At 35.3% G+C, this 57,671-nt stretch carries 59 protein-coding genes, 1 tRNA gene and 1 riboswitch (2 of these 61 cut by a window edge); of the genes, 40 read left to right on the forward strand and 20 right to left on the reverse strand.

The window, feature by feature from the left end; all coding sequences use genetic code 11:
- The 3 genes in view from FT993_RS09005 to panC are tightly spaced (at most 12 nt apart) and all read right to left on the reverse strand, a layout consistent with a single transcriptional unit that may run on beyond the window.
- Positions 1-91, reverse strand: the start of a protein-coding gene (locus tag FT993_RS09005) for a lysylphosphatidylglycerol synthase transmembrane domain-containing protein (protein ID WP_147862215.1). The gene continues 878 nt to the left of window position 1, outside the view; the window shows 91 of its 969 coding nt (coding positions 1-91); the start codon lies at positions 89-91; the stop codon falls past the left edge of the window.
- 5 nt (positions 92-96) lie between these two features.
- On the reverse strand, positions 97-447 hold the full coding sequence (gene panD, locus FT993_RS09010) for an aspartate 1-decarboxylase (RefSeq protein ID WP_147862216.1): 351 nt from the start codon (positions 445-447) through the stop codon (positions 97-99).
- A gap of 12 nt (positions 448-459) precedes the next feature.
- A complete protein-coding gene (gene panC, locus FT993_RS09015; RefSeq protein WP_147862217.1) occupies positions 460-1,308 on the reverse strand; it encodes a pantoate--beta-alanine ligase in 849 nt (282 codons plus the stop codon).
- A gap of 111 nt (positions 1,309-1,419) precedes the next feature.
- Between panC and FT993_RS09020 the strand changes: the two genes are divergently transcribed.
- The 5 genes from FT993_RS09020 (at position 1,420) to FT993_RS09040 (ending at position 7,544) form a co-directional block, all read left to right on the forward strand.
- Positions 1,420-2,244 carry a glycogen/starch synthase gene (locus FT993_RS09020; protein ID WP_147862218.1) on the forward strand — a complete coding sequence of 275 codons (825 nt, stop codon included), beginning with the start codon at positions 1,420-1,422 and terminating at the stop codon, positions 2,242-2,244.
- 3 nt (positions 2,245-2,247) lie between these two features.
- Positions 2,248-3,750, forward strand: a complete 1,503-nt coding sequence (locus tag FT993_RS09025; protein ID WP_147862219.1) for a DUF4270 domain-containing protein — start codon at positions 2,248-2,250, stop codon at positions 3,748-3,750.
- Positions 3,751-3,752: 2 nt separating this feature from the next.
- The gene (gene glmS / locus FT993_RS09030) at positions 3,753-5,600 is read left to right on the forward strand and encodes a glutamine--fructose-6-phosphate transaminase (isomerizing) (protein ID WP_147862220.1); all 1,848 of its coding nucleotides are present in this window, start codon (positions 3,753-3,755) and stop codon (positions 5,598-5,600) included.
- A 116-nt stretch (positions 5,601-5,716) separates the two neighbouring features.
- Complete coding sequence (gene atpD / locus FT993_RS09035) at positions 5,717-7,228, forward strand: F0F1 ATP synthase subunit beta (RefSeq protein WP_147862221.1); 1,512 nt, start codon at positions 5,717-5,719, stop codon at positions 7,226-7,228.
- 37 nt (positions 7,229-7,265) lie between these two features.
- Positions 7,266-7,544, forward strand: a complete 279-nt coding sequence (locus FT993_RS09040) for a F0F1 ATP synthase subunit epsilon (protein WP_147862222.1) — start codon at positions 7,266-7,268, stop codon at positions 7,542-7,544.
- A 68-nt stretch (positions 7,545-7,612) separates the two neighbouring features.
- On the opposite strand, the gene FT993_RS09045 is transcribed toward FT993_RS09040, so the two are convergent.
- The 4 genes from FT993_RS09045 to FT993_RS09060 are packed head-to-tail and all read right to left on the reverse strand — an operon-like array spanning position 7,613 to position 9,754.
- Complete coding sequence (locus tag FT993_RS09045) at positions 7,613-8,488, reverse strand: hypothetical protein (protein WP_147862223.1); 876 nt, start codon at positions 8,486-8,488, stop codon at positions 7,613-7,615.
- A gap of 37 nt (positions 8,489-8,525) precedes the next feature.
- Positions 8,526-8,729 carry a helix-turn-helix transcriptional regulator gene (locus FT993_RS09050; protein WP_147862224.1) on the reverse strand — a complete coding sequence of 68 codons (204 nt, stop codon included), beginning with the start codon at positions 8,727-8,729 and terminating at the stop codon, positions 8,526-8,528.
- 12 nt (positions 8,730-8,741) lie between these two features.
- Positions 8,742-9,242 carry a DUF2975 domain-containing protein gene (locus FT993_RS09055; RefSeq protein WP_147862225.1) on the reverse strand — a complete coding sequence of 167 codons (501 nt, stop codon included), beginning with the start codon at positions 9,240-9,242 and terminating at the stop codon, positions 8,742-8,744.
- Positions 9,239-9,754, reverse strand: a complete 516-nt coding sequence (locus FT993_RS09060) for a DUF2975 domain-containing protein (RefSeq protein ID WP_147862226.1) — start codon at positions 9,752-9,754, stop codon at positions 9,239-9,241. The genes FT993_RS09055 and FT993_RS09060 overlap by 4 nt, the downstream gene beginning before the upstream one ends.
- A gap of 161 nt (positions 9,755-9,915) precedes the next feature.
- On the opposite strand from FT993_RS09060, the gene FT993_RS09065 reads away from it, so the two are divergent.
- The 8 genes from FT993_RS09065 (at position 9,916) to FT993_RS09100 (ending at position 16,720) form a co-directional block, all read left to right on the forward strand.
- Positions 9,916-12,228: a putative monovalent cation/H+ antiporter subunit A gene (locus tag FT993_RS09065; RefSeq protein WP_147862227.1), complete on the forward strand. Its 2,313-nt coding sequence runs from the start codon at positions 9,916-9,918 to the stop codon at positions 12,226-12,228.
- A gap of 10 nt (positions 12,229-12,238) precedes the next feature.
- Positions 12,239-12,652: a Na+/H+ antiporter subunit B gene (locus FT993_RS09070; protein ID WP_147862228.1), complete on the forward strand. Its 414-nt coding sequence runs from the start codon at positions 12,239-12,241 to the stop codon at positions 12,650-12,652.
- Between the two features lies 1 nt (position 12,653).
- Positions 12,654-13,007 carry a Na+/H+ antiporter subunit C gene (locus tag FT993_RS09075; protein WP_147862229.1) on the forward strand — a complete coding sequence of 118 codons (354 nt, stop codon included), beginning with the start codon at positions 12,654-12,656 and terminating at the stop codon, positions 13,005-13,007.
- Entirely contained in the window at positions 13,004-14,515 is a 1,512-nt protein-coding gene (locus FT993_RS09080) for a proton-conducting transporter membrane subunit (RefSeq protein ID WP_147862230.1), read from the forward strand. The genes FT993_RS09075 and FT993_RS09080 overlap by 4 nt, the downstream gene beginning before the upstream one ends.
- Positions 14,516-14,517: 2 nt before the next feature.
- Positions 14,518-14,994: a Na+/H+ antiporter subunit E gene (locus FT993_RS09085; RefSeq protein ID WP_147862231.1), complete on the forward strand. Its 477-nt coding sequence runs from the start codon at positions 14,518-14,520 to the stop codon at positions 14,992-14,994.
- Complete coding sequence (locus FT993_RS09090; protein WP_147862232.1) at positions 14,991-15,290, forward strand: cation:proton antiporter; 300 nt, start codon at positions 14,991-14,993, stop codon at positions 15,288-15,290. Before FT993_RS09085 ends, FT993_RS09090 begins: the two co-directional genes overlap by 4 nt.
- A gap of 2 nt (positions 15,291-15,292) precedes the next feature.
- Positions 15,293-15,682 (forward strand): monovalent cation/H(+) antiporter subunit G, encoded by a 390-nt coding sequence (gene mnhG / locus FT993_RS09095; protein WP_147862233.1) that lies wholly within the window; start codon positions 15,293-15,295, stop codon positions 15,680-15,682.
- Positions 15,683-15,847: 165 nt separating this feature from the next.
- Entirely contained in the window at positions 15,848-16,720 is an 873-nt protein-coding gene (locus FT993_RS09100) for a cupin-like domain-containing protein (protein ID WP_147862234.1), read from the forward strand.
- On the opposite strand, the gene FT993_RS09105 is transcribed toward FT993_RS09100, so the two are convergent.
- From FT993_RS09105 to FT993_RS09115, 3 genes are all read right to left on the reverse strand, one after another.
- A complete protein-coding gene (locus tag FT993_RS09105) occupies positions 16,713-17,189 on the reverse strand; it encodes a regulatory protein RecX (protein WP_370450891.1) in 477 nt (158 codons plus the stop codon). The genes FT993_RS09100 and FT993_RS09105 overlap by 8 nt on opposite strands.
- Before the next feature lie 63 nt (positions 17,190-17,252).
- Positions 17,253-18,791 carry an Rne/Rng family ribonuclease gene (locus FT993_RS09110; RefSeq protein WP_147862235.1) on the reverse strand — a complete coding sequence of 513 codons (1,539 nt, stop codon included), beginning with the start codon at positions 18,789-18,791 and terminating at the stop codon, positions 17,253-17,255.
- Positions 18,792-19,068: 277 nt separating this feature from the next.
- Positions 19,069-19,359, reverse strand: coding sequence for an HU family DNA-binding protein (locus tag FT993_RS09115; protein WP_147862236.1), 291 nt, complete (start codon positions 19,357-19,359; stop codon positions 19,069-19,071).
- 136 nt (positions 19,360-19,495) lie between these two features.
- On the opposite strand from FT993_RS09115, the gene mutY reads away from it, so the two are divergent.
- From mutY to FT993_RS09140, 5 genes are read left to right on the forward strand one after another with little or no spacing between them, the layout of a single operon-like run.
- Positions 19,496-20,563, forward strand: coding sequence for an A/G-specific adenine glycosylase (mutY, locus tag FT993_RS09120; RefSeq protein WP_147862237.1), 1,068 nt, complete (start codon positions 19,496-19,498; stop codon positions 20,561-20,563).
- 40 nt (positions 20,564-20,603) lie between these two features.
- Positions 20,604-21,068: a single-stranded DNA-binding protein gene (locus tag FT993_RS09125; RefSeq protein ID WP_147862238.1), complete on the forward strand. Its 465-nt coding sequence runs from the start codon at positions 20,604-20,606 to the stop codon at positions 21,066-21,068.
- 26 nt (positions 21,069-21,094) lie between these two features.
- Complete coding sequence (locus FT993_RS09130; RefSeq protein WP_147862239.1) at positions 21,095-22,411, forward strand: gliding motility-associated protein GldE; 1,317 nt, start codon at positions 21,095-21,097, stop codon at positions 22,409-22,411.
- Complete coding sequence (gene gldD / locus FT993_RS09135; RefSeq protein WP_147862240.1) at positions 22,396-22,974, forward strand: gliding motility lipoprotein GldD; 579 nt, start codon at positions 22,396-22,398, stop codon at positions 22,972-22,974. Before FT993_RS09130 ends, gldD begins: the two co-directional genes overlap by 16 nt.
- Before the next feature lie 47 nt (positions 22,975-23,021).
- The gene (locus FT993_RS09140) at positions 23,022-23,936 is read left to right on the forward strand and encodes a DMT family transporter (RefSeq protein WP_147862346.1); all 915 of its coding nucleotides are present in this window, start codon (positions 23,022-23,024) and stop codon (positions 23,934-23,936) included.
- Positions 23,937-23,993: 57 nt separating this feature from the next.
- On the opposite strand, the gene FT993_RS09145 is transcribed toward FT993_RS09140, so the two are convergent.
- Both FT993_RS09145 and FT993_RS09150 read right to left on the reverse strand, forming a co-directional pair.
- The gene (locus FT993_RS09145; protein ID WP_147862241.1) at positions 23,994-26,063 is read right to left on the reverse strand and encodes a pitrilysin family protein; all 2,070 of its coding nucleotides are present in this window, start codon (positions 26,061-26,063) and stop codon (positions 23,994-23,996) included.
- A gap of 7 nt (positions 26,064-26,070) precedes the next feature.
- Positions 26,071-27,399, reverse strand: a complete 1,329-nt coding sequence (locus FT993_RS09150; protein ID WP_147862242.1) for a pitrilysin family protein — start codon at positions 27,397-27,399, stop codon at positions 26,071-26,073.
- 173 nt (positions 27,400-27,572) lie between these two features.
- On the opposite strand from FT993_RS09150, the gene FT993_RS09155 reads away from it, so the two are divergent.
- The 4 genes from FT993_RS09155 (at position 27,573) to FT993_RS09170 (ending at position 29,569) form a co-directional block, all read left to right on the forward strand.
- Positions 27,573-28,052 (forward strand): DUF4199 domain-containing protein, encoded by a 480-nt coding sequence (locus tag FT993_RS09155; protein ID WP_147862243.1) that lies wholly within the window; start codon positions 27,573-27,575, stop codon positions 28,050-28,052.
- 48 nt (positions 28,053-28,100) lie between these two features.
- Positions 28,101-28,574, forward strand: coding sequence for a 50S ribosomal protein L21 (gene rplU / locus FT993_RS09160; RefSeq protein WP_147862244.1), 474 nt, complete (start codon positions 28,101-28,103; stop codon positions 28,572-28,574).
- A gap of 25 nt (positions 28,575-28,599) precedes the next feature.
- Positions 28,600-28,860, forward strand: coding sequence for a 50S ribosomal protein L27 (gene rpmA, locus FT993_RS09165; RefSeq protein ID WP_147862245.1), 261 nt, complete (start codon positions 28,600-28,602; stop codon positions 28,858-28,860).
- 130 nt (positions 28,861-28,990) lie between these two features.
- The gene (locus tag FT993_RS09170) at positions 28,991-29,569 is read left to right on the forward strand and encodes a DUF3332 domain-containing protein (RefSeq protein WP_147862246.1); all 579 of its coding nucleotides are present in this window, start codon (positions 28,991-28,993) and stop codon (positions 29,567-29,569) included.
- Positions 29,570-29,638: 69 nt separating this feature from the next.
- Here the strand turns inward: FT993_RS09170 and ahcY are convergent, their stop codons facing one another.
- Complete coding sequence (gene ahcY / locus FT993_RS09175) at positions 29,639-30,955, reverse strand: adenosylhomocysteinase (protein WP_147862247.1); 1,317 nt, start codon at positions 30,953-30,955, stop codon at positions 29,639-29,641.
- A gap of 59 nt (positions 30,956-31,014) precedes the next feature.
- On the opposite strand from ahcY, the gene FT993_RS09180 reads away from it, so the two are divergent.
- The 8 genes from FT993_RS09180 to FT993_RS09215 all read left to right on the forward strand — a co-directional run bounded on the left by FT993_RS09180 (position 31,015) and on the right by FT993_RS09215 (position 37,421).
- Complete coding sequence (locus FT993_RS09180) at positions 31,015-31,644, forward strand: 4'-phosphopantetheinyl transferase superfamily protein (protein WP_147862248.1); 630 nt, start codon at positions 31,015-31,017, stop codon at positions 31,642-31,644.
- Positions 31,644-32,354, forward strand: coding sequence for a geranylgeranylglyceryl/heptaprenylglyceryl phosphate synthase (locus FT993_RS09185; RefSeq protein WP_147862249.1), 711 nt, complete (start codon positions 31,644-31,646; stop codon positions 32,352-32,354). Before FT993_RS09180 ends, FT993_RS09185 begins: the two co-directional genes overlap by 1 nt.
- 5 nt (positions 32,355-32,359) lie before the next feature.
- Positions 32,360-32,995: a nicotinamide riboside transporter PnuC gene (gene pnuC / locus FT993_RS09190; protein ID WP_147862250.1), complete on the forward strand. Its 636-nt coding sequence runs from the start codon at positions 32,360-32,362 to the stop codon at positions 32,993-32,995.
- A complete protein-coding gene (locus FT993_RS09195) occupies positions 32,950-33,516 on the forward strand; it encodes an AAA family ATPase (protein WP_147862251.1) in 567 nt (188 codons plus the stop codon). The genes pnuC and FT993_RS09195 overlap by 46 nt, the downstream gene beginning before the upstream one ends.
- Positions 33,509-35,038, forward strand: coding sequence for a DUF4301 family protein (locus FT993_RS09200; protein WP_147862252.1), 1,530 nt, complete (start codon positions 33,509-33,511; stop codon positions 35,036-35,038). The genes FT993_RS09195 and FT993_RS09200 overlap by 8 nt, the downstream gene beginning before the upstream one ends.
- 2 nt (positions 35,039-35,040) lie before the next feature.
- Complete coding sequence (locus FT993_RS09205; RefSeq protein ID WP_147862253.1) at positions 35,041-35,439, forward strand: aminoacyl-tRNA hydrolase; 399 nt, start codon at positions 35,041-35,043, stop codon at positions 35,437-35,439.
- 173 nt (positions 35,440-35,612) lie between these two features.
- A complete protein-coding gene (locus tag FT993_RS09210) occupies positions 35,613-35,930 on the forward strand; it encodes a hypothetical protein (protein WP_147862254.1) in 318 nt (105 codons plus the stop codon).
- A gap of 126 nt (positions 35,931-36,056) precedes the next feature.
- Positions 36,057-37,421, forward strand: a complete 1,365-nt coding sequence (locus FT993_RS09215; RefSeq protein ID WP_187240795.1) for a sigma-54 dependent transcriptional regulator — start codon at positions 36,057-36,059, stop codon at positions 37,419-37,421.
- Here FT993_RS09215 and FT993_RS09220 read toward each other — a convergent pair.
- The gene (locus FT993_RS09220; RefSeq protein ID WP_255504464.1) at positions 37,418-39,850 is read right to left on the reverse strand and encodes an ATP-binding protein; all 2,433 of its coding nucleotides are present in this window, start codon (positions 39,848-39,850) and stop codon (positions 37,418-37,420) included. The genes FT993_RS09215 and FT993_RS09220 overlap by 4 nt on opposite strands.
- Positions 39,851-39,923: 73 nt before the next feature.
- Positions 39,924-40,015: riboswitch (TPP riboswitch) on the forward strand.
- A gap of 117 nt (positions 40,016-40,132) precedes the next feature.
- Here FT993_RS09220 and FT993_RS09225 point away from each other — a divergent pair.
- On the forward strand, positions 40,133-42,532 hold the full coding sequence (locus FT993_RS09225; RefSeq protein WP_147862257.1) for a TonB-dependent receptor domain-containing protein: 2,400 nt from the start codon (positions 40,133-40,135) through the stop codon (positions 42,530-42,532).
- Between the two features lie 57 nt (positions 42,533-42,589).
- Here the strand turns inward: FT993_RS09225 and FT993_RS09230 are convergent, their stop codons facing one another.
- Positions 42,590-43,027: a hypothetical protein gene (locus tag FT993_RS09230; RefSeq protein WP_147862258.1), complete on the reverse strand. Its 438-nt coding sequence runs from the start codon at positions 43,025-43,027 to the stop codon at positions 42,590-42,592.
- 120 nt (positions 43,028-43,147) lie between these two features.
- Here FT993_RS09230 and greA point away from each other — a divergent pair, with 120 nt between their 5' ends.
- The gene (greA, locus tag FT993_RS09235) at positions 43,148-43,621 is read left to right on the forward strand and encodes a transcription elongation factor GreA (protein WP_147862259.1); all 474 of its coding nucleotides are present in this window, start codon (positions 43,148-43,150) and stop codon (positions 43,619-43,621) included.
- Positions 43,622-43,674: 53 nt separating this feature from the next.
- Here greA and FT993_RS09240 read toward each other — a convergent pair whose 3' ends face one another.
- Positions 43,675-44,484, reverse strand: a complete 810-nt coding sequence (locus FT993_RS09240) for a purine-nucleoside phosphorylase (RefSeq protein ID WP_370450892.1) — start codon at positions 44,482-44,484, stop codon at positions 43,675-43,677.
- Between the two features lie 280 nt (positions 44,485-44,764).
- Between FT993_RS09240 and FT993_RS09245 the strand changes: the two genes are divergently transcribed.
- Both FT993_RS09245 and FT993_RS09250 read left to right on the forward strand, forming a co-directional pair.
- Positions 44,765-45,910, forward strand: coding sequence for a choice-of-anchor L domain-containing protein (locus FT993_RS09245; protein WP_147862261.1), 1,146 nt, complete (start codon positions 44,765-44,767; stop codon positions 45,908-45,910).
- Positions 45,911-46,504: 594 nt separating this feature from the next.
- Positions 46,505-47,182, forward strand: coding sequence for a hypothetical protein (locus tag FT993_RS09250; protein ID WP_147862262.1), 678 nt, complete (start codon positions 46,505-46,507; stop codon positions 47,180-47,182).
- Between the two features lie 237 nt (positions 47,183-47,419).
- Here FT993_RS09250 and FT993_RS09255 read toward each other — a convergent pair whose 3' ends face one another.
- Together FT993_RS09255 and FT993_RS09260 are read right to left on the reverse strand one after the other, a co-directional pair.
- The gene (locus FT993_RS09255) at positions 47,420-47,659 is read right to left on the reverse strand and encodes a GIY-YIG nuclease family protein (RefSeq protein ID WP_147862263.1); all 240 of its coding nucleotides are present in this window, start codon (positions 47,657-47,659) and stop codon (positions 47,420-47,422) included.
- 48 nt (positions 47,660-47,707) lie between these two features.
- A tRNA-Phe gene (locus tag FT993_RS09260) sits at positions 47,708-47,780 on the reverse strand.
- A 98-nt stretch (positions 47,781-47,878) separates the two neighbouring features.
- On the opposite strand from FT993_RS09260, the gene FT993_RS09265 reads away from it, so the two are divergent.
- The 6 genes from FT993_RS09265 (at position 47,879) to FT993_RS09295 (ending at position 55,555) form a co-directional block, all read left to right on the forward strand.
- On the forward strand, positions 47,879-48,619 hold the full coding sequence (locus tag FT993_RS09265; RefSeq protein WP_147862264.1) for a type III pantothenate kinase: 741 nt from the start codon (positions 47,879-47,881) through the stop codon (positions 48,617-48,619).
- A complete protein-coding gene (locus FT993_RS09270; protein ID WP_147862265.1) occupies positions 48,616-49,857 on the forward strand; it encodes a hypothetical protein in 1,242 nt (413 codons plus the stop codon). The genes FT993_RS09265 and FT993_RS09270 overlap by 4 nt, the downstream gene beginning before the upstream one ends.
- A 25-nt stretch (positions 49,858-49,882) precedes the next feature.
- Positions 49,883-51,259, forward strand: a complete 1,377-nt coding sequence (locus FT993_RS09275; protein ID WP_147862266.1) for a tetratricopeptide repeat protein — start codon at positions 49,883-49,885, stop codon at positions 51,257-51,259.
- A gap of 1 nt (position 51,260) precedes the next feature.
- Positions 51,261-51,824: an LPS export ABC transporter periplasmic protein LptC gene (lptC, locus tag FT993_RS09280; RefSeq protein WP_147862267.1), complete on the forward strand. Its 564-nt coding sequence runs from the start codon at positions 51,261-51,263 to the stop codon at positions 51,822-51,824.
- A 197-nt stretch (positions 51,825-52,021) separates the two neighbouring features.
- Entirely contained in the window at positions 52,022-53,311 is a 1,290-nt protein-coding gene (locus FT993_RS09290; RefSeq protein ID WP_147862269.1) for a hemolysin family protein, read from the forward strand.
- 123 nt (positions 53,312-53,434) lie between these two features.
- Positions 53,435-55,555 (forward strand): peptidylprolyl isomerase, encoded by a 2,121-nt coding sequence (locus tag FT993_RS09295; protein ID WP_147862270.1) that lies wholly within the window; start codon positions 53,435-53,437, stop codon positions 55,553-55,555.
- Between the two features lie 59 nt (positions 55,556-55,614).
- Here FT993_RS09295 and FT993_RS09300 read toward each other — a convergent pair whose 3' ends face one another.
- Positions 55,615-56,535, reverse strand: coding sequence for a GYDIA family GHMP kinase (locus FT993_RS09300; RefSeq protein WP_147862271.1), 921 nt, complete (start codon positions 56,533-56,535; stop codon positions 55,615-55,617).
- Positions 56,522-57,671: the 3' portion of a hydroxymethylglutaryl-CoA reductase, degradative gene (locus FT993_RS09305; RefSeq protein ID WP_147862347.1), read on the reverse strand. The gene runs 167 nt beyond the window's last position; 1,150 of the gene's 1,317 nt are visible here — the last part of the coding sequence; the start codon falls outside the window, past its right edge; the stop codon is at positions 56,522-56,524. Before FT993_RS09305 ends, FT993_RS09300 begins: the two co-directional genes overlap by 14 nt.

Here is a 57,671-nt window from a genome sequence, read left to right on the forward strand (position 1 = left end):
TGGAGTGTAAATAAGACAAATAAACAAAAAATACTCCCAAAAATAATGGGAGTATCGTCTTAAGGTATTTTAAATATTTCTTGCGAGGCATCTGCTTTATTCTAATAAATTATTTTCTTCATTAGGGAATAATATAGCGGGTTTAAAGTTTTTAGCTTCCTCGATATCCATTATGGCGTAGGTGATTAAGATAAGTACATCTCCTTTAGCCACTTTTCTCGCAGCCGCGCCATTAAGGCATATTTCACCAGAATTTCTTGGTCCAGGAATTGCATAGGTCTCAAGGCGTTCGCCATTGTTATTATTAACTATTTGCACCTTCTCACCCTCTACAATATTTGCAGCGTCCATTAGGTCTTCATCGATAGTAATACTACCTATATAATTTAAATCGGCCCCCGTAACTTTTACGCGGTGAATTTTTGATTTTACAACGTGAATTTGCATCTTTAAGTTGATTTAATTTAATGCTATATTATCTATTAATCGCACCTCTCCAGCATAAGCCGCTATAAATGCGCGGTATTTAATTTTGGCTTCTATCTTTGTTGCAGGCTCCAGGGTTGCTGCGTTTGCAATAATGAAATACTCCAATTCTAAAATAGCTGAGTTTTTAAACTCTTTTTCAATATCGGCACTTAGTTCTATAACAGATTTTGTGCCAAACTTTTGCTTTACTCCTTGCAAACTCTGAAAAATAAGGCTTGCCCTTTCGCGTTGCTCGGTTGTAAGCAATTCATTTCGGGAACTTCTAGCCAAGCCGTTTTTTTCGCGGCTTATAGCGCATGGAATAATAGTGACTGGTAATTTTTCAATTTCGACCAATTTTTTGATGATCAAGAGTTGTTGGTAGTCTTTCTCGCCAAAAAACGCATAATCTGGCTGTACTAGGCGAAGTAATTTGTTCACAATAGTTCCCACCCCGTCAAAATGCCCTTGCCTAAACTGACCTTCCATATAGTTGGCTAAAGGACCAAATTCATACGGGTGTGCTTGCAGTTTTTCGCTATACATAGTTTGTTCAGATGGTGCAAATAGTATGCAATCTGGATAATGCTTAGCCAGTAACTCGCTGTCTTTCTTTAAGGTACGTGGGTAGTTGGCTAAGTCATTTTGATTATTAAACTGAGTAGGGTTTACAAATATGCTAATCACAACAACATCAGTTGTGGTGTATGCTTTTTCTACCAATGATAAATGCCCGGCATGTAAAGCTCCCATAGTAGGTACTAGCCCAATCTTCTTACCTGCTTTACGCTTGGCAGAAAGCTGGTTTTCTAATGATTCTCTCTCGTGTATTATGTGCACGTTAATTTTTTTAACTCGTGCAAAATTAATATATTACTGGTAAACTGCATAAATTTTTGTAATTTTGCCTGTTTTTTGTCGTTAACAGTAATTTCCAATTCTAAATTATTTATGAAAGATAAACGAATTTTGTATGTGTCTTCAGAGGTAATCCCATACCTTCCAGAAACAGAAATATCATCTATGTCTTTTGAAGTTCCTCGCATGGTGAATAACCAGGGAGGGCAAATACGAATTTTTATGCCAAGATTTGGTAATATAAATGAGAGAAGACATCAGTTGCACGAGGTTATTCGCTTATCGGGAATGAATCTTGTGATAAATGATTTAGATATGCCGCTTATTATAAAAGTAGCTTCGGTACCTAAAGAAAGGATGCAAGTTTACTTTATAGATAATGAGGATTATTTTAAACGTAAAGCCACTTTAACCGATGAAGACGGCCAGTTATATGATGATAACGATGAGCGCGCTATTTTCTTTGCAAAGGGAGTTATAGAAACCGTTAAAAAACTAAATTGGGCGCCAGATATTATTCATGTACACGGATGGCTAGCCTCGCTTTTACCCCTTTATTTAAGAAATTATTACGGAAATGAACCTTTATTTGCCGAATCAAAAATTGTAACGTCTATTTATAATAAAGGTTTTGAAGGTGAGTTAGATAGTGAAATGCAAACCAAGGTGCTTTTTGATGGACTAGAAGATGATGTGGTAACCCCATTGCAGCAACCAGATTATGCTGCATTAATGAAAGTGGCAATTGATAATTCAGATGCATTAATTAAAGGAAGTGCAGAATTGCCAGATGGAGTTTTGCAACATATAGAAAATGCTGACGTACCTGTATTAGAATACAAGTCGAAGGAAGAATTTTCTCAAGCTTATCAAGATTTTTATCTGCACGATGTCTTGGGAGAGGAAAAAGAAGATTAATATATGAATTTTATCCGAATAGTTTTAAGTGCAATTGTATTAAGTCTAGTCTTTGTTTCTTGCGAAGATGATTTGACTCAAACAGGAAGCGGTCTGGTTGGTGAGACCAATTTTAATGCACAAAAGTACAACTTAGTCTCGCTGACGGCAAAAACTGAACCTATTAAAAAAGTTCAAACCAATGCCTTATCTAGTTATGCACTAGGATTTAATCAAGATCCTGTTTATGGTGAAACCTCGGCAAATATTTTAAGTCAGCTTCGTTTAAGTTTTCCAAACCCTCAATTCAATGGCAATCCTGTAGTTGATAGTGTGGTAATGTTGGTGCCTTATTTTAGCCGAATTGAGTCAAGAGAAGGAGAGAATGTTACCTATGCATTAGATTCCCTTTACGGAAATGATTCGTACACACTTGAAATTTATCGTTCGAATTATTTTTTAAGAGATCTAGATCCAACAGAAAACTATGAGACTCAGAAGTATTATAGTGACCAGCAAAGTTTATTTGAAAGCAATTTAGAAGGTACGCCAATTCATATTGAAAATAATTTCAGCCCTTCAGCAAGCGCTGTAAGTGTGGTTGATTTTGAGTCGGGTAAATTAGATACGCTATCTAAAAGCCCTAGAATGAAACTAAAGTTGCCTGCTGCTTATTTTCAACAGCATGTAATCAATAAAGCAGGCAGCGATGCTTTGCTAAGTAATGAAAATTTTAAAAATCATTTTAGAGGGCTTTATTTTAAAGTTAAGAATAATTCGGGTACGCCCTCACAAGCATACACCTTATTAAACTTGAGGTCTGATGAGGCCGAGATTTTAATCTATTATCATATTCCTGCTACTGGGGTAGATGAAGAAGATGAAACCGGAATTTACCGATTGAAATTTGGCGGTCAAATGGTGAATGTTTTTGATACGCAAAATCAAAATATCCCAACTGGGCAAGACCTTTATATTAAAGGAGGTGCTGGTTCAATGGCGGTTATAGATTTATTTACCGAAGAGGGCGAGTTAGAAGATTTGAGAGCAAATAATTGGTTAATAAATGAGGCTAATCTTACTTTTTACGTGAATGAATCGGCTTTAGCTGGAGGGGAAAAACAACCCAATCGCTTATTTATATATGATTTAACCAATGGTGCCACCTTGGCGGATTACACTTTAGATATAACCGCTAATGATAATAATCCGAATATATCAAGGCTGAACCATTTGCAACCGCTTACTACCGAAGATGGTGTTTCTTTTTATAAACTTAGAATTACGAATTATATAGGAGATTTGTTAAACCCGGAAAGCGAGCGTACTAGTTCTAAATTAGGAGTAGTATTATCTAATAATGTTAATGTATTTAATCCGGTAACGGTAGATTTGCCTAATGAGTCTGAACTTAAGCGGATTCCCTCGCCAATGGTATTGAACCCTTATAGCACTGTATTGTATGGTGTTCAAGCTCCAGAAGGCAAAGAATTGAAATTAGAAATTTTTTATACACAACCAGATTAATTATGTGTGGAATTGTAGGTTATATAGGTCATAGAGACGCGTATCCCATTGTTTTGAAGGGATTACAGCGATTAGAGTATAGAGGATATGATAGTGCTGGAATTGCATTGTATGATGGTGAATCGCTAAAGGTTTGTAAAACTCAAGGAAAGGTTCAAGATTTAAAAGAGAAGTTTGAGAAAACTACCGATACTAGCGGTACAATAGGAATAGGACATACCAGGTGGGCAACACACGGAGTGCCTAATGACGTAAACTCTCATCCGCACTACTCGAACTCTGGAGATTTGGTAATTATTCACAACGGAATTATCGAAAACTATGATGCCTTAAGAAAAGAATTGATTTCTAGAGGATATACTTTTCAATCAGACACCGATACAGAAGTGCTGGTTAATCTTATCGAGGAAATTAAAAAACAAGAAAATATAAAATTAGGTAAAGCTGTACAAATTGCACTTAATCAGACCATTGGTGCTTATGCGATTGCCGTTTTTGATAGAAATAAACCCGATGAAATTGTGGTTGCTCGTCTAGGAAGTCCTCTGGCTATTGGAGTAGGTGAAGATGAATTTTTTATTGCTTCAGATGCTTCTCCGTTTATTGAGTTTACCAATAATGCTATTTATTTAGAAGATGGAGAAATGGCAATTGTAAGAAGGGGTAGAGAGGTTAAAATCCGTAAAATAAAAAATGATAATCTCGTAGATCCTTACATTCAAGAATTGCAACTTAATCTTGAGCAGATTGAAAAAGGAGGATATGAGCATTTTATGCTTAAAGAGATATATGAGCAACCCGATGCTGTGACAGATACTTATAGAGGTCGTATGCTGGTTGAGCAAAGCTTGGTTAGAATGGCGGGTGTTGATGATAATCTCGAGCGTTTTTTAAATGCTGACCGAATAATAATTGTGGCTTGTGGTACTTCTTGGCATGCAGGTTTAGTTGCTGAGTATATTTTTGAAGATATAGCACGTATTCCTGTTGAGGTAGAATATGCTTCAGAATTTAGATATAGAAATCCTATAATAGGTTCAAATGATGTAGTTATTGCAATTTCTCAGTCTGGAGAAACTGCCGATACTATGGCTGCTATTAAACTGGCCAAAGAGAAAGGTGCCTTTGTGTTTGGAGTATGTAATGTTGTGGGTTCATCGATTTCGCGAGAAACGCATGCAGGAGCTTATACCCACGCCGGACCTGAAATAGGGGTAGCCTCAACCAAAGCATTTACTACCCAAATTACCGTTTTGAGTTTGATTGCTTTAAAACTTGCTAAAGCCAAAGGAGCGATTTCGAATTCAGTTTTTCAATACCATTTAGAAGAATTAGATTTAATTCCAGAAAAAATAAAAAAAGCCTTAGCTTCTAACGAGCATATTAAAGAAGTGGCTCAAAAATATATGAATGCAGCTAATTTCCTTTACTTGGGTAGAGGTTTTAATTTTCCTGTAGCACTTGAAGGAGCTTTAAAATTAAAAGAGATATCTTATATCCACGCAGAAGGATATCCTGCTGCCGAAATGAAACACGGCCCTATTGCCTTGATTGATGAAAAAATGCCAGTGGTGGTAATTGCAACCAAGAAAGGGCACTACGAAAAAGTAGTTAGCAATATTCAAGAGATAAAATCCCGAAAAGGGAAAATTATTGCAGTAGTTACAGAAGGCGACCAAGATGTAAGATCTATGGCCGATTATGTGATAGAGGTTCCCGATACGGTTGAAGCCCTCACGCCATTACTTACAACCATACCTCTACAATTACTCTCATATCATATTGCGGTAATGTTGGGTAAAAATGTAGATCAGCCCAGAAATTTAGCAAAATCTGTAACGGTAGAGTAAGTAATTTAAAATTTATGAAAGCGTACTAGAAAATTTATAAAAAAAATCTATCTTTGCAGCCAGAAAAAGCAATACCATTTTTGGTGATTACAAACTATAAATAAAACCATTAGATAATGTCTAAAGTTACAGGTAAAGTTGTACAAATTATAGGTCCTGTTGTTGATGTTGAGTTTAACACAGAGAACGCCGAGTTACCCAAGATTTATGATTCTCTTGAAATCATAAGAGAAAACGGAGCAAAACTCGTACTTGAAGTGCAAACACATATTGGAGAAAATATGGTAAGAACCATTGCAATGGATTCTGCCGATGGATTAAGTAGAGGGGCCGAAGTGGTAGCTACTGGTAATCCAATTCAAATGCCAATTGGCGATGATGTTTATGGACGTCTATTCAATGTAACTGGTGACGCTATTGACGGTTTAGGTGATTTACCAAAAACCGGTAAAGATGGTTTGTCAATACACCGTGAGGCTCCAAAGTTTGAAGACTTATCTGTATCTACAGAAGTTTTATTTACAGGTATTAAGGTAATTGATTTGATTGAGCCTTATGCTAAAGGTGGTAAAATTGGTCTTTTTGGAGGAGCAGGAGTAGGTAAAACCGTTCTTATTCAGGAATTAATTAACAACATCGCCAAAGGACACGGTGGACTTTCTGTGTTTGCTGGAGTAGGTGAGCGTACCCGTGAAGGTAATGACTTGTTGCGTGAGATGTTAGAATCTGGAATTATTAAGTACGGAGATGATTTTATGCACTCGATGGAAGACGGTGGATGGGATCTTAAGAGAGTAGATAAAGCTGCTATGAAAGAGTCTAAGGCAACCTTCGTATTTGGGCAAATGAATGAGCCACCAGGAGCACGTGCTCGTGTTGCCTTGTCTGGTTTAACCATTGCGGAATTCTTTAGAGATGGAGCAGGAGACGGTCAAGGTAAAGATGTACTTTTCTTTGTAGATAATATATTTAGATTTACCCAGGCAGGTTCTGAGGTGTCGGCATTATTAGGGCGTATGCCTTCTGCTGTAGGTTATCAGCCTACCTTAGCAACAGAAATGGGGGCTATGCAGGAGCGTATTACTTCAACTAAAAAAGGATCTATTACATCGGTACAAGCAGTATATGTACCAGCAGATGATTTAACCGATCCAGCACCAGCAACTACATTTGCTCACTTAGATGCTACTACCGTATTATCGCGTAAAATTGCCGAGTTGGGTATTTATCCTGCAGTAGATCCGTTAGATTCTACTTCTAGAATTCTTACCGCTGATATTCTTGGTGATGATCATTATAATTGTGCACAACGTGTAAAAGAGTTGTTGCAGCGATATAAAGAATTACAAGATATTATTGCAATCTTAGGTATGGAAGAATTATCTGAGGAAGATAAACTTGCTGTATCAAGAGCAAGACGTGTACAGCGTTTCTTATCGCAGCCATTCCACGTAGCAGAACAGTTTACTGGTTTAAAAGGAGTCTTAGTAGATATTAAAGATACCATTAAAGGGTTTAACATGATTATGGATGGTGAGTTAGATCACATACCAGAAGCAGCGTTCAACTTGAAAGGGACTATCGAAGAGGCTATCGAGGCTGGAGAAAAAATGTTAGCTGAAGCTTAATCATAAAGAATGCTTTAAAGCTTTAAAATTTAAAAGTATGCACGTAGAAATTGTAACCCCAGAGAAAGTATTGTTAAGTGCCGAAGTTGATTCGGTGGCAGTACCGGGTATTAATGGTGAATTTCAAATGCTTAATAATCACGAGGCTATTGTATCTGTTCTGGTAGCAGGGAAGGTTAAAATAGACGGGAAAATTGAGTTAGACGAGTCCATCGCTAAAGAATTTGCAACTGGTGAAGATGGTAGATTAGAGTACCACATTAAAGGCGGCGTGCTTGAATTTAATAATAATAAAGCGATAGTGTTAGCCGATTAAATTGATCTTACTATAAAACTAAAAAAGCCCGAACACTAGTTCGGGCTTTTATTATCTAAAATAAAGCATTAGTAATAATCAAAATTAATAGTATAACGTACAGTTTGTACTTGGGTGTCAAGGTTTTCAGCAATAAAGACTCCTTCTACAGGATAGTCACCTGTATTATAAGTGTAGTCTACAGTATATGAAGGCCATTGAGATTCATCATACTCTTTCTTTTCAGTAATATTGTAAGGACAAATACAGTATAAATCTTTTATGATTCTTCCTATACTTGTTGTTGTTGAGCCGTTATATGAAACACCTGTTAGATTTTTATCTATTACAAACCCAAACTCATCAAATAAATAATAAAAAGGATTATTATTATTGTCAAATTGTAAAAACTGCTTAAAGCCTGGGTCATATTCGTTTTCAAATGTTTCGGTTTTCTCTATTTTGTTGCTAGCATCGTAAAAAATATTGACAGTAGGAAACATGTTTAAGCCCATAATTTGCGAGGTTAAACCATTGTTGTTATAAGCGTAGATATAACCAGCGATTTCCTTTAATGTATTATTACCATGGTAGCTATGAACTATGGAGCTTTCAACATTGCTAAAATTATTTGAATCACCGAAATCCACAGAAGTGGCATTAGGGTTCATTTCATATTTAATGGTTTCTTCTATTTTATCTGAAGCATTATATGTAAAAGAATAATAAGTAATTTTATTTAACTCATTTACATAAGCAAGTTTATCTAGCTTATTGTCGTAGTAATGAAAATAAAAAGAATAAATATCTCCATTTTGGTCTACAGTAAAGGATTTTAGTGAATTGGGGGCGGTGGTTTCTGTTTTATCTTCTTCAATGATTTCTACTTTAGAATCATCGTTGCTGCAAGAAGTTATTAAGGAGAAAGTAAGAAATAGGGGGAGTAGTACTTTTATTGATTTCATAAGATTAAGTTTTTTCTAGCTAAGTAAAGATAATCAATTATAATTTATGTACAATAATATCTCCTGGTTGGCAATCTAATGCTTCACAAATAGCTTCAAGCGTGGTAAAACGAATTGCTTTGGCTTTCCCAGTTTTTAAAATAGATAAATTAGCTGTTGTAATGCCAATGCGTTCAGCCAAGGCTACAGACTTCATCCCTTTTTTCTCTAAAACTTCATCTAACTTAATAATAATGGGCATAGTGTTTTAACCTTAAATTGTTAAATCATTCTCGTGTTTTATCTTTTGATGTTCTTTTAATAGTTGACTTACAATTAGCATAAAAACACCAATACAGCCCGTAAACAAAACGTAATGGCTATTATATACGCCAAAATTAGCTCCGCCAAGGAAATTTTCAAAAACAAAATATTTTAAAACACCTAATGCAATCTCAGTTAAACAAGCTAAGATTAACATAAGACCTATGCGCTTGATTAAGCTCACATGTTTTTGGTTGTTAAATCCATTACGGAGGAAATTTTTTGCTACTTTTCTGAAATTTAAAATGGCATAGAAGAATGAAGCCGAACTCAAAAAAGCGAGCAGTAGGAAAATTGTTTTGATTAGCCAGTTAAGTTCTGTTTTTATAGGTGCCTCAGGTGCCAATAACTTGAGCCCAAAAAACCAACTAAGAATATGATTAAGCAAGGCAAACCCTACGATAAAAGCCAGAATGTCTAACAAGGTGAAAAAAATTATCTTTTTTGTCATATGGTTAAATTTATCTCGTTTTTATGTTGTTGAGCAACTTTAAAAATTTTGGATAAAAACAGGAAAAATAATCCTAAAACTAAATGGAATAGGGTGCCAGTAAAATCATATTTGATATGCAAGCCAAATTCTATTTTACCTTGGGTTATTAAGACGGAAATAAAGCTTGCTAGTAGCTGTACAGCCTTTATGGATAAAATTAAAATTCCAATGATTTTTAATCTATTGATCTGATTGAGGCTGAAAAAGTCCTTTCTGTAAAAATGCGAAACAAGGTCTTTAAAAAGTTTAAGGGTAAATATATAGAGCATACCAGTTATGATCCAACTATAAAAAATTAAGCTGTGAGTTGCTGATGCGTTTATCGACAGCCAATGTAAATTCTCCATTGCGGCTAAATCTTGACTAAAAAATTTCATATAAATCAATAGCCCCACTATAATTATATAAAATAATACAGATAGATAAAATAAAGTTCCTATGAAGGTGCGTAAAGTTTTTAAGCTATTCATGATATTATTGTTTATCGATAACAAATGTAAATAAAATTATCGAATAACAATAATTAAAACTGCGTATAATGTTATCAACGTGTTAAACCTGTAGAATATAACTTTCGCTGCCAAAGGTTTAACTTTTAGTTTTTATATTTGTAAATTCAATACTTTTATCTATGCTTTTAGCCATATTAATTGGATTTTTTGCGGCATTATCTCAGTTGTTGTTTGGTAAATTTATGAAGGGTAAACTTTCTATTTTACTAAGCTTAGTTCCGCTAGCATTATTTATATTTTTTGTTCAATATATTCCGGCCATTGCCGCTGGCGAAATTGTAACAGTCAAGCACACTTGGGTTTCCTCATTTGGGGTAGACTTAGATTTGAAATTAGATGGTTTAGCGCTTCTTTTTAGTTTGATGATAACAGGAATAGGAACTTTGGTTTTTATTTATACCTCGGCTTATTTAAAAAATCATCCTATGCTAGATAGGTTTTATGGCTATCTATTCATCTTTATGGCCGCTATGCTTGGGCTGGTACTATCTGATAATTTTCTGGCTATGTTTATCTTTTGGGAGCTTACCAGTATTAGTTCATTTTTTTTAATCGGATTTAATAATACCAATCCAGATTCCCGAAAATCTGCTTTAACTGCGTTATCTATTACCGGTATTGGCGGATTACTATTTCTAGCAGGCGGGTTGTTGCTTGGGGAGGTTACTGGCACCTACCAGATTTCTCAAATGATAAGTCAAAACGAACTTTTAGTAAATCATAGTTTGTATGTCTTAATTGTGGCGTTAATTTTTGGAGCAGCTTTCACCAAATCGGCTCAGTTTCCTTTTCATTTTTGGCTGCCCGGTGCGATGAAGGCCCCTACACCGGTTTCAACTTATTTGCACTCTGCAACCATGGTTAAAGCAGGAATATATTTATTGTTTAGGCTTTCGCCGGTTTTAGGAAATAGCGATTTTTGGAACAACACCCTGTTAATCGTTGGGGGTATTACCATGCTTTATGCCGCATTTCACACCTTATTCAGAACAGATTTAAAAGGAATTTTAGCTTATTCCACAATTGCAGCTTTAGGTATTCTTACTTTTTTAATAGGTTTAGGTACCAAAGAATCTTTTATTGCAGCCGCCGTATTTATTCTAGTACACGCGCTTTATAAAGCAACTTTATTCCTTATGACCGGTGCGATAGATTTATATACCGGCACGCGAGATGTTACTAAGCTTTCAGGCCTACACAAGGTTATGTTGCCTATTGCTATAGCTGGAGGTTTAGCTGCAATTTCAAATGCAGGAATTCCACCTAGTATAGGTTTCATAGGTAAAGATCTTATTTACGAAAGTACTTTGCATTTTAAACATAACGCTATTTTACTTACCACGCTTGCCATTCTTACTAATATATTAATTGGCTATGCAGGCTATGTTGCTGGGGTTAAACCATTTTTAGGGAGAACGCCTACAGGATTAGAAAAAGTAACATTCCCACATCCGGCTATTTGGATACCACCAGTTATATTAGGGGTGCTAGGATTTGTTTTTGGTTTATTTCCAAGTCTGGTTGAAGCCTCTCTTATAAAACCAATAGTAGCTACTACTGGCGTAGATACAAGTGATATCCATATCAAGTTATGGCATGGTTTTAACACCGTATTGGGTTTGAGTGCTATAACAATCATTTCGGGAATCGCTTTGTATTTTATTTGGAAACCCAATGCTACTAAACGCTATTTTATTCAACGTTTTGATAAACTTTCGCCAAAGTTTATAATTGAAACCTTGGCGGATTGGTTCGAATCTTTTTCGGATTTGTGGACAAGAATTTTTCAGAACGGATATTTGCGCAATTATATCACCGTAATTGTAGTCTTTTTAATTTCATTGGTAGCCTTTACACTGCTTAACAATACGACTTACCAAATTGATTATAGTTCTTTTTCAAAACTAACCATATATGAAGTGGTTTCTTTATGTATTTTGATTTTAGCTATAGGCTTTGCGGTGTTCACGAAATCGAGACTAGCAGCAGTTGCGGCTACAGGGGTTATGGGATATAGCATCTGCCTATTTTTCGTGTTTTATAGTGCTCCAGATTTAGCTATGACACAATTTGCTATTGATACTTTAACCGTTATCTTATTCGTTTTAGTTTTATATAAACTTCCCCGCTATTTAAATTTATCAGACTATAAAACCCGAATTAAAGATGGTGTTATAGCCATAGCCTTTGGTGGATTAATCAGCATACTAGCTTTAGAAGTTCTGGCACAGCCCCAAAATAATGAGATAAGCGCTTATTATGCAGAAAATGCGTATGTGTTGGCGCATGGTAAAAACGTAGTAAATGTTATTTTAGTTGATTTTAGAGGTATAGATACTATGGTTGAAATCTCTGTTTTAGCTATTGCGGCTATAGGAGTTTTTGGGTTATTGAAGCTCAGATTGAAGTCAGAAGAAAGAAAACAACAATAATTTAAAAGAGATGAGAACCTTAATTTTAAAAACAGCTTCAGATTACCTTTTGCCTATCTTGTTGCTTTTTTCAATATTTATCCTTCTTCGAGGGCATTATTTGCCTGGAGGCGGATTTGTGGGCGGACTAATGGCATCTATTGCTTTTGTTTTGCACGCGTTTGCCAACGGACTCAAAGACACAAAAAAATTATTAAAGTTTCATCCAGGATTTTTGATGCCTGCAGGTTTGCTCTTGTCTTTTTTGAGCGGATTGTTACCGGTAATTCTTCAGGATGCAGCTTTTATGACAGGCTTATGGCTAGAGAACCCTATACCAGTTATAGGTAGTATAGGTACTGCGCTATTTTTTGATGTAGGCGTTTACATTGTTGTTCTAGGAGTCACTTTAACCATTATATTCACCATTTCAGAATCAGCTTAATATGGAGTTTCTTTTAGCTATAATGACAGGAGTTTTATATGCAGCGGGTTTGTATATGATGCTACGAAGAAGTTTAGTAAAACTTATAATTGGGCTTATTATCATTGGTAATGGGGCAAATCTGCTCATTTTTTTATTAGGTAGAATTACTAAAGGTGCTCCGCCTATTATTCCAGGAGACACTAAGTTCTTTGCCGATATTTATGCAGATCCCGTTCCGCAAGCCCTTATTTTGACAGCCATTGTTATCAGTTTTGGTTTGCAGTCTTTTGCCATAATATTGATAAAACGAGCTTACCAAGTAGTTAAAACAGATGATTTAGACGAAATGAATACCATAGAAGAAGAAGTATGACGCAACAATTTTTACTATATCCATTACTTTGGCAATTGTTTTTAAGCATCGTGTTGATGTTTGCTTGGCGCCATATCCAAATACAAAAAATTATAAGTATTGTAGGAAGTGCAATTGGGGTGGGCCTTTCTGTAGCTCTCTTTTATGAGGTTTGGCAAAATGGTACCTTGGTAGTTCAAGCCGCCAGTTGGAAAGCCCCTTTCGGAATAAGTTTTGTGGGCGATATGTTAGCGGCCACTCTCGTATTGTTAACATCTATAGCTGGGCTCGCGGTATCTAGCTATTCGGCGGCATCACTTATCCCAGCCAGATTGAGATTTGGCTATTTTTCTATTTTCCATTTTTTAATTTTAGGCCTTACAGGAGCATTTTTAACCGGCGATATCTTTAACCTTTATGTTTGGTTCGAAATTATTATAATAAGCTCATTTGTTTTAATAACTCTTGGTGGCGAAAAAGCACAAATAGAAGGTGCAGTTAAATATTTTACATTGAACTTTCTGGCTTCGATTATTTTTTTAACCGCAATTGCTGTGCTTTACGGATTAGCCGGATCGTTAAATATGGCAGATTTGGCTATTTTAATTCCACAGATTGAAAATAGAGGTCTGGTAGAAGTTGCTGCGATTCTATTTTTGGTGGCTTTCGGAATCAAATCGGCTGTTTTTCCACTGTATTTTTGGCTTCCAGCCTCATACCATACGCCTCCATCTGCTATTGCTGCGATTTTTGGAGGTTTACTCACAAAAGTAGGCGTATATGCACTAATTCGTTTCTTTAGCCTAATGTTTGTAGAAGATGTATTGCTTGACCAAATTTTAATGGTAATAGCTATACTTACATTAATAAGCGGAGGTCTAGGCGCTATGGTGCAAACTAACGTACGAAAGGTATTTTCTTACTTGATTATTTGCCATATAGGATTTATGATTGCTGGTTTGGCAATGTTTACAGAATTGGCAATAGCAGGGGCTGTGTTTTATTTAATTCATGATATCGTGGTAAAAACAAATCTGTTTATGATTAGTGGTTTAATTTACCGAATTAAAGGAAGTAATAGATTTAAAGAGCTAGGCGGTATCTATAAAGAATATCCAAAATTAAGCTTAATGATGATTATTCCCATGTTTTCGCTTATAGGAGTTCCCCCTTTGTCTGGTTTTTGGCCAAAGATTAGCTTAATTATTGCTAGTTTCGATACGCAGAGTTACTTTATTTTGGCAGCCGTTATTTTTGCAAGTTTTATAACCCTAGTTGTAGTAGCTAAGCTATGGGCTGAGGTGTTCTGGAAAGATCCAGATAAGTTTCCTAAGAAGAATCACTTCTTGTACTTTAAGAAAATGACTCTTGCTAGGAAATTGCAAATGATTTTACCTATATTGATGTTAACAGGAGTTTCGTTATATTTAGGTTTTGGAGCTGAAAACATCCAGCAGTTGTCTATACGGATAACCAGTGAATTAATGAACACCGATTTTTATATCAATGCGGTTCTACCAAATAATTAACTATGAAAAATAGATTCTTATCTAACATACTACTTACCTTTATTTGGGTGGCCATTACTGGAGATTTTAATTTTTCTAATTATGTATTTGGCTTTGTTTTAAGTTTTGTGGTTTTGTATGTGATTACCCGAGGTAAAGGTGATGCGAAGTATTTTAAAATAATACCAAAGTTAATATCCTTTGTTTTCTTCTTTTTATATGAATTGCTAAAAGCAAACTTACAGGTCGCTTATGATGTGGTTACCCCAACCTTCTATATGCAACCAGCAATTGTTCAGGTGCCCTTAGACGCCGAAACAGAATTAGAAATTGCCTTATTGGCTAATCTTATAACTTTAACACCAGGTACTTTGAGTTTAGATGTGAGTGATGACCGAAAAGTTCTGTACGTGCACGCCATGTACATGGAAAACAAAGAAGATTTTGTAAGAGATATTAAAAATGGTTTTGAAAAACGTTTATTAGAGATTTTAAGATGACAGTAGAAGAATATTTATATTATATCATATTGCCCATTCTGGCCATTTCGGTGCTATTGGTTTTTATTCGCTTTGTTATGGGGCCAAGAATAGTAGATCGCGTAGTAGCATTAGATTTATTAATTACAATTGGTATAACCATTATTGCTGTTTACAGTATTGTTTACGACCAATCTACGTTTTTAGATATCGCAATGATATTAGGGCTTATCGCGTTTTTAAGTACTGTGGCTTTCTCGTATTATCTAGAAAAAAGCAATAAAGCAAACTTGAATAAAGCTCAGAAAAATAAATAAAAATGACAGATGCACTCATAATAGGTTTTTCAACATTAGGCGCAGTATTTATTTTTTTGGCTGCAGTAGGGTTCTTACGTATGCCAGATACATACCTACGTATATCGGTAACCACAAAAGCCGTTACGCTGGGGGTAGGGTTAATACTTGTGGCCGCGGCCATTTATTTTGATAATTTATCGGTAACTTCACGTGTACTGGCTATAATTTTATTTATAATTTTAACTGCACCGGTAGGGGCTCACTTAATTGGCAGAGCAAGTTATTTGTTAGGAATGCCTTTGTGGAAAAAAACAAAGAGAGACGATCTTAAGGGGAAATACAAGCGAATTACACACCATTTAAGTAGTAAAGAAGAGTTTGTAGAGCACGAAAAGGAACAAGAAGATTGATTTTTTGTCGAAAAAAGTTCAATCAAACCGATAAAAAGTGGAAGAATTTCGTATTTTTGATCTAGCTAATTAATTTAGTTTTTGTAAATTAGGATATTGGGGTAACCTGATTTAACATTTAAGCCTTGGTTCTACCAAGGCTTTTTATTTTAAAGCCTATACCAAATGCAAAAATTGAATTTACAATCTATTGAGCGGGTTCAAGATATTAGCCCAAAATCTTTTAAAGAAAACTACCTGAAGCCACAGAAACCCCTTATCATAGAAAAAGGCATCACCCATTGGCCAGCCTACCAAAAATGGAATTTAGATTATATGGTAGAGCAGGCAGGAGACAAAGTTGTCCCTTTATATGATGATCGACCGGTGCGGCATGATGAAGGCTTTAATGAGCCGCACGCTCGTATGAAGCTGAAGGAATATGTAGATTTATTAAAAAATGAGCCTACCAAATACAGGATTTTTTTATGGAACATCCTTAAAGAGGCACCAGATCTTCAAAATGATTTTAATTACCCAAATTTTGGGGTTAGGTTTTTAAAAACTTTACCGATGTTATTTTTTGGCGGAAAAGATTCTTACACCTTTATGCATTATGATATCGATTTGGCCAATATTTTTCACTTTCATTTTCACGGAGAAAAAGAGGTAATTTTATTTGACCAAAAGCAAAATGATTATTTATATAAAATCCCTCATTCTTTAATTGTAAGAGAAGATATCGATTTTAGTAATCCAGATTTTAAAAAATGGCCTGCATTAGTTAAAGCTAGAGGGTTTAAGGCTAGTTTAAAGCATGGGGATATGTTGTATATGCCAGAAGGATATTGGCACTATATGCGATATGTTACTCCAGGTTTTTCTATGAGCCTTAGATCAATTCCGCGAAAGCCAAAAAACCTAGCAAAGGCAATTTATAATATTTTTATTATGCGCAATTACGATAACTTTATGCGAAAATGGAAGGGGCAAGATTGGATAGACTATAAAAACAGGGAGGCTATAAAAAGAACCGAACATAAATTGAAAACTACTTGATATCACCCTGATTTTGAATTTGCTCATACACCAGATGGGTCTCCCAACCTCTATAAAGAAAGTAATTCATTACTTTTTTCTTTTTATTTGCTAGATTAGATTCTGCGGTAGCATTCCATTTTTTTTCAACAAGACGGCTTAACTTTGCTAAATACTCAGATTCGTCGATTTGATTTAAGCTGGTTTTGATATTTATAGCGCTAATCTCTCTACGTTTCAGCTCGTTAATAATTCTTTTTTTGCCCCAGTTTTTTTGATTGAATTTGCTAATGGTAAATATTTTTGCAAAGCGTTCTTCATTTAAAAAGTCCTGCTGAATCAACTCGACTATAATATGCTCTTTTGCTAGGGGAATTATATGGAGTTCATCTAATTTTTTATTGACCTCTTGGTGACATCGCTCTTGATAAGCGCAATAACGCATCAGTTTGATTTTGGCTTCCTCAACGGTAAATGACTTCTTTTTCACGATTCTTTTTTTTGAATTATAAAAATAAAAAAAGCCCGAGAAAATAAAACTCGGGCTTTAATTTTAGGAAATAATTTCACCATTTTTATCGTGAAAATGATATTCCAGATACGTGTAAGCGTCTCTAGGTAATATTTTAACCCATCGCTTGTGATCAAAAAACCACTTGCTTCTGGGTGATGGAATACCTTTAGTTAAAAAGGCGGCAATAAAAGGGTGTGCGCTTAAAGATAAGTTCTTGTGCCCTTTTTTAATATGTTTTTGAAGGTCGGCATTTATTTTATTAATGACCACAATAGGAGCTTCTATTTCTCCATTTCCGTTAGGATTTTCTTCGCGGGTTTTAATATTCATTTCCGGCCTTACGCGTTGTCTTGTAATTTGTACCAATCCAAATTTTGTTGGGGGTAAAATTTTGTGTTTTGCGCGATCATCGCTCATCTCATCACGCATATGATTGTAGAGCGTTTTACGATTTTCGGCGTTACTCATGTCAATAAAATCTACCACTATAATACCTCCCATATCGCGTAATCTTAATTGGCGAGCTACTTCTGTAGCGCTTATAAGATTTACCTCTAGAGCGGTATCTTCTTGGGTTTTTGCTTTGTTGCTTCGGTTACCGCTGTTCACGTCTATAACGTGCATGGCTTCTGTATGCTCTATTACAAGATAAGCTCCTTTACTCATAGAAACAGTTTTACCAAAAGCAGATTTTATTTGTCTTTCAATACCATATTTTTCAAAAATAGGAACGTTAGACTGGTATAACTTAACAATAGACTCTTTTTGTGGGGAGATTTTTCCCACGTAATTTTTTAATTGTGTATAAAGGGTTTCTTCATCGGTCACAATAGCGGTAAAGGAGTCGTTGAACATATCTCTTAAAATGGAAGAAGCTCTACTTAACTCGCCTAATACTTTTGTAGGATGCTGGGCTTTATACAATTTTTTACACATGCCAGTCCATCGATTTACTAAGTTTTGCAAATCGCGGTCTAGTTCTGCTACTTTTTTGCCTTCTGCTACAGTTCGTACAATTACCCCAAAACCTTTTGGTTTTATACTTTTTACCAATCGCTTTAAGCGATCTCTCTCCTCTTTATCTTCAATCTTTTGTGAGATAGAAATGCGATTTGAGAAAGGTACCAATACAATGTATCTTCCTGCGAAAGAAAGTTCACTGCTTATTCTAGGACCTTTAGTAGAAATGGGTTCTTTAACTATTTGTACCAGTATAGACTGATTTGATTTAAGAACATCAGTAATACTGCCGTCTTTATCAATATCTTTCTCAAAAGGATAATCCTTTAAAGAAAAGTCTTTTTGTTTACCTGTGCTTACACGTTTTACGAATTTTAATAAAGTAGAAACTTGCGGGCCAAGGTCATGATAGTGTAAAAAACCATCTTTCTCATAGCCTACATTAACGAAGGCTGCGTTTAAACCTGGCACAGCTTTTCTTATCTTAGCAATAAATATATCACCTACAGAAAAGTTGCTGTCATCTTTTTCTTTATGTAATTCAATTAGTTTTCCATCTTTTAGTAAGGCAAAATCAACAGCATCGGAATTTGATCTGATAATTAATTCTCTATCCATAATTCCAGCTTAATAGATTTATTATCCGTATATAAATATACAGATGGATTAAACAATTTTACTCACAGGTTATGTAAATAAATAAATTGAAACCTTTTTTTAAAGGCTTCTTTGTCAATGAACGTTTGAACAAAAAGAAGTAGTGCTAAACTACTTCTTTTTCTTATGACGGTTAGCTCTTCTTCTCTTCTTACGCTTGTGCGTCGCTACCTTATGTCTTTTTCTTTTTTTACCACTTGGCATAAAAATATGTTTTTAGATTAATAAATGATTTTTGTTACTTTACTTCTACATTGGTTTTTACACCTTCTACAAATACTTTTGCAGGTTTAAATGCAGGTATATTGTGTGCAGGAATTTTTATAGTTGTATTCTTAGATATATTTCTTCCTGTCTTTTCTGCTCTTGTTTTTATGATAAAGCTACCAAAGCCTCTTAGATATACATTGTCACCATTCTCTAAAGATTCTTTTACCTCTTGCATAAAAGTTTCAATAGTCGCTTGTACGTCCGCCTTTTCCATACCTAATTTATCTGAAATATTCGCTACAAGATCTGCTTTCGTCATCGTTAAGTTATTTTAAAATATGGGTTAATATTTTCGAGGATGCAAATATACTAATTTAATTATCAATAAGTCAAGCATTAAATCGTTATTTAGTTTTCAATCTATTCTATTAAATTTGTACATTCAAATTTTGTCTATGCTGTTTTCTGAAAAATTAATTGACTGGTATTCAATTAATCTACGTGATCTCCCTTGGAGAGCAACCCAAGATCCTTATAAAATATGGTTAAGCGAAATTGTGTTGCAGCAAACCCGTGTAGCACAAGGCATGCCGTATTACTTGCAATTCTTAGAGCGATTTCCTACAGTTTTTGACTTAGCAGAGGCGAAAGAAGATGAGGTTTTAAAGCTCTGGCAGGGCTTGGGGTATTATTCGAGAGCTAGAAACCTGCACGCAACAGCACAATATATTGCGCAGGAAAAAAATGGGATTTTTCCGCAAACGGCTAAAGAATTAAAAAAACTTAAAGGCGTGGGAGAATATACGGCTCATGCTATAGCTTCATTTTGCTTTCGTGAACCTGTTGCCGTTCTAGACGGAAATGTCTTTAGAGTGCTGAGCAGAGTTTTTGGAGTAAATGACGAAATTGATACTCCCGCAGGAAAAAGGATTTTCAAAGATTTAGCTCAAGAATTACTCGACAGAGAAAAACCAGGTCTATACAATCAGGCCATTATGGAATTTGGGGCTTTGCAGTGTACACCGAAGATTCCAGATTGCACTATCTGTCCGTTTTCCAAGAATTGTGTAGCATATCAAAATCAATTAATAGAAGACTTACCTCGAAAAAAGAAGAAGGTTAAAGTTAAAGAAGAACACATAAATTATTTGGTGTTGTTAGACAAAAATGGCAATACTTTTATGAAGCAAAGAACACAGAAAGGTATTTGGCGTAATTTATTTGAATTTCCTAGACTAGAAAGTGAATTTGTTAATGACGTTTCTGAGGGCTTAAATGAAACTATTAGGTTGAAATCGTTAGAAAATCATAATGTAGAATTAACCGCTTTTTATCCAAAGCCGGTAAAACATTTATTATCACATCGTAAGCTGCATATTCAATTTTGGATAGGTAAATTTAGTGATTACTCTACATTTTCTTCGATGGCAAAAAAATATCATTTTGTGCAAAACATTCATACCTTTGCAGTTCCAGTGGTAATTGAAAGATTTATTGGAGCGAGCGATTTTTTCAACTCGTAGTTTTTTTTTACATTTACTACTATAATCAATTAATAAAACTATGTCAGGAACCTTAAATAAAGTAATGCTTATAGGGCATACAGGAGATGAAGTGAAGATGCACTATTTTGAAGGGGGTGGCTGCATAGGTAGATTCCCTTTAGCTACCAATGAAGAATACCTAAATAAGTCAACTGGTGAGCGAGTAAGCAATACAGAGTGGCATAACATTGTAGTGCGTAATAAAGGAGCCGAAATTTGTGAAAAATACCTTAAAAAGGGAGATAAAGTTTATATAGAAGGTAGAATTAAAACCCGAAAATGGGTAGATGATAAGAACCAAGAGCGGTATAGTACAGAGGTACAATGCACAGATTTCACTTTTCTTACACCCAAATCGGCGAGTAATCAAAACCAAGATGCTAGTTTAGGTGTTGCAAATGAGGCCAAACCGCAGACGCCAAACCCCAATACAAGCCACGCTGGATCGGTTGATACCGAAGACCACGATGACTTGCCATTTTAATTCTTGTTTAATTAATCTTTTAAGACTTGGACCCCGACCCTTCCAGTTTGTTGCTTATTTATAGTTTAGGATATTTTGAAGCCTTGGGTATTTTTGGGCTTTTTGTTCTGTTAATTTTTTCGGCCTTAATATCTGGTTCCGAAGTTGCTTTGTTTTCTTTAAAGCCTTCAGATTTTGAAGTAGAGCAGGGATCAATTCCGGCAAAACAGCAAATATTAATACGATTATTAGACAGACCCAAGCGTTTATTAGCTACTATTTTGGTTGCCAATAATTTTGTAAACATTGCTATTGTATTGCTTTTTGATCAATTGGGAGAGCAATTATTACATCAGTTAAACACAAGTATACTAGGACTTAATTTACGTTTTCTGGTTGAAGTGGTAGTGGTAACTTTTTTAATTCTCTTGTTTGGCGAAATCCTTCCTAAAATATATGCTAATCGTAATCGTTTACAGTTTTCATTGTTTATGGCCTATCCTTTAGCTTTCCTAGATAAGCTTTTTTTGGTATTTAGTATACCCATGCGTTTTGTTACTTTACGGATTCATGAGCGTTTAGGAAAGCAAAAGTCTAGCTTAAGTGTAGATCAATTATCGCAAGCTTTAGAGTTAACCAATGCAGAGGATACTACCCAAGAGGAGCAAAAAATCTTACAAGGCATTGTCTCATTTGGTAATACCGTAGCCAAACAGGTAATGAAGAATAGGATGGATGTTTTTGCGCTTAATAAAGAGCAATCTTTCAAAGAGGTGGTTGATGAAATTATCGAAAATGGATACTCGAGGATACCAGTATACGAAGATAATATAGACCAAATTTTAGGTATCCTTTACATTAAGGACTTATTACCTTTTTTAGAGGAGCGAGACTTTAAATGGCAAAACCTAATACGCGAAGCTTTTTTTGTTCCAGAAAATAAAAAATTAGATGATTTATTGAATGATTTTAAACAAAAGAAAAATCACCTAGCTATTGTTGTAGACGAATATGGAGGGACGAGTGGAATTATATCTCTTGAAGATATCATAGAGGAAATTGTGGGCGATATTAGCGATGAATTTGATGATGAAGATTTAATTTACTCTAAATTAGACGAAAATACTTATGTTTTTGAAGGTAAAACTGCCTTAAAAGATTTTTATAAAATAATTGACCTTGATGAGGTAGAGTTAATCGAACAAAAAAAAGGAGAGGCAGAAACTCTAGCTGGTTTTTTACTTGAAATATCGGGAGAGTTTCCCAAGCGCAACACCAAAATAGAAATTGGGCACCTTACTTTTATTGTTGAAATTGTAGATAAAAAAAGAATTAAACAGGTGAAATTATGTATAGGAGCATAAAAATTTTAAAATACTTATTGGTGGTTGTATTGCTTTTATTTTCTTGTGAAGAAACAAACACTCCTAAACCCGGTGGTTACTTGGCACTTACTTACCCAGAACCAACCTATAGTATGCGTGAATTTTTAGCTTGCCCTTATGCTTTTGAAATTAATCAAATAGCCAAGATTCAACCAGCAAAAGCAAAGCAAAACTGTTGGTACAATATAGAATACCCTACTTTAAATGCTACTTTATTTTTAAGTTACAGGCCAGTAAATAAGGACAATTTAAGGGATTTGTTAGTCGATGCTCAGCGTCTTCCTTTAGAGCATACAATTAAGGCAGATGAAATTGAGGGAGATACCTATGTAAATAATAAAAGAAAAGTATATGGTACTTTTTATGAAGTAAAGGGAGATGCCGCCTCTCAAGCTCAATTTTATGTAACCGATAGTGTAAATCACTTCCTAACGGGTTCACTTTACTTTAAAACAAAACCTAATTTTGATAGCATTCAACCAGCAGCCGCTTATCTTAAAACAGATATGAAGCGTTTGCTTGAGTCATTACAATGGCGTTAATTTATCTCTGATGTAATTTTTTTTGCTTTCTTTTGCAAAAAAAAGAAATGCAGCAATCGGTGCTTAAATGGGTTTACTTATTCGCCCTTTCCTTGGTATGGGGAAGTTCTTTCATACTTATAAAAAAAGGTTTGGTTGGTTTAACTCCGTTACAGTTGGGGTCGTTACGCATTTGTTTAGCGGCTTTATTCTTAATGATTATTGGTGCTAGAAGTCTTAAAAAAATTCCGAAGGTTTCTTGGCGTTATATTATTCTATCGGCATTTCTTGGAAGTTTTTTTCCTGCTTATTTGTTCGCTTTTGCCGAATTAGAGGTAGATAGTGCTGTGGTATCTATTCTTAACTCAACGGTTCCTATTTTAGCCATAATTGTAGGAAGTTTATTCTTTGCTCAAAAAGCCAGTAAAAAGCAGACTATAGGGGTAGTAATTGGCTTAATAGGTAGTATAATACTAATAGGGAGTGGCGCAACTACTAATCAAGATCAGAATTATTGGTTCGCCTTGTTGCCTTTGTTTGCCACGACGATGTATGCATTTAATGTTCATATTATCAAAACTTATCTTCAAGATATATCCGCTTTAAGCATTACAGTGGGTTCTTTTATAGTATTGTTTTTTCCAGCGCTTTTTTATTTGCTTTTCAGCGGATTTTTTACAACTAGATTGCTTAATGATCCCATTGTATATGAATCTATGGGTTACATAGCGATTTTAGCGATTGTAGGCACTGGTGTTGCTAAAATATTATTCAATAGATTGGTGCAGCTTTCTAGCCCGGTTTTTACCACATCGGTTACTTATTTAATTCCTGTAGTGGCTTTATTCTGGGGATTTCTAGATGGTGAAAAGTTTAGTTGGATGCAAGCTTTTGGCGGTTTTGTGGTGCTTATTGGAGTTTTTTACGCTAACAAAAGAAAAGCAAGAAAATCTTACAAGCAAGTCAATCAAATCAATATATAAAAAAAGGTCTGGTTCTTCTTTGAAAACCAGACCTTTTAAAGATTTATCGCATTTAGATTATTCGAAATCCTTACTGCTTACTCCTTTATTAATAATAACATTCTTCATGTTAATATCTAAATTTTGAGGTCCCATGCTCATTGTCATTGAGTGTGGAATTTTAACTCCATTTACCTCTTTGTAGTTTCCGTAACCAACTGTATTGCTAACGGTTTGTCCCATTTGTTCTGCGGTTGTAACTGATTGGATTTTAAGACCAGTTTCTACACTGTAAAAATCTTGCGTGTTTTCGGTAGTTTGAACCACGTAAGCTTTTTTACCGTCAACCATTTCAATACCTGTTAATTTGGCATCGGCGGGCACATTTAATTCAGGAAATAATCCACCAGATTTTTTGGCATCCTTAATTTGTTCTGGGGTAAAGTCGATTTTTTGACCCTGAGCCATCACGTATCCAGTTTCACCATCAAAAACTTCTTTACTCATTGTCATTCCATTCATACTTACCACTCTAGCATATTCACCTTTCTGGGTGCTTTTGATGTTAAAGTTAAGTGTCATCCCTTGAATTTTTCCTTCGCCTTCCATGGCTAGGCTTTTAACATCCTTAAGTTTTTCTTTTCCACCAATAGCTTTTAGATAGTCGTTGTAAACAGTTTCAACGTTTACACCTTCAGGAAGCGCTATTTTGTAAACAGGGCGATCTACCTTATTACCTTCTTTGTCAAAGTAAAATACTGGAACTTTTTTACCATTTAAGTGGATGTTCTCTAAATTTTCTAAAATTTCTGAACCTTTACCAGCTACTACAATTTGCATTTTATCTGTTTTGTAGTATTTGTTAGCAACACGTAAAATATCTTCTGGGGTTACTGCATTGATTTTTTCTAAAAAAGTCACGTAGAAATCCTCAGGTAAATCATTGGTTTCGATATTTAGTGCATAATTAGCAACGGTTGAAGGACTTTCTAAGCGCATTACAAAATCTCCTGCAAATTGACTTTTAGCATTATTTAAATCCTCAAAAGAAACAGGTTCTGTTTTTATACGGTTAAATTCTTTAAACGATTCTACAATAGCACTATCTGTAACTGCATTTCTTACGCTGGTTGATGCAACAAAACGGCTTGCATACTTGTCTGAACCTGTACTTGTTCTGGCTCCGTATGTCCAACCGTGTTCTTCACGTAAGTTCATGTTCAAGTAACTTCCAAATGCACCTCCTAAAATTTGGTTGGCTAATAAGACAGGGAAATAATCTTCATCTGCCATTTTTAAGTCAATAGCATTCTGTATACGCAACTCGCTTTGTACGGCATTGGGTACATCTATAAAGTTAACTTGAGTGTATTGTACTGTAGGTAAATTAGGAAGCGCTGCCGCTGGAGGCGTGTCTGCCTGCCAAGATTTGAAATTCTTCTTAACTAATTTCTTAACTTCTTTGGTTTTGATATCACCTACAACCACCAAGTATGCATTTTTCGGTGATATGTAATTTTGGTAATATTTCTTTACATCGTTTAAAGTTACATTTTCTACAGACTCCTCTGTGGCAAATTCCCCGTAAGGGTGATTTTTACCATATACTAAAGCAGAAGAAACGTTGCTAGCAATAGCTCCAGCGCTTTTGGCACTAGATTTTATACCTTCGATTAATTTTGCTTTTTCAGCATCAAATTCTTCTTGGGTGAATTTTGGCATTAGTAAGCCTTCTGCCATAAGCCCAAATACTTCTGGGAAGAATTTAGATAATGAGGCTGCGCTAGCGCTAGAAGTTCCGTATCCTACTCTAGCTCCTAAAAAGTCAATACGCTCATTGAACGCGTCTTTGCTTGTGTTTTGCGTTCCAGTACCCATAAGTGCACTAAATAGAGCTTTAACGCCTTCTTTGTTACCTTCTGAATGTGGTTTGTTATCTATGATTAATGTGGCGCTTACCCTTGGTAACTTGTGATTTTCAACCACCAATACCTTTAGGCCATTTTTAAGCGTAAAAGTATCTGGTTGTCCTAAGTTGATTTTTGGGGCTGGCCCGGGCTGAGGTTGTTTAGATCGATCTATTTGTGCGTGTGCTCCAAAGAGAGAAACACATAAAAATAGAATGGTAAATATTTTAAATTTATTCATGTTGTTTTTATTTAGCGTCTTCTGGTGTTGGTAAATAATCTAAATCAAGTCTTTGATTTTTGTTCAAGTACTTTTTAGCTACTTCTCTTATTTCTTCGCGTGTTATACTTCTATAGATGTCAATTTCTTCATTGATTAGATCTACATCGCCGTATAACGTATGGTAGGTAGCTAAAGAAGAGGCAATACCCTGAATGTTGCTGTTAGAGTTTACAAATCTATTTTCAAATTTATTTTGAAGCTTTTGATACTCCTTTTCGCTGATCAATTCGTTTTGTAGTTTCTCAATTTCCTCATCTATAGATTTTCCTAGCTGCTCAAGTGGCGTGTCACCCATTGCTAGAGCACCCATCACATAAGTTCCATAATCTTCTTGCGACCTAGGAAAGGCTAATACCTGTAATGCTTCTTTATTTTCATCAACCATTTTCTTATACATTCTAGAACTTTTACCATCGGTTAAAATAGAAGATATCATGTCTAAAACATAGGCGTCTCTATCTTTCATTGAAGGTGTTCTGTACACATAAAGCTTGGCAGGAATTTGAATGTTATCATCATATTCGGTTGCTTTAATAGTTGAAGTAATAGGATCTTCTTTAACATTTACTCGTTCAACCTCTGGCTTAGCTTCAATTGGGCCAAAATATTGCTCGATTAACTTTTTAGTGTTAGCTTCTTCAAAATCACCGGCTACCACTAAAGTCGCATTATTGGGACCGTAATACTTTTCAAAAAATGCTTTAAACTCATCTAATTGAGCAGCATCTAAATCTTCCATCGTTCCGATAACAGAATTTTTGTAAGGATGTTTTTCAAACATATAAGGTGAGATTCCTGTGTTATAAAGAATCTTACCGTAAGGAGCGTTATCTATTCGCGATCTTTTCTCTTCTTTTACCACTTCGTTTTGAGTGTCTACTCCAATTTGATTAATAACTGGGTGTAACATACGTTCTGACTCCATCCATAACCCAAGTTCTAAATTGTTTGAAGGGAAGGTCTCGTAGTAATAAGTTCTATCTTGCGTGGTATTTGCGTTGTTTCGACCGCCGTTGGCTGCTACAATATTAAACCATTCGCCACGTGGAATATTTTCTGTCCCTTCAAAAAGTAGGTGTTCAAAAAAGTGTGCAAATCCTGAGCGTCCTTCTTCCTCATCTTTAGCTCCTACGTGATACATTACTGCCACGGTAACAACAGGGGCAGTATTATCTTGATGTAAGATTACATCAAGACCGTTGTCTAGGGTGTACTTGCTAAATTCAACTTGTTGGGCAAAAGCTCCAAAAGTCAAAAGTAACGAACACACCGTTAAGCTGATTTTTTTAATCATGTTTTATTTGTTTAGTTATTTATTAAATAAGACTCCAAAAATACAAATTTGTTACAAAAATAGGTAGTAATTTTCAATTAGCTATAAATTACTGTATTAAGGTAAATTTAACAAGAACTTAATTAATAACTTATTCCTTTTTAATTAAATTTAGTGAAACAAAAATTATGATTATGAGAAGACAAAATATTCCTATTATATATGGCTTTGGGATAGCTGTAATGCTAAGTGCTTATTTTCTAATCCTAGCTCTTTTCGGGTTGCATGTTTACCCGGCTTTTAGTTTTTTTAATGCGGTGATTACATGTGCTGGTATTTTTCTTTGTATTCGAGCTTACAAGCGCAATATCGAATCTGAATTTAATTATCAAGATGGTTTTACTGCAGGTATAACTTCGGGATTCATCGCCAGTATTCTGTTTACTTTATTTTTTGGTGTGTATGCTACGCATTTGCAGCCTGACTTTTTAGAGCAAATGGACATTAAATTGATTAATAATTTTGCATTGCTTTTATTCATTGTGGCCATAATGGGTTTTGCTACCACCTTAGTGGTTACCTTAACTTTTATGCAGCTGTTTAAAAACTCTTGGAATGCAAAGAAACATCCTGTAAACGAGTATAAAAAAAATCATGAGCATATTGTAAATTAGAAAAATAGACGTATATTTGCATCCGTTTTAATTAAATAAATTTACGCTATGTACGCAATTGTAGAGATAGCAGGGCAGCAATTTAAGGTTGCAAAAGACCAAAAAGTGTTTGTTCACCGTTTAGCAGGAGAAGAGGGAGACGAGATCTCTTTTGATAAAGTTCTTTTGGCTGGTAATGGTGATGATATTACTGTTGGCGCCCCGGCTATAGAAGGAGCTCTTGTTGGAGCCAAAATTACTAGACACCTTAAAGGAAATAAAGTAATTGTATTCAAAAAGAAGCGAAGAAAAGGTTATCGTGTAAAAAATGGTCACCGTCAGGCATTAACAGAGATCGTTATCAACGATATTTCTCTTAATGGAGGTAAAAAAACAAAGGCAAAAGCCGAATCAAAATCTAAAGAAGATAAAGATTTAAGTAGTTACACAGTAGCTGAACTTAAAGAAATGGCTAAAGAAAAAGGTCTTGAAGGTTACTCTTCTTTAAAGAAAGCTGAGCTTATTGAAGCTTTAAGCAAATAAGTATTAATTTTAAAATTTACGTAAAATGGCACATAAAAAAGGAGTAGGTAGTTCGAAGAACGGTAGAGAGTCAGAATCGAAACGTCTTGGGGTTAAAATCTTTGGAGGGCAAGCAGCTGTAGCTGGTAATATTATCGTTAGACAACGCGGTACGGCACACAACCCTGGCGAAAACGTTTATGCAGGTAAAGATCATACTTTACATGCAAAAGTTGACGGTATTGTTAAATTTACGAAGAAGAAAAACAATAAATCATATGTTTCTATAGAGCCATTTGAGGCTTAGAAATGTATCGTAAATAAATCTTGAAAACCTCTAACCTAGCGTTAGAGGTTTTTTTGTTATAATTTTTTTAAAATTGATAGAGGTAGCGTAATTTCCAATTAACTTAGAATTCTAAATAAAATATTTAATTATGAGAAGAGTTTATGTAAGTATGGCACTGGCTGCCGCAATTTTAAGTACGAGTTGTTTGGGTTCTTTTAGCGCGTTTAATGGGTTGAAAGATTGGAACCAACAAGCTACAAATAACAAATACGTTAACAATGTAATATTTTGGGGGCTAAATATTATTCCTGTTTACGGATTGTTCTTTTTGGGGGATGTAATTATTTTTAACGTGATAGAATTCTGGTCAGGTTCAAATCCTATCGCGATGAAACCTGGTGAAATGGAATCGCAAATCATAACTCACGAAGGAGTAACGTATGAATTAATTGCAACTACCAACACTATGAAAGTTAATGTTCTTGACGGAAAAGATAAAGGTCGCAGTGCCACTTTCTTTTATTCACCAGAAGAACAATCTTGGAATTTAAAACAAGAAGATGAAGAGGCGATTAAGCTTGCAGCTATTGAAGAAGGGAATTATGTAGTTTATTTGCCAGAAGGTGAGGTGGTTAAAATGAACGCAGCAACCACTACAGAAAACGGATTGGCCATTCTTAATAGCAAAATGGTTCAATATAATGAAGCTTTAGTTTCTAATCAGTAAAAGAAAAGTTTTTCAAATAAAAAAGCCGCGCTCATTTGCGCGGCTTTTTAGTTAAAATTATTTTTTGTATTAGTAGCGGTAGTATTCAGGTTTAAATGGTCCTTTCACTTCAACTCCTATGTATTTTGCTTGATCTTCAGAAAGATCAGTTAGCTCAACACCAATTTTTTCTAAGTGTAGCGCAGCTACTTTCTCGTCTAAGTGTTTAGGAAGCATATAAACTTCATTTTTATATTTATCGCTATGATTCCACAATTCAATTTGAGCTAAAGTTTGGTTGGTAAATGAGTTACTCATTACAAAACTCGGGTGTCCAGTTGCGCAACCTAGATTCACCAATCTACCTTCGGCAAGAAGTATGATATCATTTCCATTCACCGTGTATTTGTCAACTTGCGGTTTAATCTCGGTTTTAGATTCTCCATGATTTTCATTTAACCAAGCCACATCTATTTCATTATCAAAATGACCAATATTACATACAATAGTTTTATCTTTCATGGCTTCAAAATGCTCACCTCGAACAATATCTTTGTTACCTGTTGTTGTGATTACAATATCGGCTTTAGGTAATACCGTTTCTAGGCGTTTTACTTCGAAACCATCCATTGCTGCTTGTAACGCGCAAATAGGATCAATTTCGGTCACCGTTACTATCGAGCCAGCTCCTCTAAATGAAGCAGCCGTACCTTTTCCTACATCTCCATATCCACACACTACTACTCGTTTTCCAGCAAGCATAACGTCTGTAGCTCTTCGAATAGCATCTACGGCACTTTCTCGACAGCCGTATTTATTGTCAAACTTAGATTTTGTTACCGAGTCATTTACATTAATGGCTGGCATGGGCAGGGTGCCGTTTTTCATACGTTCGTATAAACGATGCACTCCTGTGGTAGTTTCTTCAGAAAGACCTTTGATGTCTTTCGCCAATTCTGGGTAGCGATCTAAAACCATATTGGTTAAATCTCCGCCATCATCCAAAATCATATTTAACGGCTTGCGGTCTTCTCCAAAAAACAATGTTTGTTCAATACACCAGTCGAACTCTTCCTCGTTCATGCCTTTCCAAGCATATACAGGAATCCCAGCTTGAGCAATTGCTGCTGCGGCTTGATCTTGTGTAGAAAAAATATTACAAGAACTCCAAGTAACTTCCGCGCCAAGCGCCACTAATGTCTCAATTAAAACTGCGGTTTGTATAGTCATATGCAGGCAACCTGCTATTCTTGCGCCTTTAAGAGGTTGTTGGTCTTTGTACTCCTCGCGTAATGACATTAATCCTGGCATTTCGGCCTCAGCCAACTCGATTTCTTTGCGTCCCCAATCGGCTAAACTAATATCTTTTACTTTATATGGTACATAACCTACTGTTTTCGTGCTCATATCCTTATATTTGTATTTATCAATTCATGTGCAAAAATACATAATAATCAATTAACAGGATGCCTCTTTATAAAAATATAACAATTGATGAGCGTACTAAAGTGCTCATTTGGAAGATAGAAGAGTCCTTAGCATTTTTGAGCGAATCAATTAAGCTTACGCCTCATTGCCAAAAACGTTTAGATTCGATGAAGTCTGAAATTCATCAACGTGGTTTTATGAGTATTCGACATTTGTTAGCATTAGAGGGCTATGAAGATTGTGATTTGTATTATGATGAATTTGGGAAGCCACACCTAAAAGATGGTAAGTATATTTCAATAACTCATTCATTTACCTTTACAGGGATAATTATAAGTGATAGGCCAGTTGGTATTGATATTGAAAAGCAGCGAGATAAAATATTGCGAATAGCGCATAAGTTTACTCCTATACAAGAGTATCATACCTTGGCTAACGATGAAGCAAAAATTAGAAAACTTACAATTGTTTGGGGGATTAAAGAATCGGTATATAAAGTTTTAAGCATACCAGGTTTAAGATTTTTAGAACATATCTATGTTGAAGACTTCGACTTTGATGCGGGATCAACAGCGGCTAGTGTGAGTCATCTTGCGCAGGGTACCTATGAGGCTGCTTTTTTGGAGTTTGAAGGTTTTACTTGTGCATATATATTACCCAGCATGTAATGCAAAATTCAATTGACAACCAAAAAATTTTAAAGTTTTTAAAGGCATCTACTGCGGGTTTGGCAATTCTTATTGATCCAGACAAAGAGGAGGTAGAAGATATACCTAATTTAGTAAAGAGCTTACCGGCAGAAACAACTTGTGTGCTGGTAGGGGGTAGCCGTGTGGAGCCAGGAAAAAGCGACTTGATTTGTAAAAATATTAAACTATTTACTTCTTTACCCGTAATGTTATTTCCTGGTGATGAAAAACAATTGAGCTCTAATGTAGATGCAGTATTATTTCTTTCTTTGGTCTCAGGAAGAAATCCAGAATTTTTAATCAATCAACATGTCAAGGCTGTACCGTTTTTAAGAAAACATGCTCTCGAAGTCATTCCTACAGCCTATTTGTTAATTGATGGGGAAACTCGAACCGCCGTTAAAGAAGTGACGCAAACCCAACCTATACCACAAAATTCGGTTCAATTGATTGTAGATACTTGTTTAGCAGCAAAATTTTTGGGAATGCAATTGATTTATCTCGAAGCAGGTAGTGGAGCGCAAAAACCAGTTGATTTAAACATTATTAAGAAACTTAAGCAAGAAATAGATTTGCCCATATTGGTAGGGGGAGGTATAAGGAGTCTTAGCTTAGCGAAAGAATATTATAAAGCCGGTGCCCGAATGGTTGTAGTAGGAACAGCTTTTGAACAAAGAGCATTAATATAGAAACTATGAATTGGTTGGAGTGGTTTTTTGAGCCTTATATTGGTGTTTCTTCGCATCTTATTTTACTTGAAATTGTGGCCGTAGTGTTCGGGTTTTTATCGGTTTGGTACTCTAAAGAAAATCATATTTGGGTGTATCCTACAGGAATCATCAACACCAGTATTTTTGTATACATTTTGTGGCATTACGGTTTACTGGGAGATATGCTAATTAATGGGTATTACTTTAGTATGAGTATCTATGGCTGGTATATTTGGTCAAGAAAAAAAAATGGAGAGACTTTACATAAAATAGAACATGCCAGTTTTAAAGAACATTTATATGGTTTACTTCTTTTTTTTGGCACAGCTATATTTGTTATAGGGGTGTACACTGTATTTGAAAAATGGGATGGATGGATTTCTTATATGGATGTTTTTACCACGGCAATATTTTTTGTTGGCATGTGGCTTATGGCCAAACGTAAAATTGAAAATTGGATTTTTTGGATTATAGGTGATTTGGTTTCGGTGCCCTTGTATTTTTATAAAGGATTGAATATGGCAGCAGTACAATACATATTATTTACTATCATTGCGATTTACGGATATTATTCATGGATAAAGATTTACAACAACAACCAAGTAATTGTATCAAAATAGTTTTTTTTGGTCCAGAGTCAACTGGTAAAACCACCTTGGCAAGGCAATTAGCAGAACACTACCAAACACAATGGGTACCTGAATTTGCACGTGACTATTTGCAAAGAAAATATGATGACTCTGGTGTTATTTGTGAAGAAAAAGATCTTATACCCATTGCCATTGGGCAAATAGATCTAGAAAATAAACTTGTAGTATTAGCGAACAAAGTGTTATTTTGTGACACCAATGTATTGCAAACTTACTGCTATGCTCAAGTGTATTACACAAACTTTAAAAATGAACGCTTAGAGCAAGCGGCGCAAAAACATCAATACACCTATTATTTTCTTACAGATATTGATGTGCCTTGGGAAGCAGATGATTTAAGAGATAAACCCAATGAACGCCAAGCTATGTTCAATCATTTTGAGCGGGCTTTGCAAAAAAATAATTTGCCTTATACACAACTTTCTGGCAGTTTAAACACACGCGTAGAGTTGGCAAAAAAGCAAATTGATAAACTATTAAGCAATGATTAATAATTTTGATTTTTCTCAGAAAGATATAGCCCAACTAGAAAAACATGGTTTAAACCAAAACCTTATAGCCAACCAGATGCGTTTGTTTGAGAATGGTGTTGAGCCTATCAAGTTGGTCGAACCTGCAACTGTAAATAATGGTATTAAATCTCTTTCTCCAGAGAAAATAGCGGGCTTGCAGAATGGCTTTCTTAATTATCAAGGAAAAAGTCTAAGTTTTATTCCAGCTAGTGGCGCAGCTTCACGTATGTTTAAAGACTTATACAGGTTGCATGAACTATCGAATAGCTCTGAAACACTAGCCAATACCCTGCAAGAATCATCTTGGAGTTCGTGGTGTAATTTCTTTAAGAATAAAAACAAATTGGCTATATATCAGCAACTAAGACCCTTTTTAAAAAATAATAATCCAGGTTACGAGAGCCAAAATGAGAACCAACAAAATTACTTATTTTTAAAGGCATTGTTTCAACCTGTTATTCAAGGAGAAGCTATTGTAAATTTACCTAAGGCACTTGTACCTTTTCATTTAGAGCAAGATAATGTAATAACTGCTTTTGAAGAACAACTGGTTGAAGCGTGCTACACCCAACCTCTTGAAAGAGTAGCTTTACATTTTACCATTTCAGAAAGTAAAGCTTCTTTATTTAAAAAAGTGGTGGAGAAAAAACTTAAAGCTTTGGAGGAGGCATTTCAGAAAAAGCTTGTAATTGATTTTTCATATCAGAAAAGACATACCGATACTTTAGCGGTAGATCATGGAAATAAGCCAGTAAGAGATAGAGAAGGTCAGCTTATTTTAAGACCTGGTGGGCACGGGGCTTTATTAGATAATCTAAATGATGTAGATGCCGATATTGTTTTTATTAAAAACATAGATAATGTAAGTTCAAAACGCATTCTTCAGGAGAATGTTGTTTATAAACAGGCTTTGGCCGGATTGCTAATTGAAGTACAAGACAAAATTTTCTCCTTATTAAATGAGTTAGAAGAAAAGGGTTTTAACGAAGCTTTAGCAACGGAGGCTGATAGCATTGCCGAAACCTACTTTTTTAAAAAAATTAATTTTGATAGTGCTCAGGCAATTTTTAATTTTTATAATCGGCCTTTGCGGATTTGTGGTATGGTTAAAAATCAAGGAGAGCCAGGTGGAGGTCCGTATTGGGTGCAACACGATAACCAACACCCTAGTTTACAAATTGTAGAGTCTTCTCAAATAGATAAAAAAGATAAAAACCAATTGGCTATATTAAAAAAATCAACACATTTTAATCCGGTTGATTTAGTTTGTGGTCTTAAAAATTATAAGGGTAACGCCTTTGATTTAACTCATTTTAGAAATGAAAACGAATGTTTTATTTCAATCAAATCTAAAAATGGGGAAGAATTTAAAGCACTGGAGTTACCGGGACTATGGAATGGTGCTATGGCTTATTGGAATACAATTATGGTTGAGGTACCAGTGAATACCTTTAATCCTGTAAAAACAGTTTTGGACCTATTAAAGCCAAATCATCAATAGGTTTGCAAGAAGAAAAAATACTAGCCGAAACACAATTTAAGGCTAGCCTTAGCGGTGGCCCTGGAGGACAGCACGCTAATAAAACATATTCGCAAATAATATTATACTGGGACCTTTCAAATTCAGAGTGTTTTACAGCTGAAGAAAGAGAACGGCTATCCCAAAAATTAAGCTCCTATTTAAATAAAGATGGGGTTTTACAAATGCGATGCGCAGAGAGCCGTAGCCAGTTTAAAAATAAACAATTAGTAATACGGCAGTTCCTACAGACGCTTAAAAAGAGCTTAAAAGTTCCGCGAAAGCGAAAGAAAACTCTTCCTACAAAGGCTGCCCGATTAAAGAGACTTCACAATAAACGCTTGCATTCGGAAAAGAAACGAAATAGGAAACCTCCTTTGTAGAATTTTATAGGTGAGGAAGTGTAGAAAAATTACACACTTGTGTGTGGAATTCTACACATTGTTTAAATTCTATTTTATAGAAACGCTAGACTATTACTAGATTTTAGCCAATACTTGACTTTATAATTAAATGGTATGCTTTTTTCTATAGTATTAATAAAGGAAACCATTACATGATGAAAATACTAATAATGCTTATTTTTTGCCTAGGTTCTATCAGTTTAGGGTTTTCACAAAATGGTAAAGTTGAAGCCATAAATAAGAATGAAAGCGTTCTAAGCGATGGTTTTGTTTTTCTGCCGGAGATTGAAGTAAAAAAATCAATTATACAGTCAATTACCAAACGATTTGAAAAGAGTAAATCGGTTAAGATTTATGTAAATAAGCAAAATGATTATAAAGTAGAACTAATAAATGCTAAAGACGAGAAACAAGTAGTTTATTTAGATGAAAAAGGAAATTGGATTTATCCAAAATATGAAAATTTGTAGCGAAAGCTAAGATTGGTTAGTTTTGTACAGTTAGTGAAGACCGCCTTAAAAGGCGGTCTTATTTTATGAAAAAATTGAGAATGGATTGCTTTTGTTTAGACTAAATTTGTAAATAAATTACGCATTGTGAACCGAATTTTAATCGTTGAAGATGATCTTGCATTTTGCCAGATGTTAGCCACTTTTTTAACCAAAAAGGGTTTTGAAGTTGCCACCTGTACAAGTGCAGAGCAAGCACATAAAGAACTCGATCAAAATCTATTTGATGTTTTACTTACAGATGTACGTTTGCCCGAAAAGCAAGGAACGGTATTGCTTGATCGTGTTCAGCAGAATAATTGGTCTACCAAAGTGATTTTAATGACAGGGTATGCAGAAGTGAGTAAAGCGGTTGAAGTGATGAAAAGTGGCGCCTTTGATTATATTGCTAAGCCTGTTAACCCCGAGAAACTACTTGCTAGCATAAAGAACGCGCTCAAGGAGTTGCAAGGATTTGAGAAAAGTGCTATAAAACAAACAACTAAAGCCCATAAGAAATCGGATGCTTTAATTTCAGAGTCTCAAAAGCAGAAATACGTACAAGGGGTGAGTAAAGAGGCAAAGACTTTGGCAGATTATATAGATTTAGTGGCTCCCACAGATTTCTCAGTGCTTATTGTAGGCCAAAGCGGTACAGGTAAAGAGTATGTAGCAAAAAAAATACATCATAAAAGCAAACGTGGTAAAAAGGCTTTTGTCGCAGTAGATTGCGGTGCTATACCCAAAGAATTAGCTGTTAGCGAATTTTTTGGGCACGTGAAAGGTTCTTTTACTGGAGCTATTCAAGATAAGGTGGGTCATTTCCAAGCTGCCAACGGCGGAACCTTATTTTTAGATGAAATAGGTAACTTATCTTATGAACTGCAAATTCATTTACTTAGAGCCTTGCAAGAAAGGAAAATAAAACCTATAGGAAGTCATACTGAAATCCCAGTGGATATTCGGGTGATAGCCGCTACAAATGAAAATTTAGACAAAGCTGTTGCGGCGGGTCACTTTAGAGAAGATTTATACCACCGATTAAATGAATTTAGTATTCAAATTCCTGCTTTAGCGGATCGAAAAGAAGATTTAGTGCTCTTTGCAAACCATTTTTTAAGCCAAGCCAACCAAATTTTAAATAAACAAATTTTGGGTTTTACCGATGAAGCAATGAGTAGAATGGAGCGCTATTCTTGGCCAGGAAATTTACGCGAATTACAAAATTGTGTAAAGCGAGCCAGCTTAATAGCACAAAACGACTATATCGAGGAAACAGATTTGCCAAAAGAAATTCTAGTAAAACCCGAACCCCAAGAATCTTATTCGTTATTTAAAAATAAAAATGAGGTTCAGTTAATTAAAGATACGCTGGCCAAAACGGGCGGAAATAAGAGTAAAACCGCAAGGTTGTTACAAATAGATCGCAAAACGCTCTATAATAAATTAAAGCAGTATAATATAGATTATTAATTAGACGTATTTAAATAATTTTTCAACGCTTTAATTAATAGGCTTAGTTCTTCAATAGCCTTAATCAAGTTTTCTTCATCTAATTGGCTTGGATTTTGGAGTCCTTGTTTTTCTAATAATTCAAATGATTCCACGCATTTACTGGCTTGTAATTGTTTAAGCATAGGAAGTAATTTATGAGCTGTTTTTCCAACAGATTCAAATTGCTTTGTTCTTAAACTGTAGTTTAATTGTTTTGCGCTGTTTTGGCAACTTGCTAAGAAACTTTTAATAATATTTCTTGTAGCATCATCATCACCCAAAGTGAAATTTTGTATTTCGGATATCGTAAACAATTTGTCTTTACTTATAGGTGTGGATATTCTGGTTTGTTTTTGGAACGTTTCTAGTTTTAAGACGTGAGCAATCTCTAGTAGTAATTCTTGAGATTTATAAGGTTTAATAAGCATAGCCGAAAACCCCTTTATAAGATAATCCTCTTCTTTGAGCTGTGTGTTACCCGTAAGTGCAATTATGGGAATGCTTTTTAAAATTGCATCAGTTTTCATTTTTTTGAGCAAATCAAATCCGCTAGCGACGGGCATTTGAATATCTGTAATTACCAAATCAAACTTCCTTTTTTTAAGCAAATTATAAGCGGTTTTGCCGTTGTTGGCTGTAGAACATTTAAAGTCGGAATTTTCTAACATCGCTTTTAAATATTCAAGTTGGCTGTGCTCATCATCAACGAGTAAAATCTTTTTATCTTTAGCATTGCGTACTTTAATGTCTTTACGGATTTTTACTCGGTCTTCATTGAGATGAACCGGTATTTCAATCTTAAAAACGCTTCCAACACCGGGTTCACTTGTTAAGGAAATACTGCCGTTTAAGAGCTTTATGATTTTTTTTGTAATGGCTAGTCCTAATCCTGAACCACCGTATTGGCTTTCAATTTTATTGTTCGCTTGTGTAAATTCTTCAAAAATTTCTTCCTGTTGACTCTTGGCTATGCCAATTCCTGTGTCACTTACCTCTATAAGAAGATTGAATTTTTTACGCGTGACCGGTTGTAATTTTGTCTTTATTTCTATTTTACCTTTCTGAGTAAATTTGTAAGCGTTGTTAATGAGATTGGTTAACACTTGTTGTATTCTAAAGGGGTCACCTAAGAAAGATAGCCCGGTGTGTTCGCCAAAAGAAATTTCAAGTTCAACAGCTTTTTTGGCTGGCGCAGGTATCGCAGCACTAATGCAGTTTTCTACCAAATTTTTAGGCACGAAAGGTAAAATTTCTAAACCGATTTTTCCCGCTTCAAGCTTTGAAAGGTCAAGTAGCCGGTTGACCATTTGTAAAATATAGTCTGATGATTTTTGCAATTGTCCCAATTGGTGCTTTTGCCTCGCAGTTAACGGTTCTTGATTGATCAAATCAGAATAACCCAAAATAGTATTTAGGGGAGACCTTAAATCATGCGTAACAGTGGCTAAAATCTGCTTATAGCGTTTCAATAAAAACTCGGCATATCGTTTGCTTTTTTCGAGTTCTTCCCGGTAACGAGAACTGCTTCTGGTGTCTCTTGAAATTAAAATTACAAATAACAAAATAGTAAAAATACAGGCCACCCCTAATACTCCTATAATTAAAGTGGTTTTACTAATGGCTTGTTGCGAATTTTGAAGTTGTTGTACAGATTGTTGTAGTTCTTCTCGTTCAATCTCATTCCTAATTTTCTGAAGTTGCGCCGATAGTTTTTGATCGTTTTTTATAAGGGCATTCTCTTTAGCAATTACTTCAGTTTGGTAGCGTCTTTCTTCGCGCTCTAAAGAGCTCAATACCTTTTTAACCGAAGTTATGAGCGAATCGGCGGTTTGCTGGGTCAGCCGCTGGGCGTTGTCTTCTTTTGCATATTCTAACCATTTTATAAGAGCCCTACGCGCATGCGGACTATGATCTTTAAAAAGTTTATCATAATTGTCTTCCTCAAATAAATAATTTACCTTTTTTAAATTGTTGAGCACTCTGTCATAGTAATTTACACTTGAGTTTTGAGATCTTAATTTTAGTAGTTCTAAAAGATTTTCTTGTTTAAGAACGAGTAGCTCATTGAGGCTGTCTAATTCAATTTTTATTTCTCGATCGGGGTATACCTCTTTTAATTGGCCTATTAACGAGTGTATAGAATCATGCTGTCTTTCTAAAGAGTCGACCTTGTCTGCCTCTTGATTTTGAATAATAGCGCGACTGATTCCTTCGGTATTATAAATTTTTGTCACCATCTTGTTCATTAACAATAGGCGCTCTTGATTTTTGGTATTTTCTTTCCCTGCCTGATTTAATTCGACTACCTGAGAGTAAATTATGTAAATAGATGCTGCTGTAAAAACAGTAAGTAACAGATAGCCAAGGCTAACTTTAAGGGTAATTCTTTTCTTTGTAGATTCAGACATGCTCAAAAATAGAATGCAAATTTTTAAAAGTGCCTTAAAGTTATGGTAAAATCAAAAAAAGAATTAATTTCGCAGCATCTCTAAGGGGTGCCTTGAAGAAGGCTGAGATCATACCCAATGAACCTGGGCAAGTAATGTTGCCAAGGGAAAATGCGGCTAGCAGCATTTTGTTGTAGGTGTACTCCTGTTTTTCTTTTGACGAAAAGAATTGCAGGTTTTTTTATGTTTAATAATTTACCAAGAATAATCGCCCCTTTTATTCGTATTTAAAAAAAATTACGAATGAGAATTGTATTATTTTTAGTTGGTTTAATTTCTGCCAGTATAGTCTCTGCCCAAGAGGAAACTTATGTTTTATCTGGCGAAATATCAAGAAATGAAAAACCGGTGCCTTACGCTCAAATAAGTATAGAAGGCACAAAAATGGGAACGCTAAGCGATCAAAACGGTAAATACCGATTAAAATTAAAAAAGGGAGACTATAATTTGGTGGTAACATCGGGCAATACCAAAAAAGTTGAGGTGTTTTTGAATAAAGATACACGACTCAATATAAGCTTAGATGGAGTAGAAGAGAACTTAGAGGAGGTTTTTATTCAGGCGCTTAGAGCAACCAAAAAAACGCCCATTGCTTACACCAATTTGGAGGAGGATGAAATTGAAGAGCGAAATCTAGGACAAGATATACCAGTGTTAATGGGTTATATGCCAGGAGTGGTTATGACATCAGATGCGGGGGCTGGTATTGGTTATACGTCTTTACGGGTTAGAGGTAGCGATGCGTCAAGAACCAATGTGACCATTAACGGTATTCCTTATAACGATGCCGAAAGCCAAGGGAGCTTCTGGGTAAACTTAAGCGATATGGCCAGTTCTATCGAGAGTTTGCAATTACAACGTGGTGTAGGAACCTCAACAAATGGCGCAGGTGCCTTTGGTGCGAGTATAAATATCGCTACAAAAGACTTTTCTGAAAAAGCTTATGCCGAGTTATCAAACAGTTATGGCTCTTTTAATACCCATAAACATACCCTAAATTTTAGCACCGGTTTATTTAATCAACACTGGGAAATATCTGGTAGAGCCTCTGTTCTTGAGAGCGACGGTTACATTGATAGAGCCAGTAGCTCGATGCGCTCTTATTTCTTGCAAGCCGCTTTTATTGATGAGAATACCAAGATTAAAGCGATAACTTTTGGTAATAAAGAAAAGACCTACCAAGCTTGGTATGGCATAGATGCCAATCAGTTAAAAGAGGATAGACGGTACAACCCCGCAGGAGAATACACTACAGATGAAGGAGTAGTAAAGTATTATGATAACCAAACCGATAATTACTGGCAAGACCATTACCAACTGTTGTGGAACCAGACTTATGATAGTAGATGGTCATCAAATTTTGCGCTACATTACACGCGCGGTAAAGGTTATTATGAGGAATTTCAAGAAGATGCAAGTTTAAACGACTATAATTTACCAAGCTTTACAGCTAATGGCGAACTGGTTGAAACTTCAGATCTTATTAATACCAAATGGTTAGATAATCATTTTTACGGTACAACCTTTAGTGTTCAATATAATTTTAAGAGGATTAATGCTCTTATTGGTGGAGGGGCAAATCGTTACGAAGGAGATCATTTTGGAGAAGTTATTTATACCCGATTTGCACAAAATAAAGAACCTTATGTGCCTTATTATGATAATGATGCGGTTAAAACCGATGCAAATCTATACACCAAAATATCATACGCACTAAACAATAAGCTTAATACCTATATCGATTTACAAGGACGATGGATCGGATATGAAACAAATGGAGCAATTGAAGAGGGTATTCCTTTAGGTGTTGATGAGCAATATAGTTTTTTTAACCCTAAATTCGGACTTACCTATCAACCTGCTGAAGACCATCAACTTTACTTTTCATATGCCAAAGCGCACAGAGAACCAAGCCGTTCAGATTTTGAAAATGCGTTATTCAACAATGCAGATGTTGAGCCAGAAAGTTTAGACGATTTTGAATGGGGATGGCGTTGGCAAACACCAAAACTTGTCTTAAATGCTAATTTCTATTACATGAATTATAAAAATCAATTGGTTTTAACTGGTGAAATTGATGCAGAGGGAGGAGCTGTCAGAGAAAACGTAGGCGATAGTTACCGAGCAGGAATCGAATTAGATGCCAGTATCAAACTTACCAATACATTAAGCCTTCACCCCAATGTGGCGATCAGTAAAAATCAAAATAGAGATTTTAAAACTCGTTTTGATGGTGAGCTGCAAAATTTTGGCAATACAGAAATTGCATTTTCACCTAGTGTAGTGGCCGCTAATGCTATTCGGTTTTCACCGGTAAAAAATCTTCAAATCAATTGGTTGAGTAAATATGTAGGAGAACAATATATGAGTAATCTTGAGCGTGAGGCTTCACGATTAGACGATTACTTTATTAACGATTTGAATTTGCAATACGTTTGGGAAAAACCACCTTTTTTTAACGAAATAGTTTTTACTGGTTTGGTGAATAATATTTTTAATGTAAAATATGTTTCCAACGGCTATTACTTCAATTATGAGGTTGAAAATACCAATATTCCAAGCGGTTTAGAGACCCTAGAAGGTGCTGGTTATTATCCGCAGGCTACTATAAACTTTTTATTCGGTATTAACCTAAAATTTTAAACAGTTAAAATTATGTTCCCCTTACTTCCGTAAAGGAAGGAGGGGGAATTAATTTAATCAATTAGTCACCACTAGGGTGTTGTTGTCTATTTTAGAAATACGATAAGCATACAAAGGGAACCTCAAATTCTCACCACTTATAAAATTCCCGGTAAACAATTCGTAGGTATTTTGCTCACAATCACAAACTAATCGAGTCCCTTCTAGTTGCATGGCATAGCAATCAGATGAAATAGGGTGGTTAGGGTCTGAGGCGTCAAAAGCTACATAGGTGTTTGTGCCGGTGTTCATTACAACAATACCAACATTACCTTGGTTGGGTATAAAAACGGGATTAGCAGGATTTAACAAAGGAGTGTATTGTGGTAGTCTAAGATTTATTTCTAGATTTACAGGTGCCCCAGACAAGTAAGGATTGTCTAAACGGCCATCATCAGAATCGCAACCCGCAAAAAGAAGGCAAGTTAAAAGCAAAAAATTGAGGTATTTCATCATAATAGTTTTTGTGTGCGAATATAAATTGTTTTACTGATTTAATTTTATTATCTTTGGTCTTAACGAATCCTATGCGAGTAGGATTCTTTTTTTTATAGTATAATTAATAACGATGAAGTTATGAGTAAAGTATCTTATTACACTGCAGATGGTTTGAAAAAACTTAAAGCAGAGCTTGATCATTTAAGAGACGTTGAGCGTCCTAAAGCTTCGCAGGCTATAGCAGAAGCTAGAGACAAAGGAGATTTAAGTGAGAATGCAGAGTATGACGCAGCTAAAGAAGCTCAAGGTTTATTAGAAATGAAAATTTCTAAACTAGAAGAGGTGGTTTCAAATGCAAGAGTAATTGATGAATCACAACTAGACACCTCAAAAATATTAATCCATTCTACGGTGAAGCTAAAAAATCTTGCCAATAATATGGAGATGCAATATAAATTAGTAGCCCAAAGCGAAGCCGATTTGAAAGCCGGTAAAATTTCGGTAGATTCTCCTATTGGGAAAGGATTGTTGGGTAAGAAAGCAGGTGAAGAAGCTGAGATTCAAGTGCCTAATGGCAAGATTACTTTTGAAATCTTAGAAATTTCTAGGTAATCTATTAAATCTAAAATTTAGAAAGAGGCGGAGAGATATCTTCGCCTCTTTTTTTATAAACTTGCGATGAGTTTACAGAATAAAGTGATCATTTGCGGCTCAGCTTGCTTAGCGGCTTGCATTATACTTTTAATATTCACAGGTTTTAAATGGTCTGGATCACACAAATCGGTAATAACCGATAAAGCAATGACAGGTAATTTTAAATGATTGGCTACAATAATTTCTGGTACGGTGCTCATTCCTACTGCATCGGCGCCAATCAGTTTCAAATACCTATACTCTGCCCTGGTTTCTAATTGCGGACCCTTTACTGCGGCATACACCCCTTGATGTAGCTTAATGTTTTCTTCCTTAGCTATTTTCATTAGCTTTTTGCGCATACCAGTGTCATAGGGATTACTCATATCTACAAAACGCTCTCCATGTTTTGCAACACCTTTAAAAGCTAAAGGTGAATCTCCTAATAAGTTAATATGATCTTCAAGCAGCATTAAGTCGCTGGTCTTATAATTCAAATTTAAACCGCCAGCTGCATTAGATACCAATAAGTGTTTCACTCCTAGATTTTTCATTATACGTACCGGGTAAGTCACATCCCGTAAAGTATAGCCTTCATAAAAATGAAATCGCCCTTGCATAACCATAATTTTCTTTCCGCTTAACTCACCATATATAAGTTTACCTTTATGGAATTCAACTGTTGCGGTAGGAAAATGCGGAATATGATTGTAAGATACCTCTTGAATAATATTGATATGATTCACAAAATCGCTCAATCCGCTACCTAATATGATACCAATTTCTGGTGCCTCAAATCCTTTCTCTTTTAAATAGACAGAAGTCTCATTAATAAAACGCATAATTTTTAACCTTTAAATTAAGATTAAAGGTACAAAATTGATCTTTAACTACAGATAATAGTTTTATGACGGCGAAAAATAACCTTAAATCGATTTTGCAAGTACTTTATCTGGAGTGATTTATCTGTATAAATCCATTTTAATCCGCTGAAATACAATATATTAAAAAATATCAAAAAATTGTTTGTTATTTATCCGAAATAAAATACCTTTAATCGTGTAAAAATTAAGATAATCGATTATTTTTGCCATCGATTTTAAGAATAAATTAGGAGTCGCTATGAAATATGCTGTGTTGGTTGTTTTTTTGATCTTCAATATTGGATTTTGTCAGAATGTGCAGGTAGATGTGAATACATATAATGCACAAGACTTAAGTGAAATGTTATTGAATAATGCGTGTTCTAGTTTATTCAATGAAGAGATGTCATCCAGTCAAGCGGTTGGTTATTTTTCTCAAAACAACAGTAATTTTCCTATTGAGGAAGGCGTGATTATTCGAAGTGGAAACGCAAAGCATAGCGAAGGTCCGTTTTCAGGGAACCACCTGAGTTCTCAAATAAATCAAAATACTAATGCCTACTTAGAAAATTTAAATGCTGCCTCAGGACAACACGCTCAAATTACCGACGTGGCATTTTTATTGTTTGAGTTTGTGCCGTTGTCTCATGACTTCAGTTTTAACTTTGTCTTTGCTTCAAATGAGTATGGGCAGTGGCAATGTGTTTCTAGTGATGTTTTTGCGTTTGTATTGACCAATCTTAATACTGGCCAATCACAAAATCTAGCGGTAATACCTGGAACAACTACCCCTGTTTCCGTAAAGAATATAAAAGACAAGACTTACAACAATTCTTGTTCATCAGATAATAAACATTTGTTTGGTGAATATTTGGTAAATCAACCCAATGCTGGTTTAAATATGCGCGGGTATACCAAGGTGATGAAAGCCTTGGCTCAAATTGTCCCAGGTGATACCTATAAAATAGAGCTTTTAATAGCAGATTCTAACGATGCTAATTTTGATTCGGCCATTTTTTTGGAGGCGGGTAGTTTTCAAACCAATGTAAATCTTGGAGACGATGAAGCCATTTGTTTGGGGCAATCTAAAACCTTGACCACGGGATTAGATACTCAGCTTTATAACCATACGTGGAAAATGAATGGTAGCGTGGTGAACTACACCAATACCAATACCCTTACGGTGACCAATCCGGGTGATTATAGTGTTGAGGTTACCGTAAATAATACAGGTTGTCTTTTAACCGACGAGATACAATTGACACAAGTGCAAATAAATGAAGCTAATAATTTAAAGATATGTTACGACGATCGAGCTAATTATTTCTGGGATTTAACCGTCAATAATCACCAGATTCTAGGTGTGTCGCCATCAGATTATGAGCTTTTTTATTATGCCAGTTAGCAAGATTTGAATAATGATTTACCTATACCTGCGGCAAATATTACGGCTTTTGCAGGAATACCCAACCAAAGTGTTTACATCAAACTAAAAGCGTAAAATCATATATAAATGGGTTTATTTGTACTACTAATCCTAAGAATAGAATTTTTACCTTTACATTTATCATATATGCTTAATGAGATGAAATTTTAACATTTTAAATTTTTAGATATTATTCTTTTTTTTCTTGCAATCGTGTTTGGCCATACATCTAAAAAAAGTATAATTAAATTTAAAAAATAAGATCAAAAATTTTTTTAGAGTACCTTTTGTTGTGTTGTTAGCTAGTATAGTTTTTGCTACTTGTAGTAAGAATAACCATCAAGAATAATAAATAAAAACCTCGATATTTCTATTTTTCTCGTAGCTATATTATTTTTATAGCTTTAAAACTATTTGGAGCAATAATTTTCATTCAGTTACGGTATTTTTTTGCTGTTTTAGTTATAATCCCTGTGATTTTAAGAGTGATTAGACTTGTCGTGCAGATTAATCGAAAATAAAATAAATGAATTATAGAATTTTATATTCGTTAATACGCTAGTGGTCATTTTTATGGCAATTAGCGTATTGGCTTCTTGTCAGAATAAAGCAAGAAGTGTGAAGGTTATAGATGAAGTGTATAGCGATTCTATTAGCTTTACTATCTATGAAGGTAAAAATAAAACGAATGCAGATAATGATATTCAGTGTACAAAATATTATTCCTATAAAAAACTAGAAAATGGTTATGAAGTAAGAGGAGCAGATTTGCGACATTTAATTTCTTTTCTTCAAGATGTTGATTTAAAAGATGTTATTGTTGATGACAGAATTGATAAAAATTTTTACACTTTAGAGTATAGAGGCCCTGATGCTACGGCGCATAAAAACCATATATTAAAAAAGTTTCTTGATTATTATGATTTACATATAAATAAAAATCAAAAGTTAGAGAAAGGCTATACTTTAGGTCTAGAAAATGATAAAATAAAGATTTATCTGGCAGAAAACAATCAAAACACTAGTGTAGAGCAAAACGGCAGCATAGTTAATATGCGTAATGCTAATTTAAAAATATTAGCCAATGTTATTCAAGATCTATATGGGGTAAAGGTTAATACGGGTAAAGAGCGAGAAAATTTACAAGGATATAATATAAACTTTGATTCAGGTATGTCTATTACTTCTTTACAAAACTTTTTAAATGAAAAATATGGTATTCAATTTGAAGAAGAGCAATTTAGTGTGTAGAAGTATAAAGTGACAAAGAAAGACTAATGAATTACTTGCCTAAAGCTATTGAGTTATTCTATTCTTTATGTGGTTGTCTTCATATTTTTGCCTTCATTGTCGTTAGTTAGCTGTGACAATTATACAAAAACCCCGATCAAAAAATCGAGGTTTTGCGGTGGTGCCTCTAGTCCCTATGCTTCGGGAGAACCAGGGACTATTTTTTATTAATGATGTCCTTTAAGATATCGGGCCGATTTAAATTTTAAGTATAAACTTTTTGCTTTTCATTCTTTTAATAAACTTCTCTAAATAAAGCGCGTCGTTTTTGTTTCTGCATTTAAAAGCGAGTGCCAGTTTCCAATCGGCTGCAGCCTTTGTGAATGACTCATTAAAGCTATGTTTATTGTTCTTGTTAATTCTATTTTGGATGTCTATTGTTTCTCCAACATAGAATTTATTTAGGGTTGGGCTGTGAATAATATAAAGAAAATGCATAACCAGTTTAAAACAAAAAACCCCGATCAAAAGATCGAGGTTTTGCGGTGGTGCCTCCAGGAATCGAACCAGGGACACAAGGATTTTCAGTCCTTTGCTCTACCAACTGAGCTAAGGCACCAGTGCTTGTAAGCGGTGGCAAATATATATTCATTTTTACATTCTACCAAATAATTTGATAAAAAAAACTACATTTGTTGTGAAATAAAATGAAAGGGATTGAGCAATTTAATTTTAGATATCGGTAATACACTTGCTAAAGTGGCTGTTTTTCAGCAGGATAATATTGCTGCTTGGTGGCGTGTAGAGCGTGACGATTTGCTGGAAAAAATAAATTCAGTTTTATCCGAAAATCTAATCCGTAAAGCGATTATTTGTAATGTGAGTGTATTAATTCCTGAGTTAGAATCGGTTTTTAAGATTCGGCAAATTGATTTTATACATTTATCTGCAACAACCTCTCTTCCTTTTCGTAATTTATACGCCACTCCAAGAACTTTGGGTAAAGATCGAATTGCTTTGGCTGCCGCTGCCGTCGGTTATTACCCTGCACGTAATGTTTTGGTTATTGATGCTGGTTCTTGTGTGACATATGAATTTATAAATGATCAAAATGAATATTTAGGAGGGGCAATTTCGCCAGGTTTAAAAATGCGGTTTGCCGCCATGCATTCTTTTACCGCTGGATTGCCAGATTTACGAGATCAGCCTTTTGATGATCTACCTTTGATAGGAGATGATACTAATAAAGGAATGCAGATTGGCGCAGTTGAAGGATTGGCAAGAGAAATAGACGGCTTTATAGATGATTATAAAAAAAAATACAGCGATTTAACAGTTATTTTTACTGGGGGAGATCACGAAATTTTGTCTAAGCGGTTAAAAAATAGCATATTTGCAGCGCCCAATTTTCTGGTCAAAGGATTAAACTACATTTTAGAATTTAATTTAAATAAATGATTAAAAAAACATTTTTTATTCTCTTAACCTTTCTAGGTTTTGCAGGATTTGCACAAGATAACACCGCATCGCCATACTCCTTTTTTGGGGTAGGTACCAATAAGTTTAGCGGTACCGTAGAAAATAGAGTTATGGGTGGCTTGGGCATCAAATCAGATAGTATTCATATCAACCTGCAAAATCCGGCTGGATATGCTGGTTTAGGTTTAACCACTTTTAGTGTTGGTGCCTCGCATACTAGCAATACGATAAGTGATAATATTTCAGAAAGTAAAGTTACCGCTACAGGATTAAATTATATTGCTCTAGCTTTTCCTGCGGGTAAATTTGGTTTTGGTTTTGGGCTCAAACCATTTAGCTCTGTAGGTTATGAAATGGGTGACTTCACCGAGGATCGCGAAGCTAGCTTTAGCGGAAGTGGTGGCGTAAACAAACTTTACTTAGGTGCAGCTTATCAAGTTTTACCAGAGCTTAGCGTAGGTGTTGAAGGTGGGTACTACTTTGGTAATATAAAGAATAAAAGTATTTTAAGACAACAGAACGTTCAATTTGGTACCCGAGAAAAGAATAGATCAGATCTTAGCGGTTTTAGATTTAATTTTGGTACACATTACGAGAAAATGCTAACAGATAAACTGCAGTTAACAGTATCTGCTACCTATGCGCCAGCCAGTACTTTAAATGCTAAAAACGAACGGCAATTGGCTACTATTGTACTTAATCTAGGAGATGATGAATTGGTAGCAGAGGAACGTGAGATAGCTGTAGCCGATAGTGAGTTAGACTTGGGTGCGGTCTCAAGTTTCGGCGCCGGTATAGGGCAGCCTAGAAAGTGGTTTGCCGGATTTGAATACCAAATTACCGAGGCAAATAAATTCTCAAATCGGTCGTATAGTTTAAATAATTTAGCGTTTAATACAGGACATTCTTATAAGTTAGGAGGATATTATATACCTAATTTTAATGATGTTACAGGGTACTTCAAACGAGTTACTTACCGTGCAGGATTACGTTATGAAGACTTAGGTTTAGCGATTAATCAAGAGAATATTGATGAGTTTGGCATATCTTTTGGAGTTGGATTGCCAGCAGGAGACTTTTTAACCAATATCAATCTTGGGGTTGAGTATGGCCAAAGAGGTACCACCAAAAACAACTTGGTTGAAGAAAAGTTTTTTAGTTTCTTTGTGGGCTTATCATTAAATGATAAGTGGTTTATAAAAAGGAAATTCAATTAAAATCAATAGACACAATTCAAGTACTATGAAAATCAAATTCTTAATTTTATTGGCCATTGGTGTTTTTGCAAATCAATCTGTTGCTGCTCAAGAGGTAGATTGTGCTAGAGCTTTATCTTTGTTTTCGCAAAGTGCCAAGGTAAAAGATTACAAAGCAGCAAAACCTTATTATGAAAAATTGATAAAATCTTGTCAAGATTATCACATTAGCCTGTATCAATACGGAGATCGTATGTTAAAGCATTTTGCCAAGTCTGCCAAAGACGATGCAGAGTTGCAAAAACAATATGCAGAGCAATTGATAGAGAATTATAAATTAAGACTCCAAAATTTCCCAGCAAAAACTTCAAAAGGAGAAACCTATGCCAACATCGCAGAGGCAATGTACGATTATAAAATCGGTACAGCAGCCGAACAATTGGGTTGGTATGAGAAAGCCTGGAAAGAGGATAAAGAGAATGTAAATGACCCACGTACGCTTTATGTTTACTTTAATATTTTGGTAGCTGAACAGGATGCTGGAAACCGCGACTTACAAGAGGTTTTTACAATGTATGATGAGTTAATTCAAAAAATTGAAGAACAAGAAATTTATCGTGCCGGTCAAGCCGAACCTTTGCTTAAAAAGCAGGAACTAGGTGAGTCTTTAAGTAGTAAAGAAGAGCGTACCTTAAAAAATACCGATATCTACTTAAATAATTTCAATAAAATTAAACAAGGAATTAACGGGTTGTTAGGAGAAAGAGCAGACTGTGACAACTTAATTCCATTATACAATAAAGAGTTTGATGCTAAAAAAGAGGATGTAGAGTGGTTAAAGAGAGCAGCTAAGCGTTTATCGGCTAAGGAGTGTACTGGAGATCCCTTATTCTTTAAATTAGTTGAATCATTGCACAAGCAAGAACCATCTGCTAAATCAGCGCTTTATTTGGGGCAATTGGCTGCTAAAGACGGCAAGTATAGTAAGGCTTTGGAGTATTACGAGCAGTCGGCTGAGTTGGAAGATAATAAAATTGATAAAGCTAGAGTGTATATGATGATTGCTGGTAACTATAAAAAGTCTGGCAGCTTCTCAAATGCACGTAGTTACTATAAAAAGGCTTTAAGTATACAGCCATCTTTGGGTAGCGCTTATTTGCAAATAGCAAGTATGTATGCTAGTAGTGCAAACAATTGTGGAGATACCACTTTTAATAAACGTGCTGTATACTGGTTGGCAGCAGAATATGCAGAAAGAGCAGCGCGTGTTAGTCCGGCGATTAGTTCATCTGCAAAGCAAGCCGCTGCAAGTTATAGAGGAAGAGCACCGCAGAAATCTGATGTTTTCCAAGAAGGTAGAAAAGCCGGGGAAACCATCAAGATTGGATGCTGGATTGGAGAAAGCGTTCGAATTCCAGGATAAGATGTATATTAAAAAAAGTCTAATTATTCAGTTTAAAAACATTGCTGCTATCGCTATAGCAGCAATGTTTTTTTCTTGCAATGAACGCCTGAGTACGGTAAGAAAATGGGAGGTGCAAGAAATAAAACCACAAACATCTGGTCAAGGTATTAAACTAGTTTATACCGATAGTGGTAAAATCAAAGCTTTTTTAAGAACTCCATTGATGCAGGACTTTACACAATTAGATTTTGGTTATAGAGCTTTTCCAGAAGGTTTAGAGCTTGACTTTTATGATGAAAAAAATCAGAAAAATACCATTAAAGCCGATTATGGTATTTTATATGAGCAAACAAATCTGGTAGATCTTCAAGATAATGTCGTCATCACTACAAGTGATAGTGTGGTGCTTAAAGCAAATCAACTTTACTGGGATCAATCTAGACAGTGGGTTTTTTCTGATGTACCCTATCAGGTTCAATTCAAAAACGGAGCGGTGAATAACGGCGAAAGTTTTGATGCTAATGAAAAATTTAATAAATTCATCTCGCGTTCTAATAAAGGAATGCAGGTTATAGACCAATAGACTATGAATAAAGTGTATAGATATTTTGAATATGCTTATCTTGTAATAGCAGCCTTTTTTACTTATGAAACGATAATGCTTTGGAATAAAGACCGAAGCCAAGCTTATCTATTTAGTTTTTTTGTAATTCTGGCAATCTTTATGTTCTTTTTTAAACGAAGGTTTAGGAAACGCATAGAGAAACGCAATCAGCAATAATGGAGTTAGATCTTTTTATAATTTTTTTATCCTTAGTTCTCTCCGCTTTTTTTTCAGGAATGGAAATCGCCTACGTTTCATCCAATAAAATTCATATTGAAATTGAAAAGAAACAAAATGATTTTCTAGCTAAAGTATTAGCAAAGCTTACCAAAAAACCATCCAAGTTTATCGCAACCATGTTGGTAGGCAACAATATAGCCTTAGTGATTTACGGTTTTTTTATGGGTGATTTATTAGTAGAATTATTGCAACAAACCGTAAATTCAGATACGCCCGCTTTTTTTTCCTATTTGGTTAACGAAGCCCTGCTTTTTACACAAACTTTAATTTCTACATTGGTAATTCTATTTACGGCTGAGTTTTTGCCCAAAGTGTTTTTTCAGATATATGCCAATACATTACTTAAGTTTTTTGCTTTACCAGCTTATTGCTTTTACCTCCTCTTTACTCCGGTTTCAGCATTTGTCATTTGGATATCAGATTTAGTGCTTAAACTTTTTTTTAAAACCGAGGGCGATGAGGTGCAATTGGCTTTTAGTAAGGTAGAATTGGGGCATTATATCAACGAGCAAATGGATGCCGTTCAAGAAAATGATGAGATAGATTCAGAAATTCAAATCTTTAAAAATGCGCTTGATTTTTCAGAGGTTAAGTCTCGAGAAGTTATGGTACCTCGAACAGAAATTATTGCCGTAGATCTAACCGAAAGTCCACAAAACCTAATTAAAATTTTTACCGACACAGGCTTGAGTAAACTGTTGGTCTACAAAGAGAGTAATGATGATATTATAGGCTATGTGCATTCTTTTGAATTGTTTAAAAATCCGCAAAGTATAAAAGATATAATGATACCAGTGGTGTATGTGCCCGAAACTATGCTGGTGAAAGACGTATTAAATTTACTGATTAAAAAACGAAAAAGTATTGCCGTAGTGCTAGATGAATATGGTGGTACAAGTGGTATGATGACGGTCGAAGATATTGTAGAAGAGTTATTTGGGGAAATTGAAGATGAGCATGATGCACCAATACTCATCGAAGAAGAGCTAGCCGAAAACAAGTACAAATTCTCGGCTAGAATGGAGGTTGACTACATAAACGAAACCTATAAATTAGATCTCCCCGAAGAAGAAAACTATGAAACACTTGGTGGGCTCATTGTTCATCACACCGAAGAAATTCCTCAAAAAGGAGGGCAAATCATGGTGAATGATTATAAAATTACAGTGCTCGAAGTTTCCAATACAAAAATAGAATTGGTACAAATAGAACGATTAGAAGATTAAGATTATACTTAGAAAATTGCTTTAAAAATAAGAATAAGCCTAAGTTTTTCTTTGAAAAATATTTTATTATCTGTATAAATATCTTATTTTCGCCCACTATATTTAGATAAATAACCTTTAAAAATGGCAGTATTAAATAAAATTAGACAACGTTCTGTTTTTCTAATCATCATTATCGCATTAGCTTTATTTTCTTTTGTTTTAGCTGATTTGTTTAGAAGTGGAGGATTTTCGGGTGCTAAAGATCAAAACATCATTGGTGTTGTAAATGGAGAGGAGATTAGCCGCGAAGCTTTTGCAAGACAAGTTGAGGGGGTTCAGCGTAATTCAAGAGGTAACTTAACCACAGCACAAGCCGTAAAGCAAGTTTGGGAAAATCAAGTAAACCAGACTTTGTTAAGCGAGCAGCTTGAAAAATTAGGCCTGCAGGTAGGAAACGATCAAATCAACAACAGTATCAAGCAACAATTTGCAGGTAATCCAAACTTTACCAATGAAAATGGACAATTTGATTTTGCTAAAATGAAAGAATACATTGCTAATTTAAAGGCAAACTCTCCAGAGGCATATCAACAATGGGTGAGTATAGAAAATAATATTGCTCAACAAGCCAAAGCACAATTGTACTATAATCTTGTGCGAGCAGGTGTTGGGGCAACTTTAGTTGAAGGCGAGCAAGCTTATAAAAAGCAAAACGATCAAGTTAACTTGAATTTTGTACAAATACCTTACGAAAAAGCTGGAGAAGTAGAAGTAAGTAAAGAAGATATTAAGGCTTATTTACAAGATAATAAGAAAAAGTATACCACCGAAGCTTCTCGTGCTATACAGTATGTGTATTTTGAAGAAAAGCCTTCGCAAGCGGATGACGAAGAAACCAAGGAAGAGTTGATGAGCCTATTAGAAGACAGAAAAATCTACAATGAGGTTTCTAAAATGGAAGAGGAAATCAAGGGCTTAAAAAACACTACTGATTATCAAGAATTTATTAATGAGAATTCTGATTTAGCCCATGAAGATCGCTTTAGTTTTAAAGATGAACTTCCAACCGCATTTGCAGACGCACTAATGAGTACCGAATCCGGAGCTATATACGGGCCGTACAAACATAATAACTTCTGGAAAGCCTCTAAGGTAATTGAGTCAAAACAAATGACAGATTCTGTAAAAGCAAAACATATTTTGGTCGCTTATTCGGGAACTGCAGTTGGTCAAGATCTAGAACGTACCAAAGAAGAAGCCAAAAAATTAGCCGACAGTTTAAGTGCAGAATTGAAATCCAATCAAGATTTATTCAAAGATTTCGCACAAGAGTTTTCTGCTGATGCGTCTACCAAAGATAAAGGAGGCGACTTAGGTTGGGTGAACTATAGAAATACGAATAGCTCAGACTTTATTGACTACCTTTTTGCAGATAGTTCACCAAGTTTGGGGGTAACAGAAACAGAATTTGGTTATCACGTAGTTTTGATTGAGGAGAAAAAAGAGCCTAAAAAGGCAATTAAAATTGCAACAATTGCCAAAGAAATAGAACCATCTGAAAAAACTGGTAATGATTTATTTGCTGAAACTACAAAATTCGAAATCGCAGCCGGCGAATCAGATTTTAAAGAAGTAGCCAAATCAAATAATTATGAGGTTAAAGAAATCAACGGTATTAAAGAGATGGATGAAGCTCTAGGCGGATTAGGTAATCAAAGAGCGATTGTGCAGTGGGCTTTCAATGAAGATACAGCGGTAAACGACATTAAACGTTTTGATGTACCTACAGGATATGTTGTGGCACAATTGACACAAAAGTATGATAAAGGCCTTATGGCCGTTGAAGAAGCTTCAGAAGAAGTTACACCAATTATCAAAAAAGAAAAACAAGCAAAAATTCTTCTTGATCAGATAGGTAGCTTTGATAGTTTACAAGACTTAGCATCTAGCCAGCAGGTTGGGGTGAAAAATGCTAACGCTGTTAATTTAGAGAATCCGGTCTTACCAGGAGCAGGTTCTGAACCACAGGTAGTGGGTGCAGCTTTCTTTTTACCTGAAGGTAAACCAAGCGCTCCAATTAAAGGTGAAAAGGGTATATATGTTGTAGAAGTAACTGGCAGAACGGCTGCTACACCCCTAGATTCATACCGTCTGATTGCAGAGAGAGAGTCGAAAGAAAGAGCCAACCAAGCAACTAATGCTTTGATGAAAGCTTTGAAGAATTCGGCAGAAATCGAAGATAAAAGAGCTAAGTTTTACTAAGTTCTTAACCTAGATCTAGGTTTATAAAATAAAAAAAGCAGCTTTTAAAGCTGCTTTTTTTATTTTATAAAGTCCTGGAAAGAAAAATAATTAGTGTAACCCTGGTGAATGAAATAGTCCATATCTTTTGCTTTTCTTGTGGTTACCAACACAAAATCTCCTCCCCAGCCCCCTAAGCTTTTTATGGTATAAGGATAATCCTTAAAGCGCTCTTCTTTTACCGTTTTAATATCCAAAACTCTACTTAAAACCGATTCGCTTTTTTCTAACGCTGCTTCAAAATCGGTTAGGGTTTGGGCAGTCAATAAATTTTGGGTTATCCTATTTTGTGCCTCGATTAGATGCATGCGCTGGTTTTTTTCTAGCTGCTGATAATGCGCAATAGCCTCCCGACTATTTTTTTTCTCATTTAAATAAACAAAAAAGAGTTGCTCCTTAAAATGGGGGGTGAAATGTATAGGTTGTACGTTTGGTGTATATGGGTGGCTGGTTTTCTTATAAAGTATGGCTGTGCTAGCATCCGCGCAAGCGAGATCATAACCGCTGCCGCCAAAAGTATTCTCGAGAAGTTCATAAGCGTTTATTCCTGCCCATTTACTTAAAGCGTAAATAAGGGTAGAAGAAGAGCCCAAGCCCCAATCTTTATCAAATTCTAGCTGGCTGGTTATTTTGTAACCGCCAGTTTGCGTTAAATCTGGGTTTTTATTAAAAATGAACTCTAGGATCTCTTTTAAGCGGATTATTTCAGAGGTTGCTGGCGTTATTTGTTCGAATAGCTGGTTATTTTCAAGCTTAAAAATAACTTCAAACCATAGGCTGTTATCGGCAAACAGGCTTTTCCATTGAATTTCTGGTTCATTAATTTTTTCAAATCTAAAGATTTGACCCAGTTGGGTAGGGAGTGCCAGACTTTGAGCGCCATCAAGAACCCCATATTCGCCAGATAATAAGATCTTACCGTTTGCTCTAATTTGCTGCATCACGCATTGCGTTTAAGGTTTCGACTACTTCGGTATGGCTTATGGTTTTGTTCTCATACATTTTGGCAATGGTTGTTTTTTCTTCTTCGGTAGCCTGAAATTGGTTTAAGATATTCATTAAGTGCATTTTCATGTGGCCCTTTTGAATGCCTGTAGTGGTTAATGAATTTAGGGCAGCAAAATTTTGTGCCAATCCGCAAACTGCGGCAATACGCATAAGTTCTTGGGCATTTGGGTTGCCCAGCATTTCTAAAGCTAATTTAACCAATGGATGCAATTTAGTTAAGCCGCCTACAGTACCCAAAGCTAGAGGTAAGCTCATTTCAAAAATAAATTCATCGTTTTCAATGCGCGCATCGCTCAAACTGCGATAAGTACCTGTTCGGCTAGCATAAGCGTGCACGCCTGCTTCAACGGCTCTAAAATCATTACCTGTGGCCAAAACCAGGGCATCAATTCCGTTCATAATTCCTTTATTGTGCGTCACAGCCCGATAAGGCTCTACTTGAGCAATTTGTACAGCTTGTACGAATTTTTGTGCATACTGTTTGGCTTTATCTTGATCTTCAGCTAGTGCCGATACTGGGCAGCTAACCTGTGCTTTGACCAGACAATTGGGTACGTAATTAGATAATATACTCATTACCACTTCAAGCTTATGTGTACTTTTTGCTAATGCTGTATTCACCTCTTTTTCCCATAACTTAGCCATAGCTTCTAGGCAAGAATTGATGTAGTTGGCGCCCATGGCGTCTAAGGTTTCAAAACAAGCATGAATTTGATAATAATTTTCTAAGGCATCGGTTTTGTCTATTAAGTCAATTTTCGTAAGTCCGCCGCCTCTTTTTATCATATTTGCGCTTACCTCATTGGCCGTTTGAATTAAGCTTTGTCTTAAAGCATTAAATTGTGAGAATAAAAAATCGGCTTGACCATTAAAGGTAAAATGTATTTGTCCTACCTTTTCTGTTCCTAGAATTTCGGTTTTAAACCCGCCTCTGCTTTGCCAAAATTTAGCTGCATTGCTGGCAGCAGCCACCACAGAACTTTCTTCTATGGCCATAGGCAAACTGTAGAAATGGCCATCGATTAAAAAGTTAGGGGCTACGCCAAAGGGAATGTATAAGTTGCTAATG

The sequence above is a fragment of the Mesonia sp. HuA40 genome, from assembly GCF_008017835.1.
Lineage (GTDB): Bacteria > Bacteroidota > Bacteroidia > Flavobacteriales > Flavobacteriaceae > Mesonia.

Bases quoted from the DNA above. Each gene is read 5' to 3' on its own strand.
- panD (WP_147862216.1), bottom strand. From the start codon at position 447: ATGCAAATTCACGTTGTAAAATCAAAAATTCACCGCGTAAAAGTTACG.
- FT993_RS09060 (WP_147862226.1), bottom strand. From the start codon at position 9,754: ATGAATAGCTTAAAAACTTTACGCACCTTCATAGGAACTTTATTTTAT.
- FT993_RS09275 (WP_147862266.1), top strand. From the start codon at position 49,883: ATGAAAATCAAATTCTTAATTTTATTGGCCATTGGTGTTTTTGCAAAT.
- FT993_RS09245 (WP_147862261.1), top strand. From the start codon at position 44,765: ATGAAATATGCTGTGTTGGTTGTTTTTTTGATCTTCAATATTGGATTT.
- greA (WP_147862259.1), top strand. From the start codon at position 43,148: ATGAGTAAAGTATCTTATTACACTGCAGATGGTTTGAAAAAACTTAAA.
- FT993_RS09220 (WP_255504464.1), bottom strand. From the start codon at position 39,850: ATGTCTGAATCTACAAAGAAAAGAATTACCCTTAAAGTTAGCCTTGGC.
- FT993_RS09065 (WP_147862227.1), top strand. From the start codon at position 9,916: ATGCTTTTAGCCATATTAATTGGATTTTTTGCGGCATTATCTCAGTTG.
- FT993_RS09225 (WP_147862257.1), top strand. From the start codon at position 40,133: ATGAGAATTGTATTATTTTTAGTTGGTTTAATTTCTGCCAGTATAGTC.
- FT993_RS09080 (WP_147862230.1), top strand. From the start codon at position 13,004: ATGACGCAACAATTTTTACTATATCCATTACTTTGGCAATTGTTTTTA.
- FT993_RS09150 (WP_147862242.1), bottom strand. From the start codon at position 27,399: ATGATTAAAAAAATCAGCTTAACGGTGTGTTCGTTACTTTTGACTTTT.
- FT993_RS09090 (WP_147862232.1), top strand. From the start codon at position 14,991: ATGACAGTAGAAGAATATTTATATTATATCATATTGCCCATTCTGGCC.
- atpD (WP_147862221.1), top strand. From the start codon at position 5,717: ATGTCTAAAGTTACAGGTAAAGTTGTACAAATTATAGGTCCTGTTGTT.
- FT993_RS09210 (WP_147862254.1), top strand. From the start codon at position 35,613: ATGATGAAAATACTAATAATGCTTATTTTTTGCCTAGGTTCTATCAGT.
- FT993_RS09125 (WP_147862238.1), top strand. From the start codon at position 20,604: ATGTCAGGAACCTTAAATAAAGTAATGCTTATAGGGCATACAGGAGAT.
- gldD (WP_147862240.1), top strand. From the start codon at position 22,396: ATGTATAGGAGCATAAAAATTTTAAAATACTTATTGGTGGTTGTATTG.
- FT993_RS09020 (WP_147862218.1), top strand. From the start codon at position 1,420: ATGAAAGATAAACGAATTTTGTATGTGTCTTCAGAGGTAATCCCATAC.
- mutY (WP_147862237.1), top strand. From the start codon at position 19,496: ATGCTGTTTTCTGAAAAATTAATTGACTGGTATTCAATTAATCTACGT.
- FT993_RS09295 (WP_147862270.1), top strand. From the start codon at position 53,435: ATGGCAGTATTAAATAAAATTAGACAACGTTCTGTTTTTCTAATCATC.
- FT993_RS09145 (WP_147862241.1), bottom strand. From the start codon at position 26,063: ATGAATAAATTTAAAATATTTACCATTCTATTTTTATGTGTTTCTCTC.
- FT993_RS09040 (WP_147862222.1), top strand. From the start codon at position 7,266: ATGCACGTAGAAATTGTAACCCCAGAGAAAGTATTGTTAAGTGCCGAA.
- FT993_RS09195 (WP_147862251.1), top strand. From the start codon at position 32,950: ATGGATAAAGATTTACAACAACAACCAAGTAATTGTATCAAAATAGTT.
- FT993_RS09200 (WP_147862252.1), top strand. From the start codon at position 33,509: ATGATTAATAATTTTGATTTTTCTCAGAAAGATATAGCCCAACTAGAA.
- pnuC (WP_147862250.1), top strand. From the start codon at position 32,360: ATGAATTGGTTGGAGTGGTTTTTTGAGCCTTATATTGGTGTTTCTTCG.
- FT993_RS09255 (WP_147862263.1), bottom strand. From the start codon at position 47,659: ATGCATTTTCTTTATATTATTCACAGCCCAACCCTAAATAAATTCTAT.
- FT993_RS09075 (WP_147862229.1), top strand. From the start codon at position 12,654: ATGGAGTTTCTTTTAGCTATAATGACAGGAGTTTTATATGCAGCGGGT.
- FT993_RS09250 (WP_147862262.1), top strand. From the start codon at position 46,505: ATGGCAATTAGCGTATTGGCTTCTTGTCAGAATAAAGCAAGAAGTGTG.
- FT993_RS09155 (WP_147862243.1), top strand. From the start codon at position 27,573: ATGAGAAGACAAAATATTCCTATTATATATGGCTTTGGGATAGCTGTA.
- FT993_RS09140 (WP_147862346.1), top strand. From the start codon at position 23,022: ATGCAGCAATCGGTGCTTAAATGGGTTTACTTATTCGCCCTTTCCTTG.
- ahcY (WP_147862247.1), bottom strand. From the start codon at position 30,955: ATGAGCACGAAAACAGTAGGTTATGTACCATATAAAGTAAAAGATATT.
- FT993_RS09025 (WP_147862219.1), top strand. From the start codon at position 2,248: ATGAATTTTATCCGAATAGTTTTAAGTGCAATTGTATTAAGTCTAGTC.
- FT993_RS09230 (WP_147862258.1), bottom strand. From the start codon at position 43,027: ATGATGAAATACCTCAATTTTTTGCTTTTAACTTGCCTTCTTTTTGCG.
- FT993_RS09055 (WP_147862225.1), bottom strand. From the start codon at position 9,242: ATGACAAAAAAGATAATTTTTTTCACCTTGTTAGACATTCTGGCTTTT.
- lptC (WP_147862267.1), top strand. From the start codon at position 51,261: ATGTATATTAAAAAAAGTCTAATTATTCAGTTTAAAAACATTGCTGCT.
- FT993_RS09070 (WP_147862228.1), top strand. From the start codon at position 12,239: ATGAGAACCTTAATTTTAAAAACAGCTTCAGATTACCTTTTGCCTATC.
- FT993_RS09115 (WP_147862236.1), bottom strand. From the start codon at position 19,359: ATGACGAAAGCAGATCTTGTAGCGAATATTTCAGATAAATTAGGTATG.
- FT993_RS09270 (WP_147862265.1), top strand. From the start codon at position 48,616: ATGATTAAAAAAACATTTTTTATTCTCTTAACCTTTCTAGGTTTTGCA.
- FT993_RS09050 (WP_147862224.1), bottom strand. From the start codon at position 8,729: ATGCCCATTATTATTAAGTTAGATGAAGTTTTAGAGAAAAAAGGGATG.
- rpmA (WP_147862245.1), top strand. From the start codon at position 28,600: ATGGCACATAAAAAAGGAGTAGGTAGTTCGAAGAACGGTAGAGAGTCA.
- FT993_RS09045 (WP_147862223.1), bottom strand. From the start codon at position 8,488: ATGAAATCAATAAAAGTACTACTCCCCCTATTTCTTACTTTCTCCTTA.
- FT993_RS09170 (WP_147862246.1), top strand. From the start codon at position 28,991: ATGAGAAGAGTTTATGTAAGTATGGCACTGGCTGCCGCAATTTTAAGT.
- FT993_RS09110 (WP_147862235.1), bottom strand. From the start codon at position 18,791: ATGGATAGAGAATTAATTATCAGATCAAATTCCGATGCTGTTGATTTT.
- glmS (WP_147862220.1), top strand. From the start codon at position 3,753: ATGTGTGGAATTGTAGGTTATATAGGTCATAGAGACGCGTATCCCATT.
- FT993_RS09185 (WP_147862249.1), top strand. From the start codon at position 31,644: ATGCAAAATTCAATTGACAACCAAAAAATTTTAAAGTTTTTAAAGGCA.
- mnhG (WP_147862233.1), top strand. From the start codon at position 15,293: ATGACAGATGCACTCATAATAGGTTTTTCAACATTAGGCGCAGTATTT.
- rplU (WP_147862244.1), top strand. From the start codon at position 28,101: ATGTACGCAATTGTAGAGATAGCAGGGCAGCAATTTAAGGTTGCAAAA.
- FT993_RS09100 (WP_147862234.1), top strand. From the start codon at position 15,848: ATGCAAAAATTGAATTTACAATCTATTGAGCGGGTTCAAGATATTAGC.
- FT993_RS09240 (WP_370450892.1), bottom strand. From the start codon at position 44,484: ATGCGTTTTATTAATGAGACTTCTGTCTATTTAAAAGAGAAAGGATTT.
- FT993_RS09290 (WP_147862269.1), top strand. From the start codon at position 52,022: ATGGAGTTAGATCTTTTTATAATTTTTTTATCCTTAGTTCTCTCCGCT.
- FT993_RS09180 (WP_147862248.1), top strand. From the start codon at position 31,015: ATGCCTCTTTATAAAAATATAACAATTGATGAGCGTACTAAAGTGCTC.
- FT993_RS09085 (WP_147862231.1), top strand. From the start codon at position 14,518: ATGAAAAATAGATTCTTATCTAACATACTACTTACCTTTATTTGGGTG.
- FT993_RS09300 (WP_147862271.1), bottom strand. From the start codon at position 56,535: ATGCAGCAAATTAGAGCAAACGGTAAGATCTTATTATCTGGCGAATAT.